Source organism: Streptomyces sp. NPDC001787 (assembly GCF_040297465.1).
Lineage (GTDB): Bacteria > Actinomycetota > Actinomycetes > Streptomycetales > Streptomycetaceae > Streptomyces.
This window is the reverse complement of record NZ_JBEOZE010000007.1, coordinates 261,080-311,715: the sequence shown is the minus strand read 5'-3', so window position 1 is coordinate 311,715 and position 50,636 is coordinate 261,080. Positions and strand designations below refer to the sequence as shown.

The window sequence follows — 50,636 nt, the reverse complement described above, 5'->3', positions numbered from 1 at the left end:
GGGGCGGCTGTGGTGGGGGCCCCCCCCGGGCCACTCCCTGCCGCCCCTTAGGCGGGGGGGCTGCTCTCCTTCACACTACCCGCCCCCCCTCTCCGTATGTCCCGGGCAGGCCCGCGGGTGACGGACCGGCCCGGTCGGGGACCTACGGCCTGCGCGCGGAGGTGACCCGGTACACGTCGTAGACGCCCTCCACGCCGCGTACGGCCTTCAGGACGTGCCCCAGGTGCTTGGGGTCGCCCATCTCGAAGGTGAACCGGGAGGTGGCCACCCGGTCGCGGGAGGTCTGCACGGCCGCCGACAGGATGTTGACGTGCTGGTCGGACAGGACCCGGGTGACGTCGGAGAGCAGCCGGGAACGGTCCAGAGCCTCGACCTGGATGGCGACCAGGAAGACCGAGGACTGGGTGGGTGCCCACTCGACTTCGAGGATGCGCTCCGGCTGCTGCGACAGCGAGTCGACGTTGACGCAGTCGGCGCGGTGCACGGAGACGCCGCTGCCGCGGGTGACGAAGCCGATGATCGGGTCGCCGGGGACGGGTGTGCAGCAGCGGGCCAGTTTGACCCAGACATCCTCGACGCCCTTGACCACGACACCGGGGTCGGCGTTGGCGCGGCGCTTGCTGCGGCCCCGGGAGGGCGGCGCGCTCTCGACGAGGTCCTCGTTGGCGGCGTCCTCACCGCCGAGTGCCTGCACGAGCTTCTGCACGACGCCCGCGGCGGCGACATGGCCCTCGCCGATCGCCGCGTAGAGCGACGAGATGTCGGGGTAGCGCATCTCGTGCGCGAGGGTGACCAGGGAGTCGCCGGTGAGGATGCGCTGGATCGGCAGGTTCTGCTTGCGCATCGCGCGGGCGATGGAGTCCTTGCCCTGCTCGATCGCCTCGTCGCGGCGCTCCTTGGAGAACCAGGCGCGGATCTTGTTGCGGGCGCGGGGCGACTTGACGAAGCCCAGCCAGTCCCGCGAGGGCCCGGCGCCGGCCGCCTTGGAGGTGAAGACCTCCACCAGGTCACCGTTGTCCAGGGTGGATTCGAGCGGTACGAGCCGCCCGTTGACCCGTGCTCCTATGGTCCGGTGGCCGACCTCGGTATGGACGGCGTACGCGAAGTCGACCGGTGTCGCGCCCGCGGGGAGCGCTATGACATCGCCCTTGGGCGTGAAGACGAAGACCTCGTTGCGGGAGAGGTCGAAGCGCAGGGACTCCAGGAACTCGCTGGGGTCCTCGGTCTCCTTCTGCCAGTCCAGGAGCTGGCGCAGCCACGCCATGTCGTTGACGGTGTCCTGGCCGCGTCCGGTGTTCTTGGGGACATCGGTACGCACCTTGGAGGCGCCGGCGACGGCCTCCTGCTTGTACTTCCAGTGCGCGGCGATGCCGTACTCGGCGCGGCGGTGCATGTCGAACGTACGGATCTGGAGCTCGACGGGCTTTCCGCTGGGACCGATCACCGTGGTGTGCAGTGACTGGTACATGTTGAACTTGGGCATCGCGATGTAGTCCTTGAACCGCCCCGGTACCGGATTCCACCGGGCGTGGACGGTGCCGAGCGCCGCGTAGCAGTCGCGGACGGTGTCGACGAGGACCCTGATGCCCACCAGGTCATAGATCTCGGCGAAATCCCGGCCCCGCACGATCATCTTCTGGTAGACGCTGTAGTAGTGCTTCGGCCGCCCGGTGACGGTGGCCTTGATCCGGGCGGCGCGCAGGTCGGACTGCACCTCGTCGGTCACTATGGCGAGGTATTCGTCGCGCTTGGGGGCCCGCTCGGCGACGAGACGGACGATCTCGTCGTACATCTTGGGGTAGAGGATCGCGAAGGCGAGGTCCTCCAGCTCCCACTTGATGGTGTTCATGCCCAGGCGGTGGGCGAGCGGCGCGTAGATCTCCAGCGTCTCGCGGGCCTTCTTCTCCTGCTTCTCCCGCTTGAGGTAGCGCATGGTGCGCATGTTGTGCAGCCGGTCGGCGAGCTTGATGACGAGGACCCGGGGGTCCTTCGCCATGGCGACGACCATCTTGCGTACGGTCTCGGCCTGCGCGGCCTCACCGAACTTGACCTTGTCCAGCTTGGTGACGCCGTCGACGAGCAGCGCGACCTGGTCGCCGAAGTCGAGGCGCAGGGTGTCCAGGCCGTACTCGGTGTCCTCGACGGTGTCGTGCAGCAGGCCGGCCATCAAGGTGGCCGGATCCATGCCCAGCTCGGCCAGGATCGTCGTCACGGCCAGCGGGTGCGTGATGTACGGGTCGCCGCTCTTGCGCTTCTGGCCGCGGTGCCAGCGTTCGGCGACCTGGTAGGCCCGCTCGATCTGGCGCAGCGTGGCGGTCTCGATCTTGGGGTCATTGCCGCGGACGGTGCGCAGCAGCGGTTCGAGGACCGGGTTGTACGGGCTGGAACGCTGCACACCCAGTCGGGCGAGGCGGGCCCTGACGCGGTTGGAGGAGCCGCCCGAGCGGGTCGCCGGACCGGCAGGGGCGAGGGGCTTCGCGGCGGCGGGCCTGGCCGGGGTCCTGGGCGCGGGCTCGGCGGGGGCCGGGGAGGCGGGTGCGGCGGCGGGCTTCGCGGACGCCGGGGTGGCCGGGCGCGCGGGGCCGCCGGGCTTCGCGGGGGCGGCGGAGGCGGGAGCCGGGGCCTGCGGGGAGCTGCCGGACGGCTCGCGCGGCGCGGGCTCCGGCGCACCCGAGGGCTTGGCCTTCTCGGGCGTTGCGGGGGCCGCCGCGGGCTTTTCGGGCTGCGGGGCTGCGGCTGGCTGGGCCTCGTCTGGCAAGAGCGCTCCTCGTGCGGATCCGGGGTACCCGGAAGCCCATGGTATCGACCCCCCGGCCGGACCTCGCCCGGGGACCGCGGGAGGCCCCTGTCAACGCGGAACGGGCACCCGGTGTTCCCGGGTGCCCGTTCGCGTCGTCAGGGGCTCGTGCGGCGGGTGAACGCCACCGCGCGGGGCTCAGACGGTGATCAGTGCCTCTATCGGAGCGCCCCGCAGCGCGGGCTCCAGGCGGGCCCGGCCGGAGAGGAAGCCGAGCTCCATGAGGACCGAGACACCCACGACCTGGGCGCCGGCCCGCCGGATCAGCTCCAGGGAGGCCTCGGCGGTGCCGCCGGTGGCGAGGACGTCGTCGATGACCATGATCCGGTCGTCCGCGGTGAGGTCCTCGGCGTGGATCTCGATCTCCGCGCTGCCGTACTCCAGCTCGTAGGACTGCCGGAGCGTGGCTCCGGGCAGCTTCCCGGCCTTGCGGACGGGTACGAAGCCGAGCCCGGCCCGGACCGCTACGGGGGCGGCGAGGATGAAGCCGCGCGCCTCCAGTCCGACGATCTTCGTGGCGCCGTGCCGGACGCACAGCTCCGCGAGGGCGTCGGTCAGTGCCGTGAAGGCGACCGGGTCCGCGAGCAGCGGGGTGATGTCCTTGAAGACGACACCGGGCTTCGGGTAGTCGGCCACATCACGGATGCGGCTGAGCAGCAGTTCCCGGGTCGATGCGGTGGTGCTGGTCATCATCGCTTCCCCGGAGTCCGGCCGTGGCCCCTGGGCTGCCGGGGCCGGCCCACGGTGGCACCGGCGGTCTCGGCGTCCTCGGGGAAGGCGTCCTGCGGCTCGTCGTCGTGCTCGTCGTCGGCGGACTCGCCCTTGGCTGCTGCCGCCGCGCGCTTGGCGAGGATCCGCTTCTTCAGCGCCTTCATCTGCGGGTCGCGTTCCTTGAGGTCGGCGACGAGCGGAGTGGCGATGAAGATCGAGGAGTACGCACCGGCGGCGAGACCGACGAACAGCGACAGCGAGATGTCGTTCAGCATGCCCGCGCCGAGGACACCGCCACCGATGAACAGCAGACCGGCGACCGGCAGCAGCGCCACGACGGTGGTGTTGATGGAACGCACCAGTGTGCTGTTGATCGACCGGTTGGCGATCTCGCTGTAGGTGAAGCGGGTCTGCTTGGTGATCCCCTTCTGGCCCTCCTTGAGGCTGTCGAAGACGACGACCGTGTCGTAGAGGGAGTAACCGAGGATGGTCAGCAGACCGATCACGGTGCCCGGCGTGACCTCGAAGCCGACCAGCGCGTAGACACCGACCGTGATGGTGATGTCGTGGATCAGGGCGACGAGGGCCGCGATGGCCATCCGCCACTCGAACGCGATGGCCAGGTAGACCACCACGAGGACCATGAAGATCCCAAGACCCGTCCAGGCCTTGTTGGCGATCTGCTCACCCCAGCTGGGGCCGACCAGGTCCGCGTTGATCTTCTCCGCCGGCACCCCGAGGTCCTCGGAGAGCTGCGTCTTGATCGCGTCGGCCTTGGCCGTGTCGACCTCGGTGATCTGGATGCGCAGACCGCCGTTGCCCAGCTCCTGGACGATCGCCTCGTGGCCGGAGGCCTCCACCGCGGCCTCGTGGACCTGGGAGGCCGAGATCTTGGCCTTGACGTCGGTCGTGAAGACCGCGCCGCCCTTGAACTCGATACCCATGTTGAGGCCGCTGACCGCCAGGCCGAGGATGGCCGTGATGGTGATCAGTATCGAGACGCCGTACCAGATCTTGCGGTTGCCGATGAAGTCGTAACCGACCTCGCCGCGGTAGAGCCGGGCGCCCAGATTGCCGAGTCGCGACATCTCACGCCTCCTTCGGGTCGGTGGAAGCGTTGGCACGGCGCGAGCGGCGGAGCGGCGGCTTCGCGCCGAGCCGCTTCGGGTCCAGCCCGGACCAGGAGTGGCCGCTGGAGAAGAACTTCGTCCGGCCCATCAGCGTCATGACGGGCTTGGTGAAGAGGAACACCACGACGACGTCGAGCAGCGTGGTCAGGCCGAGCGTGAACGCGAAGCCCTGGACCTTGCCGACGGTGACGAGGAAGAGCACCGCCGCGGCCAGGAACGACACGAAGTCGGAGACCAGGATGGTGCGCCGGGCGCGCGGCCAGGCCCGCTCGATGGCCGGGCGGAGCGTCCGGCCCTCGCGGATCTCGTCACGTACGCGTTCGAAGTACACGATGAACGAGTCCGCCGTGATGCCGATGGCGACGATCGCGCCACAGACCGCGGGCAGGTTCAGCGCGAAGCCGATGGCCGGGCCGAGCAGAGCCATGATCGTGTACGTCAGGATGCCGGAGACCAGGAGGCTGAGGAGCGCGATGAACGCGAGCCCTCGGTAGTAGGCCACCAGGTAGATGACGACGAGCGCGAGGCCGATGGCGCCGGCGATGAGACCCGCCTTGAGCTGCTCGCCGCCGAGGGCGGCGGTCACGGTGGTGACGCTCGCCTCGTCGAAGGTCAGCGGGAGCGCGCCGTACGACAGGATGTTGCCGAGGTCCTCGGCGGACTGCTGGTCGAAGCTTCCGGAGATCTGGGCGTTCTTGCTGAGCGCCGTACGCACGGAGGGCGCGGAGACGACCTCGCCGTCGAGGACGATCGCGAACTGGTTCATCGGCGGCTGCTGCTGCGAGAGCCGCGAGGTGATCGTCTGGAACTTCTTGGCGCCGCCGGAGGTGAACTCCATCGACACGATCCACTCGCCGGTGGTCTGGTCGATGGCGCCCTGGGCGTCGTCGACGTCCGCGCCGGAGACCTCGGCCGGGCCGAGCACGTACTTCTCGTACTGGCCGGGAGTGTTCGAGCCACAGGCGACGATGGAGTCGGTGGGCTTCGCGTCCTTGCCGGCGTCCGTGCGCTGCTTCGGGTCGGTGCAGTCGAGCTTGGCGAACTGTTCCTGGAGCTTGGCGGCCGCGGGGTCGGCGGACGGCGTCGCGGACGCGTCGGGCGACTTCGACGCGTCCGGCTTCGAGGAGTCGGTGGCGCTCGGGGTGGGGTCCTTCTTCAGGGCTCCGGTGACCGCGCGTCCCTGGGTGGTGGCGCTCGCCGACGGCGAGCCGGGGGAGGTGGCCTCGTCCCCGGTGGCCTCGTCACCCTTGGCCTCGTCGCCCTTGGCCTTGTCCCCGGCCTTGGCGGACTCCTCCGCGCTCGGCGTGGCGCTGCCCGAGGGCTTCGCGCTGCCCGTGGGCACCGGCTCCCCGGGGCCGCCGGCCTGGACGGTCAGAACGGGCCGGAAGTAGAGCTGGGCGGTCGTACCGACCTGCTCCCGGGCCTGCTCGGAGTTCGTCCCCTTGGGGATGTTGACGATGATGTTCTTCTCGCCCTGGGTCTGAACCTCGGCCTCGGAGACACCCAGACCGTTGACCCGTCGCTCGATGATGCCGACCGCGGTGTTCATATTGGTCGGATTGATCGCGTCGGGCTTGCCGGGCTGACTCTTCGCCTCAAGCGTGATCGAGGTCCCGCCCGCCAGGTCGATACCCAGCCGGGGCGTGGTGTGACCGGACAGGAACATCCCGCCGGTGAGCGCGACCATGGCGATCAGGATCAGAACCAGGGCACGCCCCGGCCTGCTCTGACCACCGGCCGGCCCGCGGCCCTTCTTCGGTGCTGCCACCTTCTCGTTTCTCCCTGTCCAACCGCCCCGCGCCGGGTACGCGCCCGAGCGGCCACGAAGTGTTGTGGGGACCTGCCCCCGCAGAAAACCGCACGGCCCGGGGGACGCCGCGCACCGGTGGGCGTGGCGTCCCCGAATCGTGAACTACTTCGCGTCGGCCTCGCCGTCGGCCTTGCCGTCCTTGGAGTCCTTGGCATCCTTCGCCGCGGCGTCCTCGGTGTCCGCCGGCGCGGCGTCCTCGTCCTCGTCCTTCTTGACCAGGTCGATCTTCGCGTCGTCGTCGCCGGTGAGCGAGGAGGCGTCGTCGGGCACGACCGCGCCGTCGACCTTGAGGTCGTCGTCACCGTGGACGATGCGGTTGTACTCCTCGTCGTCGAGGACGGCACCGATCGAGTTCTTGGCGTAGACGGCGTGGACGCCGGGGGCGACCTCAAGGAGAACCGTGTCGTCGTTGACCTCCTTGACGGTGGCGTACATGCCTCCGATCGTCCGGACGCCGGTGCCGGGCTGCATGTCGTTGCGCATCTGCGCAGCCGCCGCCTGCTTCTTCTTGGCGGACCGGGTCATCAGGAACATGGCCCCGATGAGCACGATGAAGGGGAGGAGAGTCACGATATTCACGGGACGGAAATTCCTTCGCACGACCGCGCTGGAATGCGGCCTGTATATACGGGGGTGGGTACACCGACCTTTAAGGGCGGCATCGGCGGAGTCTAAGCGAGTCCGCATCGATGGAACAACGCCCAGCATCGCACCGTGGTTCCGTTACGGGCCAACCTGTGACGCATCACGCCCCGAAGAGACCCTGTTGTCCCTTTCCGCCGTGCTGCGGAGGTACGAGGCCGAGGTGGGCCCAGGTCGCGGGGGTGGCGACCCGGCCGCGCGGCGTCCTGGCCAGCAGTCCTTCCCGTACGAGGAAGGGCTCGGCGACCTCCTCGACCGTCTCGCGCTCCTCCCCCACGGCGACCGCGAGGGTGGACAGGCCGACCGGCCCGCCGCCGAAGAGTTTCAGCAGTGCACCCAGGACCGCCCGGTCCAGCCGATCGAGGCCGCGGGCGTCAACCTCGTACACCTTGAGCGCCGCGGCGGCGATCTCCCGGTCGACCGTGCCGTCGGCCTTGACCTGGGCGTAGTCCCGGACGCGGCGCAGCAGCCGGTTGGCGATGCGGGGGGTGCCCCGGGAGCGTCCGGCGATCTCGGCGGCGCCGTCCGCGTCGATGCCGACATCGAGCAGCCGGGCCGAGCGGTGGATCACTCGTTCCAGTTCGGCGGGGGCGTAGAACTCCATGTGTCCGGTGAAGCCGAAGCGGTCGCGCAGCGGGGGCGGCAGCAGACCGGCCCGGGTGGTGGCGCCGACCAGGGTGAACGGCGGAAGTTCGAGCGGGATCGCGGTGGCGCCGGGGCCCTTGCCGACGATGACGTCGACCCGGAAGTCCTCCATCGCCATGTAGAGCATCTCCTCGGCGGGCCGCGACATCCGGTGGATCTCGTCGAGGAAGAGGACCTCGCCCTCCTGGAGGGAGGAGAGGATCGCCGCGAGGTCGCCCGCGTGCTGGATGGCGGGTCCCGAGGTGATCCTGATCGGTGCGTTCATCTCGGCCGCGATGATCATGGACAGGGTGGTCTTGCCGAGCCCGGGAGCACCGGAGAGCAGGACGTGGTCGGCGGTGGCACCGCGGGCGCGGGCCGCCTTGAGGACCAGGTCGAGCTGTTCGCGGACCTTCTCCTGGCCGACGAACTCCTCCAGGTCCTTCGGGCGCAGGGCCGCTTCGACCGCGGTGTCCTCGCCGTCCGCGCCGGCGTCGACCAGCCGCTCGTCGAACTGCGGCACCGGCCGCTCGTCGGTGTCGGGTCCGGTCTCGTCCCAGTTCATTCGGTCAGTCCCGCCTCGGGTGTTTCGGTGCCGGTCAGCGTGCGCGGTTGAGAGTCTGCAGGGCGGCGCGCAGCAGCTGCGGCACGGGGGGCTGAACGCCCTCGGCGACGGCGGCCTCGGCCTGCGGGGCCACGGCGGAGACCGCCTCGTCCGCCTCACGGGTCGCGTAGCCGAGCCCGATCAGCGCGGCCTGGAGCTGGTCGCGCCAGGCCGGGGTGACGGGGGTGCCGATGCCCTGCTGGCCGATGTGGGCGCCGACGGGCTCGCCGAGCCGGTCCTTCAGCTCCAGCAGGAGCTTCTGGGCGCCCTTCTTGCCGATGCCCGAGACCGCGGTGAGCGCCTTTTCGTCGCCGGTGGAGACCGCCAGGCGCAGCGCGTCCGGGCTGTGGGTGGCGAGCATGGCCTGGGCCAGCCGGGGGCCGACGCCGCTGGCGGTCTGGAGCAGCTCGAAGACCCGGCGCTCGTCGTCGTCGGCGAAGCCGTAGAGCGTGAGCGAGTCCTCCCGCACGACGAGGGAGGTGGCGAGCCTGGCCTCCTTGCCGATGCGCAGATCGGTGAGGGTGTTCGGGGCGCACTGGACGGCCATGCCGATCCCGCCGACCTCGATCACGGCCGTGGTCGGGGTGACGGCGGCCACCGGGCCGGAGACGAAGGCGATCATGCGGTACGGCCTTTCAGCGTGCGATGGGCGGCGACGGCCTGCTGGAGTCGGTTCTGCGCGGGTGCGCGCCAGATGTGGCAGATGGCGAGCGCGAGGGCGTCGGCGGCGTCGGCGGGCTTGGGCGGCGCGTCCAGCCGGAGCAGCCGGGTCACCATGGCGCCGACCTGCGCCTTGTCCGCGCGGCCCGAACCGGTGACGGCGGCCTTGACCTCGCTGGGGGTGTGCAGGGCGACGGGGATGCCGCGCCGGGAGGCGCAGAGCATGGCGACCGCGCTGGCCTGGGCGGTGCCCATCACCGTACGGACGTTGTGCTGGGCGAACACCCGCTCCACGGCGACGAACTGGGGGCGGTGTTCGTCGAGCCACTGCTCGATGCCCCGCTCGATGTCGACCAGCCGATGCCCCAGTTCGGCGTCGGAGGAGGTGCGGACGACACCGACGCCGATCATGGTCAACGGGCGGCCCGCGACCCCCTCGACGACACCGACACCGCACCGGGTCAGCCCCGGGTCCACGCCGAGTACCCGCATGGAGCCCCCCTGTCCTCACCGCTCGGTCAACTGTTCTGGCAGGCTATCGGCTCGCACCGACAATGCGACGGGCCGACGGGGTGTGTCCCCGTCGGCCCGTCCGCAGAAGCCGTTCCGCCGATCGCGCCTCAGGCGTCGACCTTCTCCATGACCTCGTCGGACACGTCGAAGTTCGCGAAGACGTTCTGCACGTCGTCGCTGTCCTCCAGCGCGTCGATGAGCTTGAAGATCTTGCGCGCGCCCTCTTCGTCGAGGTCGACCTGCATGGTGGGCAGGAAGTTGGCCTCGGCGGAGTCGTAGTCGATGCCGGCCTCCTGGAGCGCGGTACGGACCGCGACCATGTCGGTGGCCTCGCTGACGACCTCGAAGGTCTCACCGAGGTCGTTGACCTCCTCGGCGCCCGCGTCGAGCACCGCGCCGAGGACGTCGTCCTCGGACAGCTCGCCCTTGGGGACGATGACGACGCCCTTGCGGTTGAAGAGGTACGAGACGGAGCCCGGGTCGGCCATCGAGCCGCCGTTGCGGGTCATCGCGACACGTACGTCGGAGGCGGCACGGTTGCGGTTGTCGGTGAGGCACTCGATGAGCACCGCGACACCGTTGGGGCCGTAGCCTTCGTACATGATCGTCTCGTAGTCGGCGCCGCCCGCTTCGAGACCGCCTCCGCGCTTGACCGCGGAGTCGATGTTCTTGTTCGGGACGGAGCTCTTCTTCGCCTTCTGGATGGCGTCGACGAGCGTCGGGTTGCCCTCGGGGTCCACACCGCCGGAACGGGCCGCGACCTCGATGTTCTTGATCAGCTTCGCGAAGAGCTTGCCGCGCTTGGCGTCAATCACGGCCTTCTTGTGCTTCGTCGTAGCCCATTTAGAGTGGCCGGACATCTGCCTTCTCCTTCGCGTCACCAAAATCGATCCGAACCCGAGAGATCCTACCGGGATCCGGTCAGCCGACTGCGCGCACCATGTCGACGAAGAGCGCGTGAACCCGGTGATCTCCGGTCAGTTCCGGGTGGAATGACGTGGCCAGGGCGTTTCCCTGGCGTACGGCGACAATATGGCCACCGTGCACGGCGATGACGTCCGCCGCGGCCCCGATGGATTCGACCCAGGGCGCCCGGATGAAGACGCCCTCGACCGGGCCGCCCGCAATGCCGTCGACCTCGACCGCGGCCTCGAAGGACTCGTTCTGCCGCCCGAAGGCGTTGCGGCGCACGATCATGTCGATGCCACCGACGGTCTCCTGGCCCGACCGGGGGTCGAGGATCTTGTCGGCGAGCAGGATCATTCCGGCGCAGGTGCCGTAGACCGGCATCCCGGCCCGTACCCGCTCGCGCAGGGGCTCCAGCATGCCGAACAGGACGGCGAGCTTGGACATGGTGGTGGACTCGCCGCCGGGTATGACGAGGCCGTCGACCTCGGCGAGCTCTTCGGGGCGCCGGACCGGCCTGGCCAGGGCATCGGCCGAGGCCAGGGCGATCAGGTGCTCCCGCACGTCGCCCTGGAGGGCCAGGACTCCGATCACAGGGGTGTCGCTCATCGGTGGTTACCAGCCACGGTTCGCGTAGCGCTCGGCCTCGGGCAGCGTGTCGCAGTTGATGCCGACCATGGCCTCGCCCAGGTTGCGGGAGGCGTCCGCGATGACCTTCGGGTCGTCGTAGAAGGTGGTGGCCTTGACGATGGCGGCCGCGCGCTTGGCGGGGTCGCCGGACTTGAAGATGCCGGAGCCGACGAAGACACCCTCGGCACCGAGCTGACGCATCAGAGCGGCGTCGGCGGGGGTGGCCACACCACCGGCGGAGAACAGGACGACGGGCAGCTTGCCGAGCTCGGCGACCTCCTTGACCAGCTCGTACGGGGCGCGCAGGTCCTTGGCGGCGGCGTACAGCTCGTTGTTGTCGTAGCCGCGCAGCCGGGCGATCTCGTTCTTGATCTGGCGCAGGTGGCGGACGGCCTCGACGACGTTGCCGGTGCCGGCCTCGCCCTTGGAGCGGATCATCGCCGCGCCCTCGGCGATCCGGCGCAGGGCCTCGCCCAGGTTGGTGGCGCCGCAGACGAAGGGGGTGGTGAAGGCGAACTTGTCGCTGTGGTTGACCTCGTCGGCCGGGGTGAGGACCTCGGACTCGTCGATGTAGTCGACGCCGAGGGACTGGAGGACCTGGGCCTCGACGAAGTGGCCGATGCGGGACTTGGCCATGACGGGGATGGAGACGGCCGCGATGATCTCCTCGATCATGTTGGGGTCGGACATCCGGGCCACTCCGCCGTCCTTGCGGATGTCGGCGGGCACCCGCTCCAGGGCCATGACGGCCACGGCGCCCGCGTCCTCGGCGATCTTCGCCTGCTCGGCGTCGACGACGTCCATGATCACGCCGCCCTTGAGCTGCTCGGCCATGCCGCGCTTGACGCGGGCGGTGCCGGTGGCGGGGGACTCGGCGGACTGCGGGGTGCTGGGAAGCGTGGACACGGGACCTCACTCGGTGAAAGACGCTGGTTTCTGCAGCACTGAGCAAACGCTCCGGGACCAGTCCACAGCAAGGGCCAATGGACAGCCCGTGGCCCGTTTTCCCGCCGCGTACCGTCACCCTTCCCCGCGGGGCGCGGCCTTGACGGCCCGGTCCTGGCAGCGTGGCCCTGACGGCACGGCTCTCACGCCACGGCCCCGCGGGCGTCGCCGTTCAGGTCCCCGGGCGGTCCGCGAGGGCCACCGGCGGCGCGTCGTCCATCTCGAAGGCGAGCGGGAACGGCGCGTGCCCGGCCAGCCGGAACAGCCGTACCGTACGGTGCCTGCGCAGGGCGCGGGCCGCCCGCACGGCGTCGTTGTGGAAGCGCCTGGCCATCGGCACCCGGCGCACGGCGGCGGCCAGCTCGGTGGCGGCCTCCTCGCCGCCGGGGATCTCCTTCACCGTCTCGACCTGGGCCGGTTCGCCGAAGACGGCCCGCAGCGCCGTGCTCAGCTCGCTCTCGGCGACCTCCCGCTGGTCCTCCTCCGCCTGCCGGGCGGCGTGCGCGGCCTCGTAGAGGACGATCGACGCGGCGGGGTCGAGGACGCCCGAGGTGGCCAGTTCCTGGGTGACCGAGGCGCGGCGCAGCAGTTGGGCGTCGAGCGCGGCCCGCGCCGCGTCGATGCGCGTGTGCAGCCGGTCGAGCCTGCCGGCCGTCCAGCTGAGGTACAGGCCGATCGCGAAGAGCGCGACGGCGATCCAGATGAGGGTTTCGGTCACCGCGCAAAGGCTACCGTCGGGCCGGTGGCGCCCCGCCCTCCGGCCCGTGACGGGGCGGTGGCCGGGGTCAGTCCCAGCGGTCCTGGTTGAGGAAACGGGCCACTCCGCGCCAGGAGTTGGGGCCCATCTCGCCGTCGACGGGGCCGGTGTAGCCGTGGGCGGCGGCGAGACGCTGGAGGGCGGCCCAGGTGTTCGGGCCGGGTTCGCCGTCGATGGGACCCGCATAGCCGTAGTGGTCACGGAGGTTGCGCTGGAGGGCCGCGTACGTGTTCGCGCCGGGGTCGCCGTCGATGGGACCGGTGTAGCCGGACTCGATGGAGAGCCAGCGCTGGGCCCGCTGCCAGAAGACGGTGCCGGGTTCGCCGTCCTGTTCGGTGCTCGTCTTGGGCAGGCCGCCGCCGGAGCCGCCGCCGAGGTAGACCAGCGGGTCGATCCGGACCCCGTTGGGATCGATCATGTGCCAGTGCAGATGGGGTCCGGTGGACGAGCCCGAGCCGGGTGCGCCGGGCTGCCCGCCGGAGAGTCCGACGATGCCCCCGGTCCCCACGGAGGCGCCGTCGGCCAGCAGGAACTGCGACAGGTGCATGTACTGCGTGCGGTACCCGTTGTCGTGGTGGATGGTGACGGTGTGCCCGCCGGTGCCGTTGTCCGGGATGTTGCGGACGGTGCCGCCGCCCGCGGCGGGCAGTCGCGTACCGACTCCCATGCCGAGGTCGATGCCGCCCAGCGAACCGTCGTTGAGGTGGTCCTGCCAGGTGCCGGTGACCGGGTAGCCGCCGAACGGGTTGTAGAAGGAGACGGCGTACGCGGCACGGGTGCCGAACAGGCCCGCGCCCGCCGTGATCCCGATGGCCGCCGCCGTCCCGCGCAGCAGCGTTCTTCTGGTGGGTCGGCGGTCGTGGCCGCCCAGTGGCCCGGTCATGGTGGTCTCCTCGGGGAGGCGTGGACTTCTCGGTTGTGGGCCTTGTCATGCCCACACCCAAGGAGTCCATGCCTCCCGGCGCGGCCGGGCCGGGAAGCCCGCCCGTCCGGCGTCCGCGCCCGGCCGTCAGTCCCGGGCCGACCCGAACCGCGCCCGCAGGCCCGTCCGTTCGTCGGCCGCCACCGACGCCGCACCGTCCGTCACCGTCTCGTACACCGCGAGGATGTCCGCCCCCACCGTCGCCCAGTCGAAGCGCCGCACATGCTCGCTGCCCCGCTCACGCAGCTCCGTACGCCGCTCGGGGTCGCCCAGCAGCCGGATCGCCGCACCGGCCAGCGCGTCGGCGTCCTCATTGGCGAACAGCTCGCCCGCCGCACCCTGGTCCAGCACCTGGGCGAAGGCGTCCAGATCGCTCGCCAGCACGGGCGCGCCCGCCGACAGGGCCTCGACCAGGATGATCCCGAAGCTCTCGCCGCCGGTGTTCGGCGCGACGTACACATCGACGCTGCGCAGCAGCCGCGCCTTGTCCTCGTCGCTCACCATGCCGAGGAACTCGACGCGCTCGCGCATCTGCGCGGGCAGCGAGGCCACCGCCTCCTCCTCGTCGCCGCGCCCCGCGACCAGCAGCCTGGTCCCCGGACGTGCGGCCAGGATGGCGGGCAGCGCCTTCATCAGGACCGGCAGGCCCTTGCGGGGCTCGTCGATCCGGCCGATGAAGCCGATCGTCCCGCCCTGCCACTCGGCCCGGGGCTCCGCCTTCGCGAAGAAACCGACATCGACACCGTTGGGGATGACGACGGCGTCGCCGCCGAGGTGCTCCACCAGGGTCCGCCGCGCGTACTCGCTCACCGCGATCCGCGCGCTGATCTTCTCCAGCGCGGGCTGGAGGATCGGATACGCGGCGATCATCGCCCGGGATCGCGGATTGGACGTGTGGAACGTGGCGACGATGGGCCCCTGCGCGGCCCAGCAGGCCAGCAGGCCCAGCGACGGCGAGGTCGGCTCATGGATGTGGATCACGTCGAAGGTGCCGTCGTGCAGCCAGCGGCGCACCCGCGCGGCCGACAGGAAGCCGAAGTTCAGCCGGGCGACCGAGCCGTTGTACGGCACGGGAACGGCCCGCCCGGCCGACACCACGTACGGCGGCAGCGGGGTCTCGTCGTCCGCGGGGGCCAGCACGGAGACCTGGTGGCCCAGGCGGATCAGATGCTCGGCCAGGTCCCGGATGTGGAACTGCACCCCGCCGGGTACGTCCCAGGAGTACGGGCAGACGATGCCGATCTTCACGGCTGTTCCCCCCGGGGGTCCAGGTCGTCGAGCCAGAGCCGCTGCAGCATGTGCCAGTCCTGCGGGTGCTCGGCGATGCCGATGGCGAAGGCGTCGGCCAGCGCCTGTGTCATCAGGGATGTCCGCTCACCGCGGCTGCCGGTGTCCGGCACCCCGACCGGCGGGTGGATCCGGGCCTTCATCACGGGCGTCCCGTCGTACGAGAGCGTGACCGGGAGCAGCAGCGCGCCGGTCTGCTGGGCCAGCAGCGCCGGTCCCGCGGGCATCCGGGCCGTCGCGCCGAAGAAGCTCACCTCGACCCCGGAGGCCGACAGATCGCGGTCGGCGACCAGGCAGACCAGACCGCCCGCGCGCAGCCGGCGGGCCAGGGTTCCGAAGGCCGCCCCGCCGTTGTGCGGCAGGACCTCCATGCCCAGGCCCTCGCGGTAGGCCACGAAGCGGTCGTACAGCGTCTCGGGCTTGAGCCGCTCGGCGACCGTCGTGAACGGCACCTTGAGGTCGGTGGTGACCCAGGCACCCGCGAGGTCCCAGTTGCCCAGGTGCGGCAGCGCCAGGATCACGCCGCGCCCGGCGTCCAGGCCCTCGGTCAGCCGGTGGGCGTCCGTGACGTCGATGCTGTCCTTGATCCGCTGCGGACTCCAGGCCGGCAGCCGGAACGACTCCATCCAGTAGCGCATGTACGAGCGCATCCCGGCCTTGGACAGGGCGGCGAGGCGGGCCGGACTCGCGTCCGGCACCACGCGCGCCAGATTCGACTCCAGCCGCAGGACGCTCTTGCCCCGCCGCTTCCACACCTGGTCGGCGAGGGTACGGAAGAGGGCCTGGGCCGCGGGCTCGGGCAGTTTCTTCACCGCGCCCCAGCCGAGCCCGTACAGCCCGTCGGTCAGCCGTCCCCTCAGCCGGGACACGGTGCCGCTCACTGTGCGGCCCCGCTCCCCTGCTCCGCCGTACCACCGGCGTCCGCGGCGGCGTCCGCCTCGGCGGACTCGCGGCGCACGGTCACCACGCGCTGGATCAGCGTCACGAGGCTGCCCGCGGCGACGATCCACAGCGCGATCGGAAGCAGGACGTCGATCCCCGGCACACCGAACGCGTGCAGACCCGCCAGGCCCGCCGCGACCAGCGAGATCACCAGTCGCTCGGCACGCTCCACCAGACCGTTCACCGCGACCGGCAGACCGATCGACTCGCCGCGCGCCTTGGTGTACGAGACCACCTGACCGCTGGCCAGGCAGAAGATCGCGACGGCGCACAGCACGTTGTCGTCGCCGCCGCCCGCGTACCACAGGGCGAACCCGCCGAAGATCGCCCCGTCGGCGACCCGGTCGAGCGTGGAGTCGAGGAACGCGCCCCACCGGCTGGAGATCCCGGCCTGCCGCGCCATGTTGCCGTCGACGAGGTCGGAGAACACGAAGACCGTGATGACGATCGTGCCCCAGAAGAACTCCCCCATCGGGAAGAAGACCAGCGCGCCTGCCATCACTCCGGCCGTGCCGATGAGAGTGACCGCGTCGGGGCTGACCCCGAGACGGAGCAGCAGAGCGGCGAACGGTGTGAGGACACGCGTAAAAAATGCACGCGCGTACTTGTTCAGCATGGCCTTCCCGAGGGTTCGGTTGGCCGAGCGGCCCTTTCGGCCACCGGCTGGCCCATCGTAGTCACGACCCGTGCGCTCCACCGGACGGGCACCCGTCGCCGCGGAGGTGTCTTCTCCCTCACCGTCGCTCACGCACGGTGTACCGGCACGCTCACGCCCGGCCGCCCGGCTCGACGGCGCACGGCCCCCGGCCCACGGCGCGCACGGCGCACGGCGCACGGTCACGCTCCGGCGCACCGCATACGGCCGCGCCGGGGCGCGACGTATGGACGCGGCACGGCCGGAGTGGAAAGCTCGGATTACGGCCCACCCCACGGCGGGGAGCCCGCTCTCCGGCGCGGGGCGGGCCGCAGACACCGCGGGCGTCGCCGAAGCCGCCGCGGCGGCTCCCCCGTGCCCGTGACCGATCTCCCCCACCTCGCGGGCGGATCTCCCTCCCGCCCGCGCACCCAGCCGGGAGGCACACCTCATGGGCACCACATCGCACGCACACCCCGGAGCCGCCGGAAGGGCACCGGCGGCCGGCCACCCCTCCTCCCTGCGAAACGTGGTGCTGGTCGGCCACAGCGGATCGGGAAAGACCACCCTGGTCGAGGCCCTGGCCCTGGCGGCGGGCGCCGTCAACCGGGCCGGCCGGGTCGAGGACGGCGCGACGGTCTCCGACTACGACGAGATGGAGCACCGCAGGCACCGGTCCGTGCAGCTCTCCCTGGTCCCCGTCGAATGGGGCGGCCACCGGATCAATCTGCTGGACACCCCCGGCTACGCGGACTTCGTCGGGGAACTCCGGGCCGGTCTGCGCGCGGCGGACGCGGCCCTCTTCATCGTCTCGGCCGCCCAGGAGGCGGACGCCGTGGCCGGCACCACCCGCGCCGTGTGGGAGGAATGCGCGCTGGTCGGCATGCCCCGGGCGATCGTCGTCACCCACCTCGACACCGCGCGCACCTCCTTCGACGACATGACCCGGATCTGCGCGGAGATCTTCGGCGGCGACGACCCCGACGCCGTACTCCCGCTGTATCTGCCCGTCCAGGGCCCCGAGGGCCCGGACGGGCACGCCCCGCTCACCGGACTCACCGGCCTGCTCACCGAGCGGGTCCTCGACTACTCCGGAGGCGAACGGAAGGAGAGCGCGCCCGTCGGCGGCCGGCGCGAACAGCTGCGGGAGGCCCGCGACCGGCTGATCGAGGGGATCATCGCCGAGAGCGAGGACGAGACCCTGATGGACCGCTATCTCGGCGGTGGCGAGATCAGCACCCGCACGCTCCTCGACGACCTCGAACGCGCCGTCGCACGCGGCACCTTCCACCCCGTCCTCACCGCCGCCCCCGCGCCGGAGGGCGCCCGTCAGGGCATCGGCACCGTCGAGCTCCTGGAACTGATCACCCGCGGCTTCCCCGCCCCGGCGGAACGCGTCCCGCCCGCCGTGATCACCCCGGAGGGCGAACCCCGCCCCGCCCCGGTGTGCGATCCGGAGGGTCCCCTGCTGGCCGAGGTCGTCAAGACCTCCTCCGACCCGTACGTGGGCCGGATCTCGCTCGTCCGCGTCTTCTCGGGCACGCTGCGCCCGTACGACACCGTGCATGTCCGCGGCCGCGGACTCACGGGCGGCGGCCACGAGCCACGCCCCTGCCACGACGCGGAGGTCCGCGTCGGCGCGCTCTCCTCCCCGTTCGGCAAACAGCAGCGCACCCTGGACCGCTGCGCCGCCGGCGACCTCGCCTGTGTCACCGGGCTGGGCGGCGCCGAGACCGGCGACACCCTGTCCCCCGTGGACGATCCGGTCCTCATCGAGCCCTGGAGCATGCCCGATCCGCTGCTCCCGCTCGCCGTCCGGGCCCACAGCAAGGCCGACGAGGACAAGCTCTCCCAGGGTCTGGCCCGGCTGGTCGCCGAGGACCCCACGATGCGCCTGGAACAGAACCCCGACACCCATCAGGTCGTCCTGTGGTGCCTGGGCGAGGCCCATCAGGACGTCGCGCTGGAGCGCCTGCGCAGCCGGTACGGCGTCAACGTCGACGCCGTACCGCACCTGGTCCCGCTGCGGGAGACCTTCGCCGGTCCCGCGTCCGGCCGCGGCCGGCACGTCAAGCAGTCCGGCGGCCACGGCCAGTACGCCGTCTGCGAGATCGCGGTCGAGCCGCTGCCCTCCGGCGCCGGTATCGAGTTCGTCGACAAGGTGGTCGGCGGGGCGGTACCCCGTCAGTTCGTCTCCTCCGTCGAGAAGGGCGTCCGGGCCCAGGCCGCCCGCGGACTCGTCGCCGGGCACCCGTTGGTCGATCTGCGGGTCACCCTGCTGAACGGCAAGGCGCACTCGGTGGACTCCTCCGACGCCGCCTTCCAGACCGCCGGCGCGCTGGCCCTGCGCGAGGCCGCCGCGGAGACCCGTATCCAGCTCCTGGAACCGGTCGCCGAGGTCCGGGTCCTGGTCCCCGACGACTACGTGGGCCCCGTGATGAGCGATCTCTCGGGACGCCGCGGCCGGGTCGTCGGCACCGAGCAGGCCGGCGGCGGGCGCACCCTCGTACGGGCCGAGGTGCCGGAGACCGAGATCGGCCGGTACGCCGTCGACCTGCGGTCCCTGTCGCACGGCACCGGCCGCTTCGACCGCTCGTACGCCCGGCACGAAGCGATGCCGCGCCGGCTCGCCGACCGTGTCCGTGAGGAGACGAAGGACGGCGGGTGAGCGGGGCGGGACGAGGGGCGGACAGGACAACCAGCCGCCGGGACAGCCAGCGGGCGGGAGCGAGCAGCGGGCAGGACGAGCGGCGGCGGGAGCGAGCGGCGGCCGGGAGCGAGCGGCGGCCGGGACGTGCGGGGGCGATGACGGCCCGGCACTTGCACGACAGCGTGCGCGGCGCATACGGGGCGCACGCGCCGCGGTGTGCGGCGCATGCCTGACGGAGTGTCGCAATCACTGCCGGCCCCCGACCGGGGACCGGGCGGTGTCACGATCCGGACGCTACGCTGTGGTCGCAGCTCAGAAGGTATGCCGCGTACGGTAGTTGGGCACACCCGCAGGAGCAGACCATGCGGCGAGTGGGGGCGACAGTGGCCAACGACGGATTCGACTTTTCACCCGGAGCGCAGATTCCGCTGCAGGGATCGGGCGGACAGGCGGTGGCGACCAACGCCCTGGCCTCCGCCGCGTACCGCGACAGCCCGGTGGAGAAGATCCTCGAAGCCAACAGCGAGTGGCACAAGTCCGAAGTGAAGCCGGGCTCCTCCAAGCTCTTCAAGTCCGACTATTTCAAGCCGAATCTCGGCGAGGCATTCGCCCGTGCCGTCCAGGAAAGAATGCTGGGAGGCGCCCGCGGCGCACTCATCCAGTCGTTCGGCACCGACCCCCAGACCGTGGTCGAGCACTGCCTCTCCGCGAGCAGACTGCGCAAGGCCCGGGACACCCGGCTGACCCTGGTCACCGGGGTGTTCGGCATCCTGTTCCTGCCCGGACTGCTGGCGTGGGTCCTGGTCTTCCGGGGGCGCGACGCCCTCAACAAGTCCAAGGACAAGGTCTTCCGGTCGGTGGGCACCGCCCTCCTGTTCGCCTTCGGCATCGGCGCCCTGATCCTCCTGGTCAAGCTGCCCCTGGACGGAATCCTGGCGTTCTACCTGCGCGGCACGATCATCGCCCCGGTGATCGGCTGGCTCGTCGCGAAACGGATCGCGGAGGCGTCCGCCAAGGACATGCGGGCCCGCTGGGAGGGGCTGCTGTCCGGTGGCGGCGTCGTGGCCAAGATTCCCGAGGCCGTGCCGAAGAACCCCAACGAGACGGCCCGCGAGGCGCTGCGCCAGGGCCTGGAGAAGCTCTCCGCCGAGCAGCAGTCCAATTCGGTCTTCTACGCCGGCCCCAAGGGTGTCCTGGGGATGGGCACCCGCTGGGGCAGCTGGCAGCTCGCGGAGGAACTGGTCGCCAAGGACCCGTCCAAGGAGATCCACCAGTTCCGCAGCTGGGACCTGATCAGGATCATCCACGACCAGCTGAAGATGCTGGAGCGCGGACCGCTGAACACCGGCGGCTTCCCCACCCCGTCCGTCAAGCACTGGATCGTGTCGCCCGTGGGCGAGAACGCGGGGTCGGTCTCCCGCCCCGACGGCGAGGACGTCGCCACCTTCCAGGTCAAACCGCACGAGATACAGCGGATCTGCAACCACCAGCAGTTCGGCAGCGGTGACCGTCACTACCTCGGCGTCCAGTTCACGCTCTGGGACGGACAGCTCGTGATCACGATGATGATCACCGTCACCGTGCTCCACGAGACCCTGCGCATCGAGGTGACCGGGCACGCGCTCGGCCCGGTCCACGGGCTCTTCCTGTCCAAGCCGGAGGAGAAGTCCCGGACGGTCAACAAAACCGTCAGGTTCTGGGAGACCCGCAAGATCCAGCTGCCGCTCGTCGACGCGACCGAGGTGGTCCGGCTCGCGCTGCGCGCCCCGCTGACCTGGTACCCGCCGCTCCTGGACTACCTCGGCGGCAAGATAGTCCTCCCGGAGCCCTTCGGCCTGCGCCACGCCTGGGCCGCCAAGCCGTGGAACCACCGCTTCATGGCGGACGACGCGATGCGCGCCGCGACCCCCGTCCTGCGCGTCGTGCACTCGGCGGCGATGCGGGTCCTCGCGGAGCACGGCGTCGACACCGAGCGCTTCGACAACCGCTCGATGGTGCTGAGCGGCATGGTGCAGGACCCGTCGCCGAAGAAGGCGGACGTCTACGACGCGTAGGAACGCGCGTACGGGTCCGGCACACGCGGTCCCGTACGGACACCGTGGGGCGCCCCCGGCCGGATCGCCGGGGGCGCCCCACGTCCGTCGCACGGCGCGGCTCAGCCGGCCGGAAGCTCCCCGGCGGGCCAGGCGTCGGCCAGCATGGACCGGGTGTCCCCCAGCAGCTGCGGCAGCACCTTGGTGTGACCGACCACCGGCATGAAGTTGGTGTCCCCGCCCCAGCGCGGCACCAGGTGCTGGTGCAGATGCGCGGCGATGCCCGCCCCGGCCACCGATCCCTGGTTCATTCCGATGTTGAACCCGTGGGCCCCGGACGCCGCCCGCAGCGCGACCATCGCGCGCTTGGTGAAGTCGGCCAGCTCCGCGGTCTCCGGACCGTTGAGTTCCGTGTAGTCGGCCACATGCCGGTAGGGCACGACCATCAGATGGCCGCCGTTGTACGGGTACAGGTTCAGCACGGCATAGACGCTCTCGCCGCGCGCGACGATGAGCCCGTCCTCGTCCGATTTGGCCGGGATCACGCAGAACGGACAACCGTCCTCGGCGCCCGGACCGCTCGGCTTGTTCTCACCCTGGATGTACGCCATCCGATGGGGCGTCCACAGGCGCTGGAATGCGTCGGGCGTCCCCACTCCGATCTGCTGCTCCGGCTCACTCGTCATGCCGATCAGCATATTGCTTCACCCCCGCCGAGCGTGTCGCCGGGGCCGCCCCGGTCCGCGCCCCGCGAGGCTGGGCACATGAGCAACCGATCCGCGTACACGGCCGCGCCCGGACTGGCCCGCTGGGAGCAGCGCACGGAGATCCCGCTGTTCATCGCCTCCGTGGTCTTCCTGCTCGGTTACGCGGTCCGCGTCCTCGCGCCCCACGACACCGGGCCCTGGCGGGACATCGCCCTCGCCCTGGTCTGCTCGACCTGGCTGCTCTTCGCCGTGGACTACGCCGCACGGCTGCGGCTGAGCGGCCTCGGTGCCCGCTTCGTCCGCGTGCACTGGCTCGACACCCTGGTGCTCGCGCTGCCGCTGCTGCGCCCGCTGCGGGTGATCCGGATCTATACGGCGGTGCAGAACCGCCGTGACCGGCAGCCGCGGCTGAACCTGTACGCACGGGTGATGGCCTACGCCGGTCTGAGCGCCCTGCTCCTCGGCTTCACCGCCGCCCTGGCGGTGTACCACCAGGAGCACACGGCCGCCGGGGCCACGATCCGTACCTTCGGGGACGCGGTGTGGTGGGCGTGCGCGACGCTGACCACGGTCGGGTACGGGGATGCCACCCCGGTCACCCCGGGCGGCCGGACCGTCGCGGCCCTGCTGATGGTGTGCGGACTGGGACTGCTGGGGGCGGTGACGGGTTCGTTCTCGTCGTGGCTGCTGCAGGTGTTCACTCGGGAGGACGAGAAGGGGCCCTCGGGGAGTCGGTGACTCCCCGAGGGCCCCTCGTACGGCCTCGTGCGGGACCGGCCCCGGCCCCTGGTGCGGGATCAGACCTGGACGCGGTCCTCGACGGCCTTCGCGATCTTCGCCAGGGCCTCGTCGAGCGGGATGCCGTTCTCCTGCGAGCCGTCGCGGTAACGGAAGGAGACGGCGCCGTTGGCCATGTCCTCGTCGCCCGCGATGAGCATGAAGGGGACCTTGGCCTTCTGCTGGTTCCGGATCTTCTTCTGCATCCGGTCGGAGGAGGCGTCCACCTCGACCCGCAGGCCCTGCTTCCGCGCCTTGGCGGCGAACTCCTGGAGGTAGGGGATGTGGGCGTCACCGATCGGGATGCCGACCGCCTGGACCGGGGCCAGCCAGACCGGGAACGCCCCCGCGTAGTGCTCCAGGAGCACCGCGAAGAAGCGCTCGATGGAACCGAACAGGGCACGGTGGATCATGACCGGGCGCTGCTTGGTGCCGTCGGGGCCGGTGTACTCCAGGTCGAAGCGCTCCGGGAGGTTGAAGTCGAGCTGCACGGTCGACATCTGCCAGGTACGGCCGATGGCGTCCTTGCACTGCACCGAGATCTTCGGCCCGTAGAACGCGGCGCCGCCCGGGTCCGGGACCAGCGGGAGGCCCTGCTTCTCGGCGACCTGGCGCAGCGTCTCGGTGGCCTCTTCCCAGACCTCGTCCGAGCCGACGAACTTCTCCGGGTCCTTGGTGGAGAGCTCCAGGTAGAAGTCGGTGAGCCCGTAGTCGCGGAGCAGGTTCAGGACGAAGGTGAGCGTCCTGTCCAGCTCCTCGGCCATCTGCTCCTTGGTGCAGTAGATGTGCGCGTCGTCCTGGGTGAACCCGCGGGAGCGGGTCAGGCCGTGCACGACGCCCGACTTCTCGTACCGGTACACCGTGCCGAACTCGAAGAGGCGCAGGGGCAGTTCACGGTAGGAACGGCCGCGGGCGTCGAAGATCAGGTTGTGCATCGGGCAGTTCATCGGCTTGAGGTAGTAGTCCACCCCGTCGTCGAGCTGCATGGGCGGGTACATGCCGTCGGCGTACCAGTCCAGGTGGCCGGACTTCTCGAAGAGCTTGCCCTTGGTGGCGTGCGGGCTGTAGACGAACTCGTAGCCCTCCTCCTCGTGGCGGCGCCGCGAGTAGTCCTCCATGGCCCGGCGGATGATGCCGCCCTTGGGGTGGAAGACCGCGAGCCCGGGGCCGATCTCGTCGGGGAAGGAGAAGAGGTCCAGCTCGTTGCCGAGCTTGCGGTGGTCGCGCTTGGCGGCCTCCTCCAGGAACTCCAGGTGCGCCTTCAGCTCGTCCTTGGTGGGCCAGGCGGTGCCGTAGATGCGCTGGAGCATCGGGTTCTTCTCGCTGCCCCGCCAGTAGGCCGCGGCGTTCCGCATCAGCTTGAACGCCGGGATGAACCGGGTGGTGGGCAGGTGCGGTCCCCGGCAGAGGTCCTTCCAGCACAGCTCCCCGGACTTGGGGTCCAGGTTGTCGTAGATGGTCAGCTCGCCGCCGCCCACCTCGACATCCGCGCCGTCGTCGGAGGAGGCGGAACCCTTGATGCCGATGAGCTCCAGCTTGTACGGCTCGTCGGCCAGCTCCTCGCGGGCGGCCTCGTCGGTGACGACCCGGCGGGAGAACCGCTGCCCCCGCTTCTGGATCTCCTGCATCTTCTTCTCGATGGCCTTGAGGTCCTCGGGCGTGAACGGCTTCTCGACGTCGAAGTCGTAGTAGAAGCCGTCCTTGACCGGCGGACCGATGCCCAGCTTGGCGTCCGGGAAGAGCTCCTGCACGGCCTGCGCCATGACATGCGCGGTGGAGTGCCGCAGGATGTTGAGCCCGTCCTCGGAGGAGATCTCGACGGGCTCGACGGTCTCGCCGTCCTTGAGCTCGTACGCGAGGTCCTTCAGCTCGCCCCCGACGCGGGCGGCCACGACGGTGCGCTGACCGGGGAAGAGCTCGGCGGCCGTCGTGCCCGTCGTCACCACATGCTCTTCCCGCTCGGAATCGCGTTGGATGATCACACGGACGTCTGACACCGGTCTCTCCTGACTCAGGGGGTGCGGCGCATTCCTCTTGCGCACGCAAGAGGAATCGTACCGAGCCGGGGGCCCCGGACGCGAAAGGGTTCCGCCGGAGCCCGGCGCGGGCGGTCCGGAGCGGCCCAGGCGGACGACGGCGACGCACGGTGACCGTCAGTGACGGGCGGTGACGCGGCGGGAGCGGCCGGGACGGGGCGCCGCCCCCATGAGCTTGGCTTCCATCGGCGGGAGCGGCCGGGGGCGCCGAGGACCGCGGGATCCATGCCCGCCGGGTCCGGGGAGCCACGCCCGCCGGGTCCGGGCGCCACCTGACGACGAGCGTCACGGGCAGGAGCTCCGGGCGCCTTCCGGACGTGCCGGCGTCCGTGCCCGGTGTCCGCCGATGAGGACCGGCGGACGGATCAACTTCCTTGCCCGTCACCTGTGTTGTCACCGCAGGAGACCCGCCGCAAACGGCGTATCAGGCAAACGGCCCGGGTATCACCGATATCTGGCAGGGGGGAATCACTCCATCTGCCGTGCAGGTGCGAGGAGTTCGGGGATGATGCACTGGTTCGAGGGGCCACTGGCCGCTTTCGATACGGAGACGACAGGCGTGGACGTCGAGGAGGACCGGATCGTCTCGGCCGCCCTGGTCGTCCAGGACACCGCGGGCGGGCGCTGCCGCGTCACCCGCTGGCTGGTCAACCCGGGGGTGCCGGTGCCCGCGGGGGCGACCGAGATCCACGGCCTGACCGATGACCACCTCCAGCGCAACGGGCGGTGGCCGGCGCCCGTGGTGGAGGAGATAGCGCGGGCGCTGGCCGAGAGTTGCGCGGCGGGCCGTCCGCTCGTCGTGATGAACGCGCCCTTCGATCTGACGCTGCTGGACCGCGAGCTGAGGCGGCACCGGGCCTCGTCGCTGGCCGGATATCTGGAGAACTCCCCGCTGTGTGTGGTGGACCCCCGGGTGCTCGACAGGCACCTGGACCGCTACCGCAAGGGCCGCCGCACCCTGACGGACCTCTGCGAGCTGTACGGGGTGGTGCTGGAGGGGGCGCACGACGCGGCGGCCGATGCCACGGCGTCGCTGGAGCTGGTACGGGCGGTGGGCCGGCGCTTCTCCGGCCGTCTGGAGCGGCTGACCCCGGCCGAGCTGCACATCCTCCAGGCGATGTGGCACGCGGCCCAGGCCCGGGGGCTCCAGGCGTGGTTCGCCAGGAGCGGTACACCCGAGGTGGTGGATCCGGCGTGGCCGCTGCGCCCGGAACTGCCGGCGGAGGCGGCCTGAGCCCGGGGGTACGGCGCGCGGTCCGCAGCCCGGACATGAGAAAACCGGTCCGTCGTGATGCTGACGGACCGGCTCTTCCCGGTGGGCGATACTGGTTTCGAACCAGTGACCTCTTCGGTGTGAACGAAGCGCTCTCCCACTGAGCTAATCGCCCGGGAACGGGTTGAACCATACAGGGCTCCGAGGGCTTCGTTCAAACGCCGTCGGCCGGAGGTGTGCGACCGCGTCGTCCGCACACCTACTCAGGCCCGGAACTGAGTATCCGCGCGCATGTACGACGATATGGCCGCGGTCACACTGCGTCCATGGAACATGTGCCGCCACCCGCCGAGGAATTGGCGCTCCTCGACCGAGAACTGGTGCGACTGGACGCCCGAAGGCTCCAGTTGCTGAACCGGCGAGCCTGGCTGGTGAGCGCGCTCCAGCAGCCGGCGGCCCCGGCGGCGCGCCCGTGGGGGCCGCCGCCGGGGGCCAGGGCTCCCGCCTGGGGACCTCCCCCGGGACCCGGGTCCCGGCCCTGGGGTGCCGTGCCGGCCGCCGCGCCGCGCAGCGCGCAGAACGTGCTGCTCACACTCGGCGGTCTGCTGCTGGCCATCGCGGCGATCGCGTTCACCCTGGTCAGCTGGGGCACGATGGGCATCGGCGGGCGCGCCGCGGTGCTCAGCACGGTGACCCTCGTGGCGGCCGGAGCTCCCGTGCTGCTGCTGAGCCGCAAGCTCGCGGCCACCGCCGAGGCGCTGGCCGCGCTCGCCCTGCTGCTGACCGTCCTCGACGCCTACGCGCTGCACGCGGTGGCGGCACCGGACACGGACGGGCTCGGTTTCACCGCGGCCGCCTCGGCGGTGCTCGCGGTTCTCTGGGCGGCCTACGGTCTGACGTCGGGCGGTCTGCGGCTGCCGTTGCCCGCGGCCGTGGCGATGGCCCAGTGGCCGCTGTTCCTGTGGGCGTGGGCGGCCGGTGCGCCGGCGCTCGTGTTCGGGTGGGCGCTGCTGGTGACAGCGGCGTTCGACGTGGTGATCGCGCTGCGGGGCAAGGGTCTCGCGGTGCGGGTCGCGGCGTGCGTGGGTGCGGCGGCGACCGGGCTGGGCGCGCTGCTGGTGGCCCTGGTGGAGTCGCTCGCGGCCGGCGGTCCGCCCGGCGCGGTGGCGCCGGGGGCGCTGTTGCTCGCCGGTGCCGCGGTGGCACTGGCCGGGGCATGGCGCGCGCCGAACGGGTTCGCGCCCGTCGCCGGTGCGGTGGCCGGGCTGGCCGCGGTCGCCGCGGTGGGCGGAGTGCTGGGGGCCGCGGTGCCGTCGCAGTGGCAGGTGATCGGGTATCTGCTGTGCGGTGCGGCGCTGTTGGCGGTGGTACGGACCCGGGTGCCGCGGGCCGCCGGGCGGGGCGTGCTGGTCGCCTCGGCGGCGGTGACGGGCGGTTCGCTGGTATGGGCGCTGCCTCCGGTCGCGGCGGTGCTGCTGGGGCCGCTGTCCCTGGTGTCCGAGGTGTGGCGGGGAGCGCCCGGCGGTGTCCGGGCGGCACTCGGGGCCTCGGTGCCGTGGTCGCAGATGATCGCCGCCCCGGTGGTGCTCGCGCTGGTGGCCGCCGCGCTGGGGTCGGCGTACCGGTGGTGGACCGCTGTGGTGCGGGCCGCCGCTCCGTTCGTGTCGCCGGGTGAGCCGCTGCGGGGTGCGGCGGGCGCGGGTGCCCTGGTTCTCGGATGGAGCGCGGTGCTCCTTTCGGCAACCGCGCTGGATGCGCCCTACCCGGTGGCACTCGCCCTGGAGTCGGCGCTGGTCGCGGCGGCGCTGGAGCTGACGGTACGGGCGATGGCCCGGCCGGCCGGCGGCCCGCCCTCGGGTACGGCGGTGACCGCGCTGGTGGGTTCGGTGCTGGGCGCCGTGAGCGTGGGGCTGCTGTCGCTGGCCTCCGAGGCCGCCACCCACGCGGTGTTCGCGCTGCTGGTGGCGCTGTTCGCCGGAGCGGCGGTGCGGACGCGCGCGGCGGTGGCCCGGTCGCTGTTCGCGTGTGCGGCGGTGGTGTGGGGGATCGTCCTCACCGCCGCTGCCTGTGCCTCCCTGGGACCGGCGGGATACCGGGCCGCCCCGCTGATGCTGGTGGTGCCCGCGGTGACGGTGCTGCTCGGGGCGCGGCTGCGGCGGCATCCGGTGGCGCTGCCGGTGGAGCTCACGGGGGCCTTCGGCGCGGTGGTCGCGCTGGCCCTCGCGGTCCCGGACGCGCCGTTCCTGGCGCTGGCGCTGTGCGGGGTGCTGGCCGCGGGTACGGCGGTGCGGCCCGAGCGGCGTCCGGTGGCCGGGTATCTGGCGGTGGGGCTGTTCCTGGCCGCCACCTGGGTGCGGCTGGCGGCGGCGGAGGTGGCCGACCCGGAGGCGTACACCCTGCCGGTGACGGTGCCCGCGCTGGTGGTCGGGGTGCTGAGGCGGCGGCGCGATCCGGCGGCGTCCTCGTGGACGGCGTACGGGGCGGGGCTCGCGGTGACGCTGGTGCCGAGTCTGTGCGCGGCGTGGGCCGATCCGGGCTGGGTACGTCCGTTGCTGCTGGGGGTGGCTGCCCTGGTGGCCACGCTGCTGGGGGCCAGGTTCCGGCTCCAGGCGGTGCTGCTGCTCGGCGGCGCGGTGCTGGCGCTGGTGGCCCTGCATGAGCTGGCGCCCTATGTGGTGCAGGTCGTGGGCGCGCTGCCGCGGTGGCTGCCGCCGGCGCTGGCCGGGGCGCTGCTGCTGGTCGTGGGAGCCACGTACGAGCAGCGCAAGCGCGACGCGCGGCGGGTGCGGGAGGCCCTGGGCAGGATGCGCTGATCCCGGCCCCCGCCGGCCCCGGGAACGACTGCCCGGGGCCGGCGGGGGCCGGTGGAGCCGGGAAACGCGGAGGGGCCGTGAGACTTCGCAGTCTCACGGCCCCTCTGTCCGGGTGGGCGATACTGGTTTCGAACCAGTGACCTCTTCGGTGTGAACGAAGCGCTCTCCCACTGAGCTAATCGCCCCGGCGCACCGCAAACATTACCCCATGTCAGCGGTGCTCCAGGACCATGCCCGGGTCACTGGCTGATCTTCCACGGCATGGTGATCCCGAACTTCCAGACGTAGATCCCGACCAGCACCACGATGATCACCAGGCCCACCGTGGTGAGGATGATGTTGCGCCGCCGGACCTTGGGATCGAGCGCTCGCTGGGCGGCTTCCGTGACCTTTCGCCTGGTCCAGCGCAGCACCAGCTGCGCCCAGACGAACTCGGTCGCCCAGATCGCCATGCCTCCGAAGATCACCAGCCACCCGGGGCCGGGCAGCGGAAGCATGATGATGCCCGCGACCACGACGGCGAGGCCGACGATGAAGACCCCGACCTGCCAGCTCAGATGCAGCGTCCTGGACGACTTGATGAACGCCGGCGCCCGCGACCCCAGCTCACGCTCCGCTTTCGCGGTACCCCCCACAGCGGATTCCGAGGCCGTCCGTCCGGCGACCTCTCTCCGCTCGTCACTCTCCGCACTCATGAACCCAACCTACCCGAACGCTCCTCGTCACCGGAATGGCCGCATAACCCAAAGTTACACACCGCTGTACGAGCTACCTCAAGGACCACAAAAGGGTCAGAGGGGTTTACAACACCACCGTAGGTGGCATGTCGATTTCGCCGACGTGCGAATCCCCGAGCGCACACTGAGCGAAAGGCCCTGGCGCTTATGAACACCACGGTCAGCTGCGAGCTGCACCTGCGCCTCGTTGTGTCGAGCGAGTCCTCACTGCCTGTACCCGCGGGCCTGCGGTATGACACGGCCGATCCCTATGCCGTGCACGCCACCTTCCACACCGGAGCGGAGGAGACGGTCGAATGGGTATTCGCCCGTGACCTCCTTGCCGAGGGGCTGCACCGGCCCACCGGCACCGGAGACGTCCGCGTCTGGCCATCACGTAGTCACGGCCAGGGCGTCGTCTGCATCGCACTGAGCTCCCCGGAGGGCGAAGCCCTGCTCGAAGCCCCGGCGCGAGCCCTGGAGTCGTTCCTGAAAAGGACCGACGCCGCGGTTCCGCCCGGCACCGAGCATCGTCACTTCGATCTCGATACGGAGCTCTCACACATCCTGGCCGAGAGCTGAGCCAGGCCGAGAGCTGCGGGACGCCGTCCGACTCGGGGAGACGGCGTCGCGCGGACAACCTCATACGGCACACACCGGCGCCGTCATCGCGGAATCCACCGCGGCGACGGCGTCGGCGCGTGTCACGGCCGTCCCCCGGGCGGCGTCACACCACCGTCGCCGACACCGCACCGGCCCCACGGGCCCCACAGCCGCCTTCCGCCCCGCTCCCAGAGCGCTGAGGGCCCGCGCGGCCCCGGTGGCCGGTTATAGGCTCCCCGCGGCCCCCGCACGCCCGCTCCCGGCCCGGTGCGCCCGCGGTGAGCCAGTAGAGTCAGCCGCCATCGGCGGGCGCCCGCCCGCCGGAGGCCAGGGAGCGAAGCGTGCTGATCCCACACGACACCCGGATCGCCCTCGACACGGTGGTCGATCTGGTGAACACCGCCCCGGGGCACGGGCTGCCGGAAGACGGGCCGGCGGACGGCCCCTCGGACGCGTCCACGGGCCCCGACCGGCTCGCCGACATCGACACGCTGTACGCCTTCGCGGAGCGCCATCTCATCAGCGGTGTCGGCACGCTCGGCGAGAAGGACCTGCGGGCCGTGCGGGACGTACGGAGCAGCTTCGCGGAGATCTTCGCGGCGCCGGACGCCCGCACCGCGGCCGACCTCGTCAACCGTCTGGTGGCGGCGGCCGGCACGACACCGCAGCTGACCGATCACGACGGCTACGACTGGCATGTGCACTACTTCGCCCCGGACGCCGCGCTCTGCGACCATCTCGCGGCCGACTGCGGCATGGCGCTGGCCTTCATCGTCGTCGCGGGCGAGCAGGAGCGGCTGCGGCGCTGCGAGGCACCGGACTGCCGGCGGGCCTTCGTCGACCTGTCGCGCAACCGCTCCCGCCGCTACTGCTCCAGCCGCACCTGCGGCAACCGGCTCCATGTCGCCGCGTACCGCGCCCGGCGCCGGGAAGCCGCGGGCTGACCCGTCCCCGGCATGTGGCGGCAGCCGTCCGGTCCACGGCCCGGCGCGGCTCACAGCATGAAGAGATCATGCAGCGCGGCCATGAGCAGCAGGACGCCGATCACCGTCAGAAAGATCATCAGGGGTGGCTGGGAAAGCGCGAAGAGGCAGCCACGTGGCTCTTCGACCGGGGGTGCGGGGGCCTCGCCCCGGGATGTGTCCACCATCTCGAAGTGATCATGACTCACCCCGGCCCCTCGTGGCGATCAACACTCTTCTTTCCTGCGGGAGTTCACCGCTGAGGGGTCATCCGAATTCGCTCCGGCGTCCGAGTCGCCGTCACATTTTCGGAATGTCCGGCCCCTCACGGGGCGGTGCGGTGCTGGAGGCGCGCACGACGAGTTCCGGCTGGAGCACCACGCCGCGATGACGGTGGGTGCCGTCCTCGTCGTACGCCTCCTCCAGCAGGAGTTCCGCTGCCAACCGCCCCATCTCCAGGGCGGGCTGACGCACGGAGGTGAGCGGTACGGCCGCGGCCGCGGCGAACTCGATGTCGTCGTAGCCGACGATGGCGACATCCTGCGGAACCCGCACTCCGGCCGCGTACAGCGCCTGAAGCACACCCAGCGCGAGCAGGTCGTTGGCGCAGAAGACGGCGGTGGGGCGCGGTACGAGACCCAGCAGGCCGGCTCCGGCGTCGCGGCCGGCCGCCACGTCCATGCGCGCCGAGGCGATCGGGACCAGCGCTTCCGGCGGGAGCCCCGCCTCGGCGAGGGCGGCGAGGGCCCCCTGTTCCCGGTCCCTGATCTGGTGCAGGTCGGCGGGGCCGCCGACATAGGCGACGGACCGGTGGCCGGCCGCCAGCAGGTGCCCGACGGCCAGCGCGCCGCCCCGCACATCGTCCACGGAGACCGAGCAGGACTCGGCACCGGAGGCCACCCGGTCCACCAGGACGTAGGGGATCCGGTGGCGGCCGAACGCCTCCAGGTTGCGCCCGGTGGCGTCCGCCGGGGTGACCAGGACTCCGCACACCCGCTGCTCCGCGAAGAGTCCGAGGTACTCGGCCTCCTCCGCCGCGCTCCGGCCGCTGTTGCAGACCATGACGCCGAGGCCCGCCCGCCGGGCGGCGCTCTCCGCACCGCGGGCCACCTCGACGAAGAACGGGTTGCCCATGTCCAGGACGAGCAGTGCCATGATCCGGCTGCGTCCCGCCCGGAGCTGCCGGGCCGACTCGCTGCGTACGTACCCCAGCTCGTCGATGGCCGCCAGGACACGGGCACGCGTCCGGGGCAGCACCGCCTCGGGCCGGTTGATCACATTGGAGACCGTGCCCACGGAGACCCCGGCCCGCCGGGCCACGTCCTTGATCCCTGCCACTCGCCCCACTGGCCCTGCCCCACTGATGTGTCCGGCACCGCACGAGCACGCGGCGTTCCCCATCGTATCGACGGCGGGTACGCGCCACCGCGCCGTCCCGGCCGCCGTTCGCCCGTACCGCCCAGGGGCGAGGAGCCGGCCGGAGGCGTCAGATGCCGTGCTTCTTCAGGATCGCCTCGATGTCGCTGAAGTCCTCACCGGGAGCGGCGGACCGTTGCTGCTTCCCGCTCGGCCGGCCCTGGGGGCGCGCCGCCGCCGGGGCGCCCGCTCCGAGGGAGGGCGCGGAGGCCGCGGGAGCGACCGCCTCGTTCTGCGCGGCGGCGCGGGCCGCCCTGCGCTCCTTGCGGGTGGTGCCGCTGCGGCGTTCGACGGCGCGCGTGGTCATGAAGAGCAGCCAGGCCACCCCGAGCACACCGAAGCCGAGCCAGACGCTCGGTTTGAAGGCGATCCCGGAGACCCACTCGACGATCCCGGTCATGACCAGCCCGACCGGCACCAGGGAGTAGGCGGCGATCCTGGTCGCCGTGAGGAAGCGCTTGCGGTACGCGGTGACCGCGGCGACGCCGAGGCCGGCCGCCGACACCGCGGAACAGATGGTCTCGGCAAGCATCAGGGCCTCCAGGCGCGTGGGGAAACGTCCCTTCCATCCTGCACCGATCACCGCCGCCGGGGCCACGTCCCTGGGCCACATCAGGGACTTTTCAGGGCCGCGCTCCTCCCCAGGTCCCGATTGGGACCTGCCCGCCCGGCCTGGAAGACTGATCACATGAGCGAATCCACCCCCGCAGCCCCGGTCGTCCTCGACATCTGGTGCGAGCTCGAATGCCCGGACTGCTTCCTGGCCCTCAGTGACGTGGCCGCGCTGCGCGCCCGCTACGGCGACCGCGTCGAGGTCCGGTTCCGGCACTTCCCGCTGGACAAGCACAAGCACGCGTACGCCGCCGCGCAGGCCGCCGAGGAGGCCGCCGCACAGGGCAAGGACTGGCCGTATGTCGAGGCGGTACTGGCCAGGACCGACGAGTTCGCCCGCCGGGGCGAGCCGCTGCTGCTGGATGTGGCCCGAGAACTGGGTCTGGACGCCGAGGAGTTCGACACCGCGCTCATCGACGGCCGGCATCTGCTGATCGTCGACGCCGATCAGGCCGAGGGCCGGGCGATCGGTGTGACGGGCACGCCCACCTATGTGATCGGCGACGAACGGCTGGACGGCGGCAAGAGCCAGGAGGGGCTCCGCGAGCGGATCGAGGAGATCGTCGACCGGCTGCTCGCCGAGCGGGGCTGACCCCCGGGTCCGGTGCGGCCCCGGGGGGCCCGTCGCCGGCTACAGCGCCTTGGCCAGGTTGCGCTGGGTGACCGCGTAGCCCAGCGACTCGTACAGCCGGAGCGCCGGGGTGTTGGTGGTGAAGACGTGCAGACCGAGCCGGCTCAGCCCGGCATCGCGGGTGACGTCCTCGGCCAGGCCCATCAGGGCGCGGCCGTAGCCCCTGCCCCGGTGCGCCGGGTCCACCTCGACATCGAAGACGTAGCCGATCGCCTCCCCCGGCTCCGGCTCCAGCCGCGCCACCCACACATGGCCGACGGGCTCGTCCGCGTGGCTCAGCACACGGAACCACATGCCTTCGGTGGCCAGGCCGTCGGGGAGATTGCGGGCCTGGTCCCGCTCCGACTTCCGGCGTGCCTGCTCCTGCGGTACGCCCCGGTCGATCCAGTCCTGCGCGTACGCCTCCATGCTGATGACCTGCCAGCGGGCGAACTCCTCGGCGGTCATGGGACGCCCCGTGAGCCCGGCGGGCAGCCCCGCGGGCCCCGGCCCCAGGCCCTTGATCATGTTGCGGCTGCGCTCCGCGTAGCCGAGCCCGGTGACCAGCCGCAGGGCACCCTCGTCGCCCTCCGGAACCGCGACGCGCACCTGGGTGCAGCCCCAGCCCCGCAGCACCTCCTCGGCGGCGAGCGCGGCGATGGTCCCCCGGCCCCGCCTGCGCTGCGGCTCGTCGATCCGCAGGGATTTCAGGACCCCGGCCGTCGCGCCGAAGGAGTCGTCGGTGCTGATCGCGACGGCACCGACGGCTCTTCCGTTGTCGCACACGTCGTAGGTACGCGCCCGTGCGCCGTCGGCGCCTTGCTGAATCGGCCCGGTCGGCCGGAGTGTCGTGGTCATCACGGGCTTTCTATCCGCTGGGAGGCCGTCCGTCACCCGCTTTTACGGACGGGGTTCCGTCGTCACGGGTCGAGGTCCTCCCCCGCGCGTTCGTCGAAGATCCGCATGGCCTTCGCCGTCACCGGCCCCGGTGCCGCGGGCAGTTCCCGCGCGTCGGCCCGGTGGACGGCCTGGACGTCCCGGAGCGTGGAGGTCAGGAAGATCTCCTCGGCGTGCTCCAGCGCGTCCATCGGCAGGTCCGTCTCCTGCGCCCCGGTCCACTCCACGGCCAGCGCGCGGGTGATCCCGGCGAGGCACCCGGAGGCGACGGGCGGGGTGTGGATCTGCCCGTCGAGAACGACGAAGACATTGGACCCGGTGCCCTCGCAGAGCCGCCCGGCCGTGTTGGCGAACAGCGCCTCCGAAGCGCCCCGCTCATGGGCACGGGCCAGGGCGACGACGTTCTCCGCGTACGAGGTGGTCTTGAGCCCGGCCAGTGCGCTGCGTTCGTTGCGCGTCCAGGGAACGGTGATCACGGCCGTGGTGTCGGGGCGGCGGACCGCTCCGCCCAGCGCCACGACCAGGCTGGGACCGGCGTCGCCGCGGTCGGAGCCGAGCGGGGACAGACCGCCGGTGTACGTGATCCGCAGCCGGCCGAGCGCCATGGGATTGGCCCCGACGACAGCCTCGGCGGCGCGCCGGACCTCGTCGGGATCCGGATCGGGCAGTCCCAGCCCCCGCGCCGAGCGGGTCAGCCGGTCCAGATGCCGGGTCAGGGCGAACGGGCGGCCGTGGGTGGTCCTGACCGTCTCGAAGACGCCGTCGCCCACGGTGAGCCCGTGGTCGAGCACGGACAGCCGGGCATCGTCGGCGTCCCGCAGTTCGCCGTTGACCCAAATCCTCATGAACCGGTCCTTCCTGTCTCCTCGAACGCGCCCGACGCTACAGCGAGCAGCCTGGCCGCCTTCAGTTCGGTCTCGTCCCACTCCCGCTCCGGGTCGGAGCCCCAGGTGATGCCCGCCCCGGTACCGAAGCGGAGCACCGGAGCGGGACCGGCCCGGTCGATCCAGAACGTCCGTATGCCGACCGCCAGGGCTGCGGTGGCCCGGTCGGCGTCGACCCAGCCGATCCCGCCGCAGTACGGCCCGCGCGGGGCGGTCTCCAGCGCCTCGATGATCCGCAGCGCGCTGGACTTCGGCGCCCCGGTGACGGACCCGGGCGGGAAGGCCGCGGCCAGCAGCTCCGGCCAGCCCGCCCCGTCGGCCAGCCGCCCTCGGACGGTGGAGACGAGGTGGACGAGCCCGGGGTGCTTCTCCACCACACAGAGATCGGGGACGCCCACACTGCCCGTCGCGCAGACCCGGCCCAGGTCGTTGCGGACCAGGTCGACGATCATCACGTTCTCCGCGTGATCCTTCTCCAGCAGATCGTCCTCGGTGCGCCCGGTGCCCTTGATCGGCCCGGACTCGACGGTCCGCCCGTCCCGCGCGAGGAACAGTTCGGGGGACGCGGTGGCGATCTCGACGCCCTGCGCGGGCAGCCGAATCGTTCCTGCGTACGGGGCGGGGTTGCCGCGCGCCAGCAACGCGGTGAGGGCGTCCACGTCGGCGGTGTCCGGGGCCGGCAGCGGCGCGGACATCACACGGCAGAGATTGGCCTGATAGACCTCGCCCGCCGCGATGTGTTCACGGATCCGCCGCACGCCCGCCTTGTAGGCGTCACGGTCCATCGATGAGGTCCAGTCCCCCACGGCGGGACCGCGCCACGCTCCGGGCACGGGAGCGGGCACCGGCTCCGTCCGTACGGTGGAGAAGCGGGCGCAGACGAGGCGGCCTTCGAAATCGGCGCATACGGCCCAGAAGCCGGACGAGTCGAGGGCCGCGGGATCACTGGTCACATCCTGCAGACCGGAGGCGACGAGGCCGCCGAAGCGGGCCATTGGGGCGAGGTCGAACACTCTGGTGAGTCTAGGACGGCGCACGATGACCTGCGTCGGGGCAAAGGCACCGCAGCACGCTGCGCAAACGCGTTTTTGTACTGGCCCAGGAATCCGCTAGAGTTCAACACGTCGCCGGGACACGCGAGTGAACCGGGAAAGACACGCGGACGTAGCTCAGTTGGTAGAGCGCAACCTTGCCAAGGTTGAGGTCGCCAGTTCGAACCTGGTCGTCCGCTCGCAGAAAGTGGGGGATCTTCCCGAACCCCCGCTCCTGGTGGAGTGGCCGAGAGGCGAGGCAACGGCCTGCAAAGCCGTCTACACGGGTTCAAATCCCGTCTCCACCTCCAAGGACGATTAGCTCAGCGGGAGAGCGCTTCCCTGACACGGAAGAGGTCACTGGTTCAATCCCAGTATCGTCCACCGGTCCGCGAGGACCCCCGCGCGATTAGCTCAGCGGGAGAGCGCTTCCCTGACACGGAAGAGGTCACTGGTTCAATCCCAGTATCGCGCACGCAGTACACGCAGGGTCACCCTGCGCGATTAGCTCAGCGGGAGAGCGCTTCCCTGACACGGAAGAGGTCACTGGTTCAATCCCAGTATCGCGCACCAGCCAGAACCCCCGGTCGTTCCGACGACCGGGGGTTCTGTCGTACCGGGATCGCGTTCGTCGCGCCGCCGCGCACGGCGGCTCGTACCGCGGGTCCGGACCCGCTGTGCCCGGACCCGCGGTACGGCAAGGGGGTCAGGAGGAGAAGAGCATCCGGCCGAAGCTCTTCTGACGGTGGTGGCCGTGGTGTCCGCCGTGGTGCGGGGCGCCCCACGCGGGTGCCGGAGCGGCGGCGGCCGGGTAGGCCTGCGGGGCGGGGGGCGCGGGCGGTGCCTGCTGCGTCCACTGGGACTCCAGGCGCGTCAGGGACTCCAGCTCGCCGTAGTCGAGGAATATCCCCCGGCAGCCGCTGCACTGCTCGATCTGGACACCATTGCGGTTGTACGTGTGCATCTGGGCGTGACACTTGGGGCACTGCATCATCGACTCGGCTCCTCGCCTTCGGTGTGCCGTCGCCGGAATGCGTGCCCGGCGGCGGTCGGTTCACCCTACGACGAGCGTCCGGCCGCCAACTCGGGCGGGAGGGAAGCAATTCGGGCACAGGTGTCGATCATCATCTGCTCCACCTCATCCGGAGACCGGTCCTCCGCAACGGACTTGGCAAGGGCGAGGGCGGCTGTCTGCACGGTCAGGGCGCGCGCCGGGACATCCAGGGCGGGCCAGGGATCCCCGTCGGCGGGCACGGCCGGGCCGCCCCCGGCCCGGTAGGCGGCCAGGAAGCGCAGCCAGACATCGGGGTCCAGCAGCCCGGCCGCGTACCAGGCGGCGGGCCGGGCGAGGTCCCACGACGGATCGCCGAGACCCGCGTCGTCGACATCGATGAGCAGCCAGGAACCGGACGGTGCCGGGTGGCGGACGAGCTGGCCGAGGTGCAGATCCCCGTGGCAGAGGAAGCCCGCGCGGTGCGCCGGGGCGGCCTCTTCGCCGCGGGCCCAGGCGGGCAGCCCGCGCCAGGCGGCGAGGACGGCGTCGGTGGCCGGTTCGCCGGGGCGGGCCGCGCGCATCCGGGCCACGGCCGCGGCGGCCTTGGCGGGGCCGCGCATCGGGGGGAGCGGCAGCGGGGGCCGGGTGCGGTGGAGGCGCGCGAGCAGGGCGGCGGCCTCCTCCCACGGCGCGGCGTCGGGGTCCGCCGGGTCGACCGGTTCGCCGTGCGGCCAGAGGGTGACGGGGCGGCCGGCGCGGGGGCCGCCCGGCGGGGCGGGCAGGGGCGGGAGCAGGATGCCGGCCAGCTCGGGGGCGTCCGCCAGGGCGACGCGGGCGGTGAGGGCCTCGCGGTCCGTGTCCGCGGCGTGCGCCTTGGCGACGACCGGGCCGCTGCGCACCACGGTGCCGTCGGGGCGGTCCGCCAGTACCTGCGGCGGGGCGCAGCCGCACCGGGGGGCGGGCGGGTGGGAGCGGTCGTGGGCGAGGGTGCCCAGCACGCGTACGACTGTGGTGGTGCTCAACGGTTCCCCCGCGGTGATCGGTCCGGTCCTGCCGCCGGTCCCGCGTCGAGCGTACGCGCCGGGGGCGGGGAGCGGAGGGCCTGGGGAGGCGGGGAGACCGCAGGGGCGGTGGGTGGCGGCTTCGCGGGGCCGGACAGCGCGATGTCCGGTCAGCTCCCCAGCTGACCGGACAAACGCTGCCGTCCGCCGCACCCCCGTCCCCACGGGGTTGTTGGCCGGATGTCCCGGTCCGGACCGCTCTTCCGGACCCGGGGCGCCGCTCAGCGCCCCAGCATCACCGCCACGGACGACGCCTGTGTGACCACTGCGTCCCAGCCGCCGAAGACGACCACGAGCAGGGCCGCCAGGGGAAGAACCATGGCCGTCGCCACCAAGGGGTGGCGCGTGCCGGACCGACGGGCGCCGAACGCGGCGGATGCCCTGCGTCCCTGCGTGCGGATCATGGTCCGCGTTGCCGTGTCCGACATGGTTCCTCTCCTGACCTGATGTGGGGCGACGGGCGTTGACCTCGGGGGACGAGTGTTCGCCCGTCGCTTGGTCTCCACATTAGGGAAGCGGCGGGCGGGGGTCGTCATGCCCGCGTACCGATTGCCGGGCCTCCCGGAGGATGAGCTGTGGGTAGTCGGCGTACTCCCCTGGGTGGAGACCGGGCCTCGGGGCTGGGGGTCATCCCGGAGGGGTCGCGCGGAGCCGTCCGGCCCGGGTACCGGTTGTTCGACCGGGGCGAGCACCCCGGTCGCCAGGAAGCGGGCGGTGCGCACCACCGGGCCGTTCCGGGTGACTTCACTCACTTCCACCACCCCCCGGCGGACGGCGTTCTCCACCCTGCGGACCGCCCCGGAGGCCACCACCCCGCGGGTCCCGGTCGTGTCTCCCGCGTCCACGGCCGTCTCCGCCCGGTCGCCCTTCACTGATCCAATCCCCCCTCTGCGGCGGTCCTTTGAGAACTCGCCCGGGGCGGGGAGCCCGGATCCGCGGCTCCCTGACCACTCTTCAGGCTTCCCGCCCGGCACTGACAATCGAATCTCCGGCGAGGGCGCGGCCTCTGAGCGAGCCGGGCGCCGGGTACGTAAGCTGTGCCTCGTCAGGCGGACCAGGCAGCGGGGATGGGCAGACGATGGCGATGATGCGGCTCCGGCGCGAGGACCCGCGTCTCGTCGGCTCGTTCAGGCTGCACCGGCGACTCGGCGCGGGCGGCATGGGTGTCGTCTATCTGGGCTCCGACCGTCGCGGTCAGCGGGTCGCCCTCAAGGTGATCCGCCCCGACCTGGCGGAGGATCAGGAGTTCCGTTCGCGTTTCGCACGCGAGGTGTCGGCGGCCCGGCGGATCCGGGGCGGCTGTACGGCACGGCTGGTCGCCGCCGATCTGGAGGCGGACCGCCCCTGGTTCGCCACGCAGTACGTCCCCGGCCCCTCACTGCACGACAAGGTCGCCGAGGAGGGTCCTCTGCCGGCCGCCGAGGTGGCCTCGATCGGAGCGGCGCTCTCCGAGGGGCTGGTGGCGGTGCACGAGGCCGGTGTCGTCCACCGGGACCTGAAGCCGTCGAACATCCTCCTCTCCCCCAAGGGTCCCCGGATCATCGACTTCGGTATCGCCTGGGCGACCGGGGCCAGCACTCTGACCCATGTCGGTACGGCGGTGGGGTCGCCCGGGTTCCTGGCGCCCGAGCAGGTCCGGGGCGCGGCCGTGACGCCCGCGACTGACGTCTTCTCGCTGGGTGCCACCCTGGCGTACGCGGCGATGGCCGACTCACCCTTCGGGCACGGCAGTTCCGAGGTGATGCTGTACCGCGTGGTGCATGAGGAGCCGCAGCTGCACGATGTGCACGACGCGCTCGCCCCGCTGGTGCGCGCCTGTCTGGCCAAGGACCCGGAGGAGCGGCCGAGCACGCTGCAACTCTCCATGAGGCTCAAGGAGATCGCGGCGCGGGAGGCGCAGGGCCTGCACGAGAGCCGGCCGCCCGCCCAGCGTTCCGCGCAGGAGCTCGACCGCCCGACCGGCCGCCTGGACGGCCCGTACACCGAGCAGCACACCCGCCGTTCAAAGGGTCCGTCCTCCGCACGGCCGCAGCGGAGCAGGCGCACCGGGCCGCGTCCGGCCGCGTCCCGCACCGGAGACCCGCGCCCCCAGCAGGCCCCCCGCAACACCACGCGGTCCGGGAAGCGTCCCGCCGCGACGAACGGGACGAACGGCAGGCCGGGCACACGGGGCGGGAGCCGGACCACCTCACCGGGGCGCCGGCCGGCGAATCCGCGGCTGCTCCGGCAGCGGCTGGTGGTCTTCGTCGTCGTGACACTGCTCGTGGCGCTGGGTATCGCGGCGGCGCAGGGCTGTCAGGGACCGGCGCGCGGGATGGACGTACCCCGGTCGCCGCACGACCGGGCCGTCGGCGCGCAGCACACCCCGCCGGCATCCGACGCTCCCGGCGGGCCGGTTCCGGGACGGGCCCCGCGGGCCTAAGGGCTGTCCCGCAATTCCTGGTGGATCAGCGCGCGGCGTCGGATGCGGTGCATCGCAAGGCGGAGAGGCGCCCGCATACTGGATGTATTCGGGCGTTTAGACAACGCGGCGAGGTGCCGTAGCTGTCGTCGTGCGCCCGCCAGGAATTGCGGGACAGCCCTTAGGGCAGGCCGGGGCGGACAGGCCCCGGCCGGACAGGTCCGGGGTCAGCTCCGCGGGCGGCCCGTCGCCACGGCGTAGAAGGCGACCGCGGCCGCGGCTCCCACGTTCAGCGAGTCGACCCCGTGCGCCATGGGGATGCGGACCCATTCGTCGGCGGCCATCAGCGCCTGTGTGGACAGCCCGTCCCCCTCGGCTCCGAGCATCAGCGCCACCCGCTCCATCCGGTGCGGTGCCGCCTCGTCGATGCTGGAGGCCTTCTCGTCGGGGGTGAGCGCGAGCAGCGTGAAGCCCGCTCCCCGTACGCTCTCCAGCGTCCTGGGCCAGGCGTCGAGCCTGGCGTACGGGACGGAGAAGACCGCGCCCATGGAGACCTTGACCGAGCGCCGGTACAGGGGGTCGGCGCAGTCCGGCGAGAGCAGCACGGCGTCCATGCCGAGGGCGGCGGCGCTGCGGAAGATCGCGCCGATGTTGGTGTGGTCGTTGACCGACTCCATCACGACCACCCGGCGGGCCGTGCCCAGCAGTTCCTCGGCGGTGGGCAGCGGCTTGCGCTGCATGGAGGCCAGGGCGCCCCGGTGCACGTGATAGCCGGTGACGTGTTCGGCGAGTTCCGGAGTGACCGCGTACACGGGTGCCGGGACCTCGTCGATGACATCGCGCATCACGTCGACCCACTTGGCGGAGAGCAGCATCGACCGCATCTCGTACCCGGCGTGCCTGGCCCGTCTGATCACCTTCTCGCCCTCGGCGATGAAGAGGCCCTCGGCCGGCTCACGGCGGCGCCGGAGCTCGACATCGGTCAGGCCGGTGTAGTCGCGCAGGCGCGGGTCGTCGGGATCGTCGACGGTGATGAGATCTGCCACAGGGTGATACTGCCTTGTCCGGTGTGTGGTGCCAACGCCTTGGATGAAAGTCTGTTACCGCCGGTTACTCCGCGGAGGGTACGAGGGGGACCGGGCCGACCGCGACGACTTCACCGATGACGATCACGGCGGGCGGGCGCACCTCTTCGGCGACGGCGCGCTCGCCGACCGTGGCGAGCGTGGCGTCGACCCGGCGCTGGGCGGCCGTGGTGCCCTCCTGGACCAGGGCGACCGGGGTCAGCGGGTCCTTGCCGTGGGCGATCAGCGCGGCGGCGATGGCACCGATCTTGTCGACGGCCATCAGCAGGACGAGCGTGCCGCGCAGCTGTGCGAGCGCCGCCCAGTCGACCAGGGAGCGCGGGTCCTCCGGGGCGACATGGCCGCTGACGACGGTGAACTCGTGGGCGACGCCGCGGTGGGTGACCGGGATGCCCGCCGCGCTCGGCACGGAGATGGAGCTGGAGATTCCGGGGACGACGGTGCACGGTATGCCCTCGGCCGCCAGCGCCTGGGCCTCCTCCATGCCCCTGCCGAAGACGAACGGGTCGCCGCCCTTGAGCCTGACGACGGCCCTGCCCGCCTTGGCGTGCTCGATCAGCGCCTGGTTGATCGCCTCCTGCGCCATGTAGCGGCCGTAGGGGATCTTCGCCGCGTCGATGACCTCGACGTGCGGCGGGAGTTCGTCGAGCAGGTCACGGGGGCCCAGCCGGTCGGCGATGACCACATCGGCCTCGGCGAGCAGCCGGCGGCCCCGGACGGTGATCAGGTCGGGGTCACCGGGACCGCCGCCGACCAGCGCGACGCCCGGGGCGCGGGTGCGGTGGTGCGGGGCGGCGAGGGTGCCGTCGCGCAGGCCCTCCACGATGGCGTCGCGCACGGCTGCGGAGTAGCGGGGGTCCCTGCCCTGTGAGGTGGTGGTGAGGACCGCGACCGTCACGTTCTCGCTGCGGCCGGTGGCCGGGGTCCAGGCGGTGGCGGCTTCGGCGTCGTCGCTGCGGACGCACCAGGTGCGGGTGCGCTCCGCCTCGGCCGAGGCGGCGTCGGCGGCGGCCTGGTCGGAGCAGGCGACGAGGGCGTACCAGGTGTCGGCGAGGTCACCGTCCTCGTACCGGCGGCGCTCCCAGCGGATCTCGCCGGTGTCGGCCATCGCCTCGACGGACGGGGTCGCGGACGGGGAGACGAGGGTGATGTCGGCACCGCTCGCGATGAGCGCGGGCAGGCGGCGCTGCGCGACCTGGCCGCCGCCGACGACGACGACGCGGCGCCCGCGCAGGCGCAGTCCGACGGGGTACGCGGGGTGATCGGCGTGCTCGGCCATGGCGGTGCGGACTCCTCGTGCGGGTGCTGCGTAGGGGGCCGCTGCGGCGGTGGAGCGGCTGTGACGTGCGGGGGATACGGCGCGGGGCGCTCGCGGGGTGGGCACCACGATACGCGGGGTGGCGTCCGGGTGAGGGGGCGGTCGGCCGGTGGGGAGGGCGGCCGGCCGCGGAACACCCGCGGCGGACTCGGCCGCCGCGGACCGGGCCGGGACACCCGGGGGGTGCCGTCGTGCGCCGGGCGGGCCGTGTGGTCCGCCCGGCGCACGGGTGGGGCGCGGCTACTTCTCGGTGACGCCCGCCGCATCGAACGTGGCCACCTCGTGCATCGCGCGGGCCGCGCTCTGCACGATCGGGAGCGCGAGCAGGGCTCCCGTGCCCTCGCCGAGACGCAGGTCGAGATCGACCAGCGGGCGCAGGCCCAGCTTGTTGAGCGCGGCGACATGGCCGGGCTCCGCGCTGCGGTGACCGGCGATGCAGGCGGCGAGGGCCTCGGGGGCGATGGCCCGCGCGACCAGGGCCGCCGCGCCCGCGCTGACGCCGTCCAGGATGACCGGCGTACGCAGCGACGCGCCGCCGAGCAGGAAGCCCGCCATCGCGGCGTGCTCCAGACCGCCGACCGCGGCGAGCACGCCGATGGGGTCGGACGGGTCCGGCTGGTGCAGGTCGAGCGCCCGGCGGACGACATCGACCTTGCGGGCGTGCATCTCGTCGTTGATCCCGGTCCCCCGGCCGGTCACCTCGGCCGCGTCGATGCCGGTGTACACGCAGATCAGCGCGGCGGAGGCGGTGGTGTTGGCGATGCCCATCTCGCCGGTCAGCAGCGCCTTGTTGCCCGCCGCGACCAGATCGCGGGCCGTCTCGATGCCGACCTCGACGGCCGCGAGGACCTCTTCACGGGTGAGGGCGGGACCGGTGGTGAAGTCCGCCGTTCCCGGGCGCACCTTGCGCGGCAGGAGTCCCGGCGTCGCGGGCAGTTCGGAGGCGACACCGACGTCGACCACGCAGACCTCGGCGCCGACCTGGGCCGCGAAGGCGTTGCAGACGGCTCCGCCGCCGAGGAAGTTGGCCACCATCTGGGCCGTGACCTCCTGCGGCCAGGCGGTGACGCCCTGGGCGTGCACCCCGTGGTCCCCTGCGAAGATCGCCACGGCCGCGGGCTCGGGAATGGGCGGCGGGCACATCCGGGAGAGCCCGGACAGCTGGGCGGAGATGATCTCCAGCATGCCGAGCGCACCGGCGGGCTTCGTCATCCGCTTCTGGCGCTCCCATGCCTCGCCGAGCGCCTTGGCGTCCAGCGGGCGGATGCTGGAGATGGTCTCCTGGAGCAGGTCGTGCGGCTCCTCGCCGGGCAGGGCGCGGCGCCCGTACGTCTCCTCGTGAACGACCCAGGAGAGCGGACGGCGCTTGGACCAGCCGGCCTGCATCAGCTCGGGCTCCTCGGGGAACTCGTCGACGTATCCGACACAGAGGTACGCGACGACTTCGAGGTGCTCGGGCAGTCCGAGCGCGCGGACCATCTCACGCTCGTCGAAGAAGCTGACCCAGCCGACGCCGAGGCCCTCGGCGCGGGCGGCGAGCCACAGGTTCTCCACCGCGAGGGCCGAGGAGTACGGGGCCATCTGCGGCTGGGTGTGCCGGCCGAGGGTGTGCCGTCCACCACGGGTGGGGTCGGCGGTGACGACGATGTTCACCGGGGTGTCGAGGATGGCCTCGATCTTCAGTTCCTTGAACTGCTTGGCCCGGCCCTTGGGGAGCGAGCTGGCGTAGGCGTCGCGCTGACGCTGGGCCAGTTCGTGCATGGAGCGGCGGGTCTCCGCGGAGCGGATGACGACGAAGTCCCAGGGCTGCGAGTGGCCCACGCTGGGGGCCGTGTGCGCGGCTTCGAGGACCCGGAGCAGGACCTCGTGCGGGATCGGGTCGCTGCGGAAGCCGTTGCGGATGTCGCGGCGCTCGCGCATGACGCGCAGGACCGCTTCGCGTTCGGCGTCGTCGTAGCCGGGGGCGGGCGGAGTGAACTCCTCGGCGGGCTCCGCCGGGGCGGGCTCCGTTCCGGCCGGCTCCGTACCGGCGGACCGCGCTTCGGCGGTACGCGCCTGCGAGGGCTGCTCCTCGGCCGGAACGGGCTCGGTGGCGGCCGGAGCCTCGGCCTGTTCCGGCTCCACGAGCTCGGGGGTCTCGATGATCTCGGGCCCCGTGGCGTCGTCGGGAACGGCGGGAGGCTGCGCGGCGGCGACGGCTTCCGGCTCCGCGTGGGCGGCGGGTTCCGGCTCCGCGGCCTCCGCCGGCGTCTCCGCCACGACGGAGGGCGCGGCGTCGGCCGGCACGGGTGCCGCTCCGGCGGGTGCCGCTTCCGCCGGCGCGGCGGTCTCGATGGTCTCGGGCCGCACCGCTTCCGCCGGGAGCGGCTCCACGACCGGCTCCGCCTCCGCGGGGGCCGCGGCGGGTGCGGTCGCCGCGGGCTCCTCGGCGACGGCTTCCACGGGCGCTTCCACGGCTGCTTCCACGACGGCTTCGGGCACGGGCGCGGGTTCCGCCTCGACGACGGCCTCCGGCAGCGCGGCCTCCGGCAGCACGGCCTCCGTCGGGGCGGCGTCCGGGACCGGGGCGGGCTGCGGCGTGGCCTCCGGCCCTTCGACGGGTACGGACTGCTCCGCGGGCTGCTCCGCCACCGCGGCCGGGGCCTCGGCGGCCGGCTCCACCGGTGCCGGCTCCACCGGTTCCTGTGCCTGTGCCTGTGCCTGTGCCGGAACCTCGTTCAGGATCTCCGGAGCCTGCACCTGCGCCGGCTCAGGAGCGACCGTTTCTGCGACAGCGGCCGTCTCCACGGCGGCGGCCGTTTCTGCGACAGCGGCCGTCTCCACGGCGGCGGCCTCGGGCTGCGCCACCGGCTCGGGCCGGACCGCGGCCTCGGGCTGGACGGCCTGCTCGGGCCGGACCGCGGCCTCGGGCTGCGCGGGCGGCTGGGCGGACCACGGAGCGCCGCTCTGCGGCGGGATCTCGCCCAGCTGCGGTCCGGGCAGCAGCGGGGTCTCCTCGGCGGGGACGTCGAGGTACTGCGGGCCCGCGGTGGGCGGGCCCGCATGGCGTGCGGACACGGGAGGCTGCGGCGCTCCGGCGGGGCCGCGGTCGGCGAGGGAGCGGACCACACCACCGGTCGGCGTACCGCCGTACGAGGGTGCCTCGGCGGACGCGGGGCCCCGGTGCAGCGGGCGGCGCGCGGGGGCGGCGGCGTGCGCGGGCGCCGGGACCTGCGCGGGGGCGGGCGCGGGGCCCGGGATCCGTACGCCGTTGAGGTCGACGGAACCGGTGTCCCGGCCGCCGGACTCATGGGTGCCGTGGGCGGCGCCGGGCTGCCGGCCGGCGTACGCGGCAACGGCCGGCTGCGCCTGGGGCTGGGGCTGGGCCTGCGGTGCGGCCTGTTCGGCCGTCGCCGCCGGGGCGTGCGCCTGTGCCGGCGGGTACGCGGCGGCGCCCTCCGCGGCCTGGCCCGCAGCGGGGGAGGGAACGAGCTGCGGGTCGCTCCACGCGCCCTGGGAAGTCGGCATCAGCAGAAGATCGTCGTCCTCGGGTGTGTGCTCGGAGGGATCGAGGAAGGTGTACGCGTCCGGGGCGGGGATGCCCGGCTGCTCCACCATGCCTGCGTTCTCCGGCAGTCCCTCGCCCGGGACCTGGCCGGTGTCAGTCATGCGTACCCCTCGCCCATCGTCAGTGCTCCTTCGGCCCTTCGCCCGGGACGCCCGAACCACGGCACGCCGGTGCTCGTCAACAAGAACGAGCGGGCTCGCCGCGCGGCACGAAACGCCCGCGGACCTCTTCATATTCTCGCGGCCGTACGCCGCCGCGACAGGCAGTTCTGCCACGGCTCTCTGTGGACTGCGCCACTTCGCGCGTCCCCCGGGATCTGCCGTACCACAACGGGGACCAAAACGGTTCCCTTTTCCGGACATTGACGAACGAAGCGACGAACGGCCGGGCGCGGTACAACGATCGGCCAGCCTACCCCGATCGGTGCGCCGCACCGGTCAGGGGGCGAGGTCCGAACGCCGTGCGGAGAGCAGGAAGACAACGGACCGTTCGCGTTCCGCCCAGCCGGAGGTGTCCAGGTCGACGGACTGGAGCAGGGAGCATTCGACGGTGAATCCGTTCCCGGAGAGCGCCGCCCCGAGCGCCTCCGCCTCGTCCCGGGTCGACGCGTGGGTGACGATGCGTTCCGGCCGGCGGTCGGCGACCGCGGTGACGACGGGAACGCCGCCGCCCCCGATCCGTACGACATCCGGTTCGGGCAGCCGTTCGAGAACGTGCGGGGCCCGCCCCTGGACGATCTGGAGGGGTACGCCGAAGGCGCGGGCGGCGGCCGCCGTACGGTCGCAGGCGGCCCGGTCGCTGTCCACGGCCAGCACCGCCGCACCGAAGCGGGCCGCCTCCACGGCCAGCGCCCCGCCGCCGGACCCGATGTCCCAGAGCAGGTCGCCGGTGCGCGGGCCGAGGCGGGCCAGCTGGGCGGCGCGCAGGGCCGGTGACTCGCCCTCGCCCGCCTTCTCGCCGCGGTCCGCCGGGCCGTCCCGGTACGCCTCGGCGGGCAGCGCCCAGCCGCGTACGCCCCGGGGGTAGGCGGGCTGGCGGCCGGCGATCCAGGCGCCGGACGCGGTGGTCTCGGGGCCGCCGCCGATGACGATGACCACGTTCGGGTCGCGCCAGGCGTGGTCGGCGGCCTTGTCGGAGGTCAGGACGGAGACCTGTTCGCGGGAGGTGCCGAGCTCCTCGCAGATCACGAAGGTGCGGTGAACCCCTTCGAGCAGGAGTGCCAGTTCGGCGGGGCCGGCGCCCGGCGACGTCAGGACGGCGACCTTGTGGTGGGCGCGGCAGACATTGACGGCGCGGCGCAGGGTGCGCGGGTGGGCGACGACCACCTGTGCGTCGTCCCAGGGCATTCCGGCACGGGCGAACGCGGTGGCGACCGAGGAGACGGCGGGCACGACTTCGACCTCCAGGCCGTGCTCGGGGGCGCGCAGGGTGCGTACGACACCGAAGAAGCCGGGGTCTCCGTCGGCGAGGACCACGGGGCTGCCGCGGTGTCCGGCTATCCGGCGGGCGGCGAGGTCGACGCTGCCGAGGCGGATGCGTTCGGCGCGTCCGGGGATCTCGGGGAGTGCGAGGTGGTGGGCGGCTCCCGCGACGAGCGTGGCGGCCGACAGCGCGGCCGTTGCCGCTCCGGTCAGTGGCGAGCCGTCCCAGCCGATCACCGTGACCCGGTCGGCCATCGTCGTCTGTCTCCTGGGGTGTAGCAGGCGGGGTGCAGCAGAACGGGGTGCCCGCGGGGGGGCGGGCAGGGTGAGATTACCTGGCCCGCGCCGGGGCCCGGCGGCGGGGCCGCGCGGTGTCGCCTCCGGTCGACGCCGGTGTCAGTTCCAGTCGTTGTAGGTGCCGTAGCCGCCGGCGTCGGCCAGCTCCTCGGCGACACCTTCGAGGTCCTCGGGCAGCAGGCCCCAGACGATCAGATCGGTGCGGATGTCGGTCCAGCCGCCGTCCGTGCCGTTCTCGGTGCGGGTGCGCGCTATCCGGGCGTTGCGCAGGACGCCCTCGCTGATGCAGCCCAGTTTCTGGGCGACCTGCTGGGAGGCGGTGTTGTCGGCGGGGGTGCGCAGCTCGATGCGTTCGAACCGCTGGTCGCGGAAGAGCCATTCGGCCAGCGCCAGCACGGATTCGGTGGCGTACCCCTCACCGCGCGCCCAGGGGGCGGTGATGTAGCGGACCTCGGTGGCCAGGGTGCGCCAGTCGGTGTTCAGCAGCTGGACGGAGCCGACCAGGCGCTGGGTGAGGAATTCGGTGACGGCGAGGACGATTCCGTTGCCGGTGGTGCGCTCGGCCGGGGCGATCCTGCGGACCCAGCGTTCGGCGTCGACCTGGGTGTAGGGGTGCGGTCCGTCGGTCCAGGCGGTGACGAGTTCGTCGTTCATCATCTCGATGTACGCCGGGATGTCGTCCATCTCGAAGGGGCGCATCACCAACCTGTCCGTGCTGATGGAGATGGACGGAAAGGTGGTAGTCATGCGCAGCTCCATGCCGAAGACCGGGTAAAGGCACAGCATGCAGCATCGGCCCGGCCTCGCGCATGGGCGGGTCCGCGCGGCGGAGCCCCGCGTCTTCCTCCGGGAAGGCGCGGGGCTCCGTTCGCAAGTACGCGGCGGGGGTCAGGAATTGGCGGGCGTACCGAAGGCCGGGACGACCGAGCCCTGGTAGGTGTCCTCGATGAACTTCTTGACCTCGTCGGAGTTGAGGAGCTTGATGAGCTTCTCGACGCGGGCGTCCTTCTCGTTGCCCTTCTTCACGGCGATGATGTTGGCGTACGGGTTGCCGTCGGCCTTCTCCAGCGCCAGGGAGTCCGTGGAGGGCTTGAGCTTCGCCTCGATGGCGTAGTTGCCGTTGATGACGGCGGCGTCGACGTCGTTCAGCGCGCGGGGCACGGTGGCGGCCTCCAGCTCCTTGAACTCCAGGCCCTTCTTGTCGGTGATGTCGCTCAGCTTGGCGTCGGTGCCGACGCCGTCCTTGAGGGTGATCAGGCCGTTCTGGGCGAGCAGCTGGAGGGCGCGGCCCTCGTTGGTGGTGTCGTTGGGCACCGCGATGGTCTGGCCGGACTTGATGTCCTTGAGGTCCTTGACCGTCTTGGAGTACAGGCCCAGCGGCTCCAGGTGCACCGTGCCGACCGGGACGAGGTGGGTGTTGTTCTTCTTGTTGAAGTCGTCCAGGTAGGGCTGGTGCTGGAAGAAGTTGGCGTCGACCTGGCCGGTCTCGGTGGCGGTGTTCGGCAGGACGTAGTCCGTGAACTCCTTGACCTCCAGCTTGAGGCCTTCCTCGGCCGCCAGGTTCTTCTGGACGTAGCCGAGGATGTCGGCGTGCGGCGTCGGGGACGCGGCGACGACGAGCGCCTTGGAGGTGTCGGCCTTGGCGCCGGTGCCGCTCTTGGACGCGGGGTCGGAGTCCGTACCGCAGGCGCTGAGGCCCAGGGCGACGGCGGCGGTGGCTGCGGCAGCTGCGGTGATCTTGATGTTCTTACGCACGAAGAGTGCCTCTTTCGGTGATGAGGTGGTGCGCCCGGACAAGGAGTTCGGGCTCGGTGGAGGAAGAGAGTCAGGGGGGCGGGCGGGGTCAGGAGAGGGTGCGGCCCCGACGGGCCAGCAGGCGCACGACCCCGTCGCCGATCAGCTGGATCACGGTCACGATGACGATCAGCAGCGCGACGGTGATGAGCATGAACCGGTTGTCGAAGCGCTGGAATCCGTAGGTCACGGCCTTGGAGCCGAGCCCTTCGCCGCCGACCGCGCCGGCCATCGCGGAGTAGCC

At 72.1% G+C, this 50,636-nt stretch carries 44 protein-coding genes, 7 tRNA genes and 1 pseudogene (1 of these 52 cut by a window edge); 14 read left to right on the top strand and 38 right to left on the bottom strand.

What is annotated here, in order from left to right; genetic code table 11:
- Positions 1 to 142 precede the first annotated feature (142 nt).
- The 16 genes from ABT170_RS13385 to pgsA form a co-directional block, all read right to left on the bottom strand.
- A complete protein-coding gene (locus ABT170_RS13385; protein ID WP_329941743.1) occupies positions 143 to 2,758 on the bottom strand; it encodes a RelA/SpoT family protein in 2,616 nt (871 codons plus the stop codon).
- A 177-nt stretch (positions 2,759 to 2,935) separates the two neighbouring features.
- On the bottom strand, positions 2,936 to 3,487 hold the full coding sequence (locus ABT170_RS13380; protein WP_329941744.1) for an adenine phosphoribosyltransferase: 552 nt from the start codon (positions 3,485 to 3,487) through the stop codon (positions 2,936 to 2,938).
- Positions 3,487 to 4,596 carry a protein translocase subunit SecF gene (secF, locus tag ABT170_RS13375; RefSeq protein WP_329941745.1) on the bottom strand — a complete coding sequence of 370 codons (1,110 nt, stop codon included), beginning with the start codon at positions 4,594 to 4,596 and terminating at the stop codon, positions 3,487 to 3,489. The genes ABT170_RS13380 and secF overlap by 1 nt, the downstream gene beginning before the upstream one ends.
- Before the next feature lies 1 nt (position 4,597).
- Positions 4,598 to 6,406 carry a protein translocase subunit SecD gene (gene secD / locus ABT170_RS13370; RefSeq protein WP_329941746.1) on the bottom strand — a complete coding sequence of 603 codons (1,809 nt, stop codon included), beginning with the start codon at positions 6,404 to 6,406 and terminating at the stop codon, positions 4,598 to 4,600.
- 144 nt (positions 6,407 to 6,550) lie between these two features.
- On the bottom strand, positions 6,551 to 7,027 hold the full coding sequence (gene yajC, locus ABT170_RS13365) for a preprotein translocase subunit YajC (protein WP_329941747.1): 477 nt from the start codon (positions 7,025 to 7,027) through the stop codon (positions 6,551 to 6,553).
- Between the two features lie 166 nt (positions 7,028 to 7,193).
- The gene (ruvB, locus tag ABT170_RS13360; RefSeq protein ID WP_351866613.1) at positions 7,194 to 8,279 is read right to left on the bottom strand and encodes a Holliday junction branch migration DNA helicase RuvB; all 1,086 of its coding nucleotides are present in this window, start codon (positions 8,277 to 8,279) and stop codon (positions 7,194 to 7,196) included.
- Between the two features lie 34 nt (positions 8,280 to 8,313).
- Positions 8,314 to 8,940 (bottom strand): Holliday junction branch migration protein RuvA, encoded by a 627-nt coding sequence (ruvA, locus tag ABT170_RS13355; protein ID WP_329941748.1) that lies wholly within the window; start codon positions 8,938 to 8,940, stop codon positions 8,314 to 8,316.
- Positions 8,937 to 9,470: a crossover junction endodeoxyribonuclease RuvC gene (gene ruvC, locus ABT170_RS13350; RefSeq protein ID WP_266929229.1), complete on the bottom strand. Its 534-nt coding sequence runs from the start codon at positions 9,468 to 9,470 to the stop codon at positions 8,937 to 8,939. The genes ruvA and ruvC overlap by 4 nt, the downstream gene beginning before the upstream one ends.
- 128 nt (positions 9,471 to 9,598) lie before the next feature.
- Positions 9,599 to 10,351, bottom strand: coding sequence for a YebC/PmpR family DNA-binding transcriptional regulator (locus ABT170_RS13345; RefSeq protein WP_266929230.1), 753 nt, complete (start codon positions 10,349 to 10,351; stop codon positions 9,599 to 9,601).
- 61 nt (positions 10,352 to 10,412) lie between these two features.
- Complete coding sequence (pdxT, locus tag ABT170_RS13340) at positions 10,413 to 11,006, bottom strand: pyridoxal 5'-phosphate synthase glutaminase subunit PdxT (protein WP_266929232.1); 594 nt, start codon at positions 11,004 to 11,006, stop codon at positions 10,413 to 10,415.
- A 6-nt stretch (positions 11,007 to 11,012) separates the two neighbouring features.
- Positions 11,013 to 11,933, bottom strand: coding sequence for a pyridoxal 5'-phosphate synthase lyase subunit PdxS (pdxS, locus tag ABT170_RS13335; protein ID WP_266929233.1), 921 nt, complete (start codon positions 11,931 to 11,933; stop codon positions 11,013 to 11,015).
- A gap of 211 nt (positions 11,934 to 12,144) precedes the next feature.
- The gene (locus tag ABT170_RS13330) at positions 12,145 to 12,690 is read right to left on the bottom strand and encodes a LemA family protein (protein WP_266929234.1); all 546 of its coding nucleotides are present in this window, start codon (positions 12,688 to 12,690) and stop codon (positions 12,145 to 12,147) included.
- Between the two features lie 67 nt (positions 12,691 to 12,757).
- Positions 12,758 to 13,612: a peptidoglycan DD-metalloendopeptidase family protein gene (locus ABT170_RS13325; protein WP_351866607.1), complete on the bottom strand. Its 855-nt coding sequence runs from the start codon at positions 13,610 to 13,612 to the stop codon at positions 12,758 to 12,760.
- 126 nt (positions 13,613 to 13,738) lie between these two features.
- Positions 13,739 to 14,899 carry a glycosyltransferase family 4 protein gene (locus ABT170_RS13320; protein ID WP_329941750.1) on the bottom strand — a complete coding sequence of 387 codons (1,161 nt, stop codon included), beginning with the start codon at positions 14,897 to 14,899 and terminating at the stop codon, positions 13,739 to 13,741.
- Entirely contained in the window at positions 14,896 to 15,807 is a 912-nt protein-coding gene (locus ABT170_RS13315; protein WP_329941772.1) for a phosphatidylinositol mannoside acyltransferase, read from the bottom strand. The genes ABT170_RS13320 and ABT170_RS13315 overlap by 4 nt, the downstream gene beginning before the upstream one ends.
- A gap of 8 nt (positions 15,808 to 15,815) precedes the next feature.
- Positions 15,816 to 16,496 (bottom strand): phosphatidylinositol phosphate synthase, encoded by a 681-nt coding sequence (pgsA, locus tag ABT170_RS13310; RefSeq protein ID WP_329941751.1) that lies wholly within the window; start codon positions 16,494 to 16,496, stop codon positions 15,816 to 15,818.
- 469 nt (positions 16,497 to 16,965) lie between these two features.
- On the opposite strand from pgsA, the gene ABT170_RS13305 reads away from it, so the two are divergent.
- Together ABT170_RS13305 and ABT170_RS13300 are read left to right on the top strand one after the other, a co-directional pair.
- A complete protein-coding gene (locus ABT170_RS13305) occupies positions 16,966 to 19,182 on the top strand; it encodes an elongation factor G-like protein EF-G2 (RefSeq protein WP_351866602.1) in 2,217 nt (738 codons plus the stop codon).
- 365 nt (positions 19,183 to 19,547) lie between these two features.
- Positions 19,548 to 21,218, top strand: a complete 1,671-nt coding sequence (locus ABT170_RS13300; RefSeq protein ID WP_266930920.1) for an AbeC-like domain-containing protein — start codon at positions 19,548 to 19,550, stop codon at positions 21,216 to 21,218.
- 101 nt (positions 21,219 to 21,319) lie between these two features.
- Here the strand turns inward: ABT170_RS13300 and ABT170_RS13295 are convergent, their stop codons facing one another.
- The gene (locus tag ABT170_RS13295; RefSeq protein WP_329941753.1) at positions 21,320 to 21,895 is read right to left on the bottom strand and encodes an HIT family protein; all 576 of its coding nucleotides are present in this window, start codon (positions 21,893 to 21,895) and stop codon (positions 21,320 to 21,322) included.
- Between the two features lie 66 nt (positions 21,896 to 21,961).
- Here ABT170_RS13295 and ABT170_RS13290 point away from each other — a divergent pair, with 66 nt between their 5' ends.
- Positions 21,962 to 22,642 carry a potassium channel family protein gene (locus ABT170_RS13290; protein ID WP_329941754.1) on the top strand — a complete coding sequence of 227 codons (681 nt, stop codon included), beginning with the start codon at positions 21,962 to 21,964 and terminating at the stop codon, positions 22,640 to 22,642.
- 59 nt (positions 22,643 to 22,701) lie between these two features.
- On the opposite strand, the gene thrS is transcribed toward ABT170_RS13290, so the two are convergent.
- Positions 22,702 to 24,678 carry a threonine--tRNA ligase gene (thrS, locus tag ABT170_RS13285; RefSeq protein ID WP_266930922.1) on the bottom strand — a complete coding sequence of 659 codons (1,977 nt, stop codon included), beginning with the start codon at positions 24,676 to 24,678 and terminating at the stop codon, positions 22,702 to 22,704.
- 544 nt (positions 24,679 to 25,222) lie between these two features.
- Here thrS and ABT170_RS13280 point away from each other — a divergent pair.
- Entirely contained in the window at positions 25,223 to 25,951 is a 729-nt protein-coding gene (locus ABT170_RS13280) for a 3'-5' exonuclease (protein WP_351866597.1), read from the top strand.
- Positions 25,952 to 26,033: 82 nt separating this feature from the next.
- Here the strand turns inward: ABT170_RS13280 and ABT170_RS13275 are convergent.
- Positions 26,034 to 26,105, bottom strand: a tRNA-Val gene (locus tag ABT170_RS13275).
- 151 nt (positions 26,106 to 26,256) lie between these two features.
- On the opposite strand from ABT170_RS13275, the gene ABT170_RS13270 reads away from it, so the two are divergent.
- Positions 26,257 to 28,743: an SCO7613 C-terminal domain-containing membrane protein gene (locus ABT170_RS13270; protein WP_351866595.1), complete on the top strand. Its 2,487-nt coding sequence runs from the start codon at positions 26,257 to 26,259 to the stop codon at positions 28,741 to 28,743.
- A 113-nt stretch (positions 28,744 to 28,856) separates the two neighbouring features.
- On the opposite strand, the gene ABT170_RS13265 is transcribed toward ABT170_RS13270, so the two are convergent.
- Both ABT170_RS13265 and ABT170_RS13260 read right to left on the bottom strand, forming a co-directional pair.
- A tRNA-Val gene (locus ABT170_RS13265) sits at positions 28,857 to 28,928 on the bottom strand.
- 54 nt (positions 28,929 to 28,982) lie between these two features.
- The gene (locus ABT170_RS13260) at positions 28,983 to 29,438 is read right to left on the bottom strand and encodes a TIGR02611 family protein (protein ID WP_351866592.1); all 456 of its coding nucleotides are present in this window, start codon (positions 29,436 to 29,438) and stop codon (positions 28,983 to 28,985) included.
- A 189-nt stretch (positions 29,439 to 29,627) separates the two neighbouring features.
- On the opposite strand from ABT170_RS13260, the gene ABT170_RS13255 reads away from it, so the two are divergent.
- Positions 29,628 to 30,041 carry an SsgA family sporulation/cell division regulator gene (locus ABT170_RS13255; RefSeq protein ID WP_003959770.1) on the top strand — a complete coding sequence of 138 codons (414 nt, stop codon included), beginning with the start codon at positions 29,628 to 29,630 and terminating at the stop codon, positions 30,039 to 30,041.
- A gap of 362 nt (positions 30,042 to 30,403) precedes the next feature.
- The gene (locus ABT170_RS13250; protein ID WP_351866589.1) at positions 30,404 to 31,006 is read left to right on the top strand and encodes a CGNR zinc finger domain-containing protein; all 603 of its coding nucleotides are present in this window, start codon (positions 30,404 to 30,406) and stop codon (positions 31,004 to 31,006) included.
- A gap of 50 nt (positions 31,007 to 31,056) precedes the next feature.
- On the opposite strand, the gene ABT170_RS13245 is transcribed toward ABT170_RS13250, so the two are convergent.
- From ABT170_RS13245 to ABT170_RS13235, 3 genes are all read right to left on the bottom strand, one after another.
- Complete coding sequence (locus tag ABT170_RS13245) at positions 31,057 to 31,233, bottom strand: hypothetical protein (protein WP_158074513.1); 177 nt, start codon at positions 31,231 to 31,233, stop codon at positions 31,057 to 31,059.
- A 91-nt stretch (positions 31,234 to 31,324) separates the two neighbouring features.
- Positions 31,325 to 32,362: a LacI family DNA-binding transcriptional regulator gene (locus ABT170_RS13240; RefSeq protein ID WP_443034247.1), complete on the bottom strand. Its 1,038-nt coding sequence runs from the start codon at positions 32,360 to 32,362 to the stop codon at positions 31,325 to 31,327.
- A 148-nt stretch (positions 32,363 to 32,510) separates the two neighbouring features.
- Positions 32,511 to 32,972: a hypothetical protein gene (locus ABT170_RS13235; RefSeq protein ID WP_329941761.1), complete on the bottom strand. Its 462-nt coding sequence runs from the start codon at positions 32,970 to 32,972 to the stop codon at positions 32,511 to 32,513.
- Positions 32,973 to 33,128: 156 nt separating this feature from the next.
- On the opposite strand from ABT170_RS13235, the gene ABT170_RS13230 reads away from it, so the two are divergent.
- Positions 33,129 to 33,644 (top strand): DsbA family protein, encoded by a 516-nt coding sequence (locus tag ABT170_RS13230; RefSeq protein WP_351866584.1) that lies wholly within the window; start codon positions 33,129 to 33,131, stop codon positions 33,642 to 33,644.
- A 39-nt stretch (positions 33,645 to 33,683) separates the two neighbouring features.
- On the opposite strand, the gene ABT170_RS13225 is transcribed toward ABT170_RS13230, so the two are convergent.
- From ABT170_RS13225 to ABT170_RS13215, 3 genes are all read right to left on the bottom strand, one after another.
- Complete coding sequence (locus ABT170_RS13225; protein ID WP_329941763.1) at positions 33,684 to 34,520, bottom strand: GNAT family N-acetyltransferase; 837 nt, start codon at positions 34,518 to 34,520, stop codon at positions 33,684 to 33,686.
- A 62-nt stretch (positions 34,521 to 34,582) separates the two neighbouring features.
- Positions 34,583 to 35,404: an aminotransferase class IV gene (locus ABT170_RS13220; RefSeq protein ID WP_329941764.1), complete on the bottom strand. Its 822-nt coding sequence runs from the start codon at positions 35,402 to 35,404 to the stop codon at positions 34,583 to 34,585.
- Positions 35,401 to 36,438 carry a chorismate-binding protein gene (locus tag ABT170_RS13215; protein ID WP_329941773.1) on the bottom strand — a complete coding sequence of 346 codons (1,038 nt, stop codon included), beginning with the start codon at positions 36,436 to 36,438 and terminating at the stop codon, positions 35,401 to 35,403. Before ABT170_RS13215 ends, ABT170_RS13220 begins: the two co-directional genes overlap by 4 nt.
- Before the next feature lie 163 nt (positions 36,439 to 36,601).
- Between ABT170_RS13215 and ABT170_RS13210 the strand changes: the two genes are divergently transcribed.
- The 5 genes from ABT170_RS13210 (at position 36,602) to ABT170_RS13190 (ending at position 37,047) form a co-directional block, all read left to right on the top strand.
- Positions 36,602 to 36,674 (top strand) — tRNA-Gly (locus ABT170_RS13210).
- Between the two features lie 37 nt (positions 36,675 to 36,711).
- Positions 36,712 to 36,785 (top strand) — tRNA-Cys (locus tag ABT170_RS13205).
- Position 36,786: 1 nt separating this feature from the next.
- Positions 36,787 to 36,858, top strand: a tRNA-Val gene (locus ABT170_RS13200).
- A 19-nt stretch (positions 36,859 to 36,877) separates the two neighbouring features.
- Positions 36,878 to 36,949 (top strand) — tRNA-Val (locus ABT170_RS13195).
- Between the two features lie 23 nt (positions 36,950 to 36,972).
- Positions 36,973 to 37,047, top strand: a tRNA-Val gene (locus tag ABT170_RS13190).
- A gap of 133 nt (positions 37,048 to 37,180) precedes the next feature.
- On the opposite strand, the gene ABT170_RS13185 is transcribed toward ABT170_RS13190, so the two are convergent.
- The 4 genes and pseudogenes from ABT170_RS13185 to ABT170_RS13170 form a co-directional block, all read right to left on the bottom strand.
- Positions 37,181 to 37,468 (bottom strand): TFIIB-type zinc ribbon-containing protein, encoded by a 288-nt coding sequence (locus ABT170_RS13185; RefSeq protein ID WP_329941765.1) that lies wholly within the window; start codon positions 37,466 to 37,468, stop codon positions 37,181 to 37,183.
- Between the two features lie 65 nt (positions 37,469 to 37,533).
- Positions 37,534 to 38,490 carry a phosphotransferase family protein gene (locus tag ABT170_RS13180; RefSeq protein ID WP_351866580.1) on the bottom strand — a complete coding sequence of 319 codons (957 nt, stop codon included), beginning with the start codon at positions 38,488 to 38,490 and terminating at the stop codon, positions 37,534 to 37,536.
- Between the two features lie 260 nt (positions 38,491 to 38,750).
- Complete coding sequence (locus ABT170_RS13175; protein WP_329941774.1) at positions 38,751 to 38,957, bottom strand: hypothetical protein; 207 nt, start codon at positions 38,955 to 38,957, stop codon at positions 38,751 to 38,753.
- 192 nt (positions 38,958 to 39,149) lie between these two features.
- Positions 39,150 to 39,401 (bottom strand): annotated as a pseudogene (locus tag ABT170_RS13170) (DUF8836 family protein); the annotation flags it as partial.
- A 206-nt stretch (positions 39,402 to 39,607) separates the two neighbouring features.
- On the opposite strand from ABT170_RS13170, the gene ABT170_RS13165 reads away from it, so the two are divergent.
- Positions 39,608 to 40,951, top strand: coding sequence for a serine/threonine-protein kinase (locus tag ABT170_RS13165; protein WP_329941767.1), 1,344 nt, complete (start codon positions 39,608 to 39,610; stop codon positions 40,949 to 40,951).
- 206 nt (positions 40,952 to 41,157) lie between these two features.
- Here ABT170_RS13165 and ABT170_RS13160 read toward each other — a convergent pair whose 3' ends face one another.
- The 7 genes from ABT170_RS13160 to ABT170_RS13130 all read right to left on the bottom strand — a co-directional run.
- Entirely contained in the window at positions 41,158 to 41,976 is an 819-nt protein-coding gene (locus tag ABT170_RS13160; RefSeq protein ID WP_329945391.1) for a TrmH family RNA methyltransferase, read from the bottom strand.
- Positions 41,977 to 42,040: 64 nt separating this feature from the next.
- Positions 42,041 to 43,294: a uroporphyrinogen-III C-methyltransferase gene (cobA, locus tag ABT170_RS13155; protein ID WP_329945392.1), complete on the bottom strand. Its 1,254-nt coding sequence runs from the start codon at positions 43,292 to 43,294 to the stop codon at positions 42,041 to 42,043.
- 279 nt (positions 43,295 to 43,573) lie between these two features.
- Positions 43,574 to 46,981 (bottom strand): nicotinate-nucleotide--dimethylbenzimidazole phosphoribosyltransferase, encoded by a 3,408-nt coding sequence (gene cobT / locus ABT170_RS13150; RefSeq protein WP_351866574.1) that lies wholly within the window; start codon positions 46,979 to 46,981, stop codon positions 43,574 to 43,576.
- Positions 46,982 to 47,317: 336 nt separating this feature from the next.
- The gene (gene cbiE / locus ABT170_RS13145) at positions 47,318 to 48,556 is read right to left on the bottom strand and encodes a precorrin-6y C5,15-methyltransferase (decarboxylating) subunit CbiE (RefSeq protein WP_329945394.1); all 1,239 of its coding nucleotides are present in this window, start codon (positions 48,554 to 48,556) and stop codon (positions 47,318 to 47,320) included.
- Between the two features lie 141 nt (positions 48,557 to 48,697).
- A complete protein-coding gene (locus ABT170_RS13140; RefSeq protein ID WP_266929259.1) occupies positions 48,698 to 49,384 on the bottom strand; it encodes a GNAT family N-acetyltransferase in 687 nt (228 codons plus the stop codon).
- A gap of 102 nt (positions 49,385 to 49,486) precedes the next feature.
- Positions 49,487 to 50,353, bottom strand: coding sequence for a MetQ/NlpA family ABC transporter substrate-binding protein (locus ABT170_RS13135; protein WP_351866569.1), 867 nt, complete (start codon positions 50,351 to 50,353; stop codon positions 49,487 to 49,489).
- 88 nt (positions 50,354 to 50,441) lie between these two features.
- A protein-coding gene (locus ABT170_RS13130; RefSeq protein WP_329945396.1) for a methionine ABC transporter permease crosses the window boundary here: on the bottom strand, positions 50,442 to 50,636 show its final stretch. The gene runs 477 nt beyond the window's last position; the window shows 195 of its 672 coding nt (coding positions 478-672); its start codon lies off the right edge, out of view; the stop codon is at positions 50,442 to 50,444.

Excerpts from the sequence above, each read along its gene's own strand:
- ABT170_RS13345 (WP_266929230.1), bottom strand. The coding sequence starts at position 10,351 with ATGTCCGGCCACTCTAAATGGGCTACGACGAAGCACAAGAAGGCCGTG.
- ABT170_RS13290 (WP_329941754.1), top strand. The coding sequence starts at position 21,962 with ATGAGCAACCGATCCGCGTACACGGCCGCGCCCGGACTGGCCCGCTGG.
- ABT170_RS13140 (WP_266929259.1), bottom strand. The coding sequence starts at position 49,384 with ATGCTGTGCCTTTACCCGGTCTTCGGCATGGAGCTGCGCATGACTACC.
- ABT170_RS13325 (WP_351866607.1), bottom strand. The coding sequence starts at position 13,612 with ATGACCGGGCCACTGGGCGGCCACGACCGCCGACCCACCAGAAGAACG.
- cobA (WP_329945392.1), bottom strand. The coding sequence starts at position 43,294 with ATGGCCGAGCACGCCGATCACCCCGCGTACCCCGTCGGACTGCGCCTG.
- ABT170_RS13270 (WP_351866595.1), top strand. The coding sequence starts at position 26,257 with ATGGAACATGTGCCGCCACCCGCCGAGGAATTGGCGCTCCTCGACCGA.
- secF (WP_329941745.1), bottom strand. The coding sequence starts at position 4,596 with ATGTCGCGACTCGGCAATCTGGGCGCCCGGCTCTACCGCGGCGAGGTC.
- ruvA (WP_329941748.1), bottom strand. The coding sequence starts at position 8,940 with ATGATCGCCTTCGTCTCCGGCCCGGTGGCCGCCGTCACCCCGACCACG.
- ABT170_RS13230 (WP_351866584.1), top strand. The coding sequence starts at position 33,129 with ATGAGCGAATCCACCCCCGCAGCCCCGGTCGTCCTCGACATCTGGTGC.
- ABT170_RS13185 (WP_329941765.1), bottom strand. The coding sequence starts at position 37,468 with ATGATGCAGTGCCCCAAGTGTCACGCCCAGATGCACACGTACAACCGC.
- ABT170_RS13165 (WP_329941767.1), top strand. The coding sequence starts at position 39,608 with ATGGCGATGATGCGGCTCCGGCGCGAGGACCCGCGTCTCGTCGGCTCG.
- ABT170_RS13215 (WP_329941773.1), bottom strand. The coding sequence starts at position 36,438 with ATGGCCCGCTTCGGCGGCCTCGTCGCCTCCGGTCTGCAGGATGTGACC.
- ABT170_RS13225 (WP_329941763.1), bottom strand. The coding sequence starts at position 34,520 with ATGACCACGACACTCCGGCCGACCGGGCCGATTCAGCAAGGCGCCGAC.
- ruvC (WP_266929229.1), bottom strand. The coding sequence starts at position 9,470 with ATGCGGGTACTCGGCGTGGACCCGGGGCTGACCCGGTGCGGTGTCGGT.
- cobT (WP_351866574.1), bottom strand. The coding sequence starts at position 46,981 with ATGACTGACACCGGCCAGGTCCCGGGCGAGGGACTGCCGGAGAACGCA.
- ABT170_RS13295 (WP_329941753.1), bottom strand. The coding sequence starts at position 21,895 with ATGCTGATCGGCATGACGAGTGAGCCGGAGCAGCAGATCGGAGTGGGG.
- ABT170_RS13380 (WP_329941744.1), bottom strand. The coding sequence starts at position 3,487 with ATGACCAGCACCACCGCATCGACCCGGGAACTGCTGCTCAGCCGCATC.
- ABT170_RS13255 (WP_003959770.1), top strand. The coding sequence starts at position 29,628 with ATGAACACCACGGTCAGCTGCGAGCTGCACCTGCGCCTCGTTGTGTCG.
- pdxT (WP_266929232.1), bottom strand. The coding sequence starts at position 11,006 with ATGAGCGACACCCCTGTGATCGGAGTCCTGGCCCTCCAGGGCGACGTG.
- ruvB (WP_351866613.1), bottom strand. The coding sequence starts at position 8,279 with ATGAACTGGGACGAGACCGGACCCGACACCGACGAGCGGCCGGTGCCG.
- ABT170_RS13175 (WP_329941774.1), bottom strand. The coding sequence starts at position 38,957 with ATGTCGGACACGGCAACGCGGACCATGATCCGCACGCAGGGACGCAGG.
- cbiE (WP_329945394.1), bottom strand. The coding sequence starts at position 48,556 with ATGGCCGACCGGGTCACGGTGATCGGCTGGGACGGCTCGCCACTGACC.
- ABT170_RS13305 (WP_351866602.1), top strand. The coding sequence starts at position 16,966 with ATGGGCACCACATCGCACGCACACCCCGGAGCCGCCGGAAGGGCACCG.
- ABT170_RS13220 (WP_329941764.1), bottom strand. The coding sequence starts at position 35,404 with ATGAGGATTTGGGTCAACGGCGAACTGCGGGACGCCGACGATGCCCGG.
- pgsA (WP_329941751.1), bottom strand. The coding sequence starts at position 16,496 with ATGCTGAACAAGTACGCGCGTGCATTTTTTACGCGTGTCCTCACACCG.
- ABT170_RS13260 (WP_351866592.1), bottom strand. The coding sequence starts at position 29,438 with ATGAGTGCGGAGAGTGACGAGCGGAGAGAGGTCGCCGGACGGACGGCC.
- ABT170_RS13280 (WP_351866597.1), top strand. The coding sequence starts at position 25,223 with ATGATGCACTGGTTCGAGGGGCCACTGGCCGCTTTCGATACGGAGACG.
- ABT170_RS13235 (WP_329941761.1), bottom strand. The coding sequence starts at position 32,972 with ATGCTTGCCGAGACCATCTGTTCCGCGGTGTCGGCGGCCGGCCTCGGC.